General features: G+C 38.5%; 54 protein-coding genes, 2 tRNA genes, 1 other RNA gene and 5 pseudogenes (2 of these 62 running past the window's edge). 35 read left to right on the top strand and 27 right to left on the bottom strand.

From position 1 onward, the window contains the following. Both ftsH and glmM read left to right on the top strand, forming a co-directional pair. Positions 1–296: pseudogene (ftsH, locus tag BAR153v2_RS05890) on the top strand (ATP-dependent zinc metalloprotease FtsH) (it extends 1794 nt beyond the left edge of the window). 368 nt (positions 297–664) lie between these two features. Next, positions 665–2026 (top strand): phosphoglucosamine mutase, encoded by a 1362-nt coding sequence (gene glmM, locus BAR153v2_RS05885; RefSeq protein ID WP_078680696.1) that lies wholly within the window; start codon positions 665–667, stop codon positions 2024–2026. A 670-nt stretch (positions 2027–2696) separates the two neighbouring features. On the opposite strand, the gene BAR153v2_RS05880 is transcribed toward glmM, so the two are convergent. Together BAR153v2_RS05880 and BAR153v2_RS05875 are read right to left on the bottom strand one after the other, a co-directional pair. After that, positions 2697–3119 carry a hypothetical protein gene (locus BAR153v2_RS05880; protein ID WP_078680695.1) on the bottom strand — a complete coding sequence of 141 codons (423 nt, stop codon included), beginning with the start codon at positions 3117–3119 and terminating at the stop codon, positions 2697–2699. 3 nt (positions 3120–3122) lie between these two features. Beyond that, complete coding sequence (locus tag BAR153v2_RS05875; protein ID WP_078680694.1) at positions 3123–3443, bottom strand: YqjD family protein; 321 nt, start codon at positions 3441–3443, stop codon at positions 3123–3125. A 492-nt stretch (positions 3444–3935) separates the two neighbouring features. Between BAR153v2_RS05875 and BAR153v2_RS05870 the strand changes: the two genes are divergently transcribed. The 3 genes from BAR153v2_RS05870 to BAR153v2_RS07650 are packed head-to-tail and all read left to right on the top strand — an operon-like array spanning position 3936 to position 5349. Beyond that, complete coding sequence (locus BAR153v2_RS05870) at positions 3936–4760, top strand: MotA/TolQ/ExbB proton channel family protein (RefSeq protein WP_078680693.1); 825 nt, start codon at positions 3936–3938, stop codon at positions 4758–4760. Further along, positions 4741–5214, top strand: a complete 474-nt coding sequence (locus BAR153v2_RS05865; RefSeq protein WP_078680692.1) for a biopolymer transporter ExbD — start codon at positions 4741–4743, stop codon at positions 5212–5214. Before BAR153v2_RS05870 ends, BAR153v2_RS05865 begins: the two co-directional genes overlap by 20 nt. After that, positions 5215–5349, top strand: coding sequence for a hypothetical protein (locus tag BAR153v2_RS07650; RefSeq protein WP_256385941.1), 135 nt, complete (start codon positions 5215–5217; stop codon positions 5347–5349). A 50-nt stretch (positions 5350–5399) separates the two neighbouring features. Here BAR153v2_RS07650 and dut read toward each other — a convergent pair whose 3' ends face one another. From dut to BAR153v2_RS05845, 4 genes and pseudogenes are all read right to left on the bottom strand, one after another. Continuing rightward, positions 5400–5951, bottom strand: a complete 552-nt coding sequence (dut, locus tag BAR153v2_RS05860) for a dUTP diphosphatase (protein ID WP_078680691.1) — start codon at positions 5949–5951, stop codon at positions 5400–5402. Between the two features lie 106 nt (positions 5952–6057). Continuing rightward, the gene (locus BAR153v2_RS05855) at positions 6058–6864 is read right to left on the bottom strand and encodes a hypothetical protein (RefSeq protein ID WP_078680690.1); all 807 of its coding nucleotides are present in this window, start codon (positions 6862–6864) and stop codon (positions 6058–6060) included. A gap of 679 nt (positions 6865–7543) precedes the next feature. Further along, a complete protein-coding gene (locus BAR153v2_RS05850) occupies positions 7544–8107 on the bottom strand; it encodes a disulfide bond formation protein B (RefSeq protein WP_078680689.1) in 564 nt (187 codons plus the stop codon). 12 nt (positions 8108–8119) lie between these two features. Then, a pseudogene (locus BAR153v2_RS05845) lies at positions 8120–8727 on the bottom strand (YqaA family protein). A gap of 171 nt (positions 8728–8898) precedes the next feature. Here BAR153v2_RS05845 and BAR153v2_RS05840 point away from each other — a divergent pair. Next, positions 8899–8983: transfer RNA gene (locus BAR153v2_RS05840), tRNA-Leu, on the top strand. Positions 8984–9559: 576 nt separating this feature from the next. Here the strand turns inward: BAR153v2_RS05840 and BAR153v2_RS05835 are convergent. The 3 genes and pseudogenes from BAR153v2_RS05835 to BAR153v2_RS05825 all read right to left on the bottom strand — a co-directional run bounded on the left by BAR153v2_RS05835 (position 9560) and on the right by BAR153v2_RS05825 (position 13159). Beyond that, the gene (locus BAR153v2_RS05835) at positions 9560–10165 is read right to left on the bottom strand and encodes a hypothetical protein (protein WP_078680688.1); all 606 of its coding nucleotides are present in this window, start codon (positions 10163–10165) and stop codon (positions 9560–9562) included. 114 nt (positions 10166–10279) lie between these two features. After that, complete coding sequence (locus BAR153v2_RS05830; RefSeq protein ID WP_078680687.1) at positions 10280–12247, bottom strand: toprim domain-containing protein; 1968 nt, start codon at positions 12245–12247, stop codon at positions 10280–10282. Between the two features lie 13 nt (positions 12248–12260). Then, positions 12261–13159: pseudogene (locus BAR153v2_RS05825) on the bottom strand (YdaU family protein). Positions 13160–13618: 459 nt separating this feature from the next. Between BAR153v2_RS05825 and BAR153v2_RS05820 the strand changes: the two are divergent. From BAR153v2_RS05820 to BAR153v2_RS05805, 4 genes and pseudogenes are all read left to right on the top strand, one after another. Continuing rightward, positions 13619–13939 (top strand): helix-turn-helix transcriptional regulator, encoded by a 321-nt coding sequence (locus tag BAR153v2_RS05820; protein WP_078680686.1) that lies wholly within the window; start codon positions 13619–13621, stop codon positions 13937–13939. A 303-nt stretch (positions 13940–14242) separates the two neighbouring features. Next, complete coding sequence (locus BAR153v2_RS05815) at positions 14243–14629, top strand: hypothetical protein (RefSeq protein WP_078680685.1); 387 nt, start codon at positions 14243–14245, stop codon at positions 14627–14629. Positions 14630–14639: 10 nt separating this feature from the next. Further along, positions 14640–14831, top strand: coding sequence for a hypothetical protein (locus tag BAR153v2_RS05810; RefSeq protein WP_078680974.1), 192 nt, complete (start codon positions 14640–14642; stop codon positions 14829–14831). A 238-nt stretch (positions 14832–15069) separates the two neighbouring features. Next, positions 15070–15686: pseudogene (locus BAR153v2_RS05805) on the top strand (lambda exonuclease family protein). A 210-nt stretch (positions 15687–15896) separates the two neighbouring features. On the opposite strand, the gene BAR153v2_RS05800 reads toward BAR153v2_RS05805, so the two are convergent. Beyond that, positions 15897–15971: transfer RNA gene (locus BAR153v2_RS05800), tRNA-Thr, on the bottom strand. A gap of 243 nt (positions 15972–16214) precedes the next feature. Between BAR153v2_RS05800 and BAR153v2_RS07395 the strand changes: the two genes are divergently transcribed. Together BAR153v2_RS07395 and murA are read left to right on the top strand one after the other, a co-directional pair. Further along, a complete protein-coding gene (locus BAR153v2_RS07395) occupies positions 16215–16367 on the top strand; it encodes a hypothetical protein (protein WP_198934328.1) in 153 nt (50 codons plus the stop codon). A gap of 174 nt (positions 16368–16541) precedes the next feature. Further along, entirely contained in the window at positions 16542–17834 is a 1293-nt protein-coding gene (gene murA / locus BAR153v2_RS05795) for a UDP-N-acetylglucosamine 1-carboxyvinyltransferase (protein ID WP_078680684.1), read from the top strand. A 722-nt stretch (positions 17835–18556) separates the two neighbouring features. Here the strand turns inward: murA and BAR153v2_RS05790 are convergent. From BAR153v2_RS05790 to purE, 11 genes are all read right to left on the bottom strand, one after another. Then, positions 18557–19426, bottom strand: a complete 870-nt coding sequence (locus BAR153v2_RS05790; RefSeq protein WP_078680683.1) for a TIGR00282 family metallophosphoesterase — start codon at positions 19424–19426, stop codon at positions 18557–18559. A gap of 3 nt (positions 19427–19429) precedes the next feature. Continuing rightward, on the bottom strand, positions 19430–19747 hold the full coding sequence (locus BAR153v2_RS07720; RefSeq protein ID WP_339373810.1) for a 5-formyltetrahydrofolate cyclo-ligase: 318 nt from the start codon (positions 19745–19747) through the stop codon (positions 19430–19432). 29 nt (positions 19748–19776) lie between these two features. After that, positions 19777–20040 (bottom strand): hypothetical protein, encoded by a 264-nt coding sequence (locus BAR153v2_RS07715; protein WP_339373809.1) that lies wholly within the window; start codon positions 20038–20040, stop codon positions 19777–19779. Between the two features lie 67 nt (positions 20041–20107). After that, a non-coding RNA gene (gene ssrS, locus BAR153v2_RS05780) (6S RNA) lies at positions 20108–20268 on the bottom strand. Between the two features lie 62 nt (positions 20269–20330). Beyond that, the gene (locus BAR153v2_RS05775) at positions 20331–21185 is read right to left on the bottom strand and encodes a hypothetical protein (RefSeq protein WP_143245218.1); all 855 of its coding nucleotides are present in this window, start codon (positions 21183–21185) and stop codon (positions 20331–20333) included. Then, the gene (gene ykgO / locus BAR153v2_RS05770; RefSeq protein WP_078680973.1) at positions 21185–21310 is read right to left on the bottom strand and encodes a type B 50S ribosomal protein L36; all 126 of its coding nucleotides are present in this window, start codon (positions 21308–21310) and stop codon (positions 21185–21187) included. Before ykgO ends, BAR153v2_RS05775 begins: the two co-directional genes overlap by 1 nt. Positions 21311–22027: 717 nt before the next feature. Beyond that, entirely contained in the window at positions 22028–22165 is a 138-nt protein-coding gene (locus BAR153v2_RS07710; RefSeq protein ID WP_198934327.1) for a hypothetical protein, read from the bottom strand. An 83-nt stretch (positions 22166–22248) separates the two neighbouring features. After that, positions 22249–22593 carry a hypothetical protein gene (locus tag BAR153v2_RS07385; protein WP_198934326.1) on the bottom strand — a complete coding sequence of 115 codons (345 nt, stop codon included), beginning with the start codon at positions 22591–22593 and terminating at the stop codon, positions 22249–22251. Positions 22594–22770: 177 nt separating this feature from the next. Then, entirely contained in the window at positions 22771–23373 is a 603-nt protein-coding gene (locus BAR153v2_RS07705) for an EexN family lipoprotein (protein WP_158078276.1), read from the bottom strand. A gap of 1042 nt (positions 23374–24415) precedes the next feature. Continuing rightward, a complete protein-coding gene (locus BAR153v2_RS05745; RefSeq protein WP_078680682.1) occupies positions 24416–25531 on the bottom strand; it encodes a 5-(carboxyamino)imidazole ribonucleotide synthase in 1116 nt (371 codons plus the stop codon). Between the two features lie 86 nt (positions 25532–25617). Further along, complete coding sequence (purE, locus tag BAR153v2_RS05740) at positions 25618–26127, bottom strand: 5-(carboxyamino)imidazole ribonucleotide mutase (RefSeq protein ID WP_078680681.1); 510 nt, start codon at positions 26125–26127, stop codon at positions 25618–25620. A gap of 486 nt (positions 26128–26613) precedes the next feature. Between purE and infA the strand changes: the two genes are divergently transcribed. The 19 genes and pseudogenes from infA to BAR153v2_RS05650 all read left to right on the top strand — a co-directional run bounded on the left by infA (position 26614) and on the right by BAR153v2_RS05650 (position 47751). Next, positions 26614–26832, top strand: a complete 219-nt coding sequence (gene infA / locus BAR153v2_RS05735; RefSeq protein WP_013545481.1) for a translation initiation factor IF-1 — start codon at positions 26614–26616, stop codon at positions 26830–26832. 235 nt (positions 26833–27067) lie between these two features. Beyond that, positions 27068–27697, top strand: coding sequence for a Maf family nucleotide pyrophosphatase (locus BAR153v2_RS05730; RefSeq protein WP_198934325.1), 630 nt, complete (start codon positions 27068–27070; stop codon positions 27695–27697). Between the two features lie 77 nt (positions 27698–27774). Continuing rightward, positions 27775–27999, top strand: coding sequence for a DNA gyrase inhibitor YacG (yacG, locus tag BAR153v2_RS05725; protein ID WP_078680679.1), 225 nt, complete (start codon positions 27775–27777; stop codon positions 27997–27999). 729 nt (positions 28000–28728) lie between these two features. Next, positions 28729–31320 (top strand): ATP-dependent chaperone ClpB, encoded by a 2592-nt coding sequence (clpB, locus tag BAR153v2_RS05720; RefSeq protein WP_078680678.1) that lies wholly within the window; start codon positions 28729–28731, stop codon positions 31318–31320. A gap of 1013 nt (positions 31321–32333) precedes the next feature. Further along, a complete protein-coding gene (locus BAR153v2_RS05715; RefSeq protein ID WP_078680677.1) occupies positions 32334–32669 on the top strand; it encodes a hypothetical protein in 336 nt (111 codons plus the stop codon). Between the two features lie 1480 nt (positions 32670–34149). Next, complete coding sequence (locus tag BAR153v2_RS05710; protein ID WP_078680676.1) at positions 34150–35478, top strand: PBSX family phage terminase large subunit; 1329 nt, start codon at positions 34150–34152, stop codon at positions 35476–35478. After that, positions 35463–37301, top strand: a complete 1839-nt coding sequence (locus BAR153v2_RS05705) for a portal protein (protein ID WP_371325862.1) — start codon at positions 35463–35465, stop codon at positions 37299–37301. Before BAR153v2_RS05710 ends, BAR153v2_RS05705 begins: the two co-directional genes overlap by 16 nt. Positions 37302–37606: 305 nt before the next feature. Then, positions 37607–38479, top strand: coding sequence for a hypothetical protein (locus BAR153v2_RS05700; RefSeq protein ID WP_078680674.1), 873 nt, complete (start codon positions 37607–37609; stop codon positions 38477–38479). Between the two features lie 126 nt (positions 38480–38605). Further along, the gene (locus BAR153v2_RS05695; protein ID WP_078680673.1) at positions 38606–39736 is read left to right on the top strand and encodes a N4-gp56 family major capsid protein; all 1131 of its coding nucleotides are present in this window, start codon (positions 38606–38608) and stop codon (positions 39734–39736) included. A 69-nt stretch (positions 39737–39805) separates the two neighbouring features. Next, positions 39806–40522: a hypothetical protein gene (locus tag BAR153v2_RS05690; RefSeq protein ID WP_244548641.1), complete on the top strand. Its 717-nt coding sequence runs from the start codon at positions 39806–39808 to the stop codon at positions 40520–40522. Continuing rightward, on the top strand, positions 40523–41986 hold the full coding sequence (locus BAR153v2_RS05685) for a hypothetical protein (RefSeq protein WP_078680672.1): 1464 nt from the start codon (positions 40523–40525) through the stop codon (positions 41984–41986). It abuts the gene before it with no gap. 187 nt (positions 41987–42173) lie between these two features. Further along, a complete protein-coding gene (locus BAR153v2_RS07645; protein WP_256385940.1) occupies positions 42174–42305 on the top strand; it encodes a hypothetical protein in 132 nt (43 codons plus the stop codon). Beyond that, a pseudogene (locus tag BAR153v2_RS05680) lies at positions 42296–42862 on the top strand (hypothetical protein); the annotation flags it as partial. The gene BAR153v2_RS07645 and the pseudogene BAR153v2_RS05680, both read left to right, overlap by 10 nt. A gap of 4 nt (positions 42863–42866) precedes the next feature. Next, complete coding sequence (locus tag BAR153v2_RS05675; RefSeq protein ID WP_078680671.1) at positions 42867–43982, top strand: tail fiber domain-containing protein; 1116 nt, start codon at positions 42867–42869, stop codon at positions 43980–43982. A 5-nt stretch (positions 43983–43987) separates the two neighbouring features. Next, on the top strand, positions 43988–44977 hold the full coding sequence (locus BAR153v2_RS05670) for a phage tail protein (RefSeq protein ID WP_078680670.1): 990 nt from the start codon (positions 43988–43990) through the stop codon (positions 44975–44977). A gap of 577 nt (positions 44978–45554) precedes the next feature. Then, the gene (locus tag BAR153v2_RS05665; protein ID WP_078680669.1) at positions 45555–45833 is read left to right on the top strand and encodes a hypothetical protein; all 279 of its coding nucleotides are present in this window, start codon (positions 45555–45557) and stop codon (positions 45831–45833) included. An 85-nt stretch (positions 45834–45918) separates the two neighbouring features. Beyond that, positions 45919–46578 (top strand): lysozyme, encoded by a 660-nt coding sequence (locus BAR153v2_RS05660; protein WP_078680668.1) that lies wholly within the window; start codon positions 45919–45921, stop codon positions 46576–46578. Then, positions 46578–46829 carry a hypothetical protein gene (locus BAR153v2_RS05655; protein ID WP_078680667.1) on the top strand — a complete coding sequence of 84 codons (252 nt, stop codon included), beginning with the start codon at positions 46578–46580 and terminating at the stop codon, positions 46827–46829. The genes BAR153v2_RS05660 and BAR153v2_RS05655 overlap by 1 nt, the downstream gene beginning before the upstream one ends. Positions 46830–47301: 472 nt before the next feature. Then, positions 47302–47751, top strand: coding sequence for a hypothetical protein (locus BAR153v2_RS05650; protein WP_078680666.1), 450 nt, complete (start codon positions 47302–47304; stop codon positions 47749–47751). 244 nt (positions 47752–47995) lie between these two features. On the opposite strand, the gene BAR153v2_RS05645 is transcribed toward BAR153v2_RS05650, so the two are convergent. Further along, positions 47996–48919 (bottom strand): formate dehydrogenase accessory protein FdhE, encoded by a 924-nt coding sequence (locus BAR153v2_RS05645; protein ID WP_078680665.1) that lies wholly within the window; start codon positions 48917–48919, stop codon positions 47996–47998. A gap of 643 nt (positions 48920–49562) precedes the next feature. Between BAR153v2_RS05645 and BAR153v2_RS05640 the strand changes: the two genes are divergently transcribed. Further along, positions 49563–50282: a DUF4167 domain-containing protein gene (locus tag BAR153v2_RS05640; RefSeq protein ID WP_078680664.1), complete on the top strand. Its 720-nt coding sequence runs from the start codon at positions 49563–49565 to the stop codon at positions 50280–50282. Between the two features lie 59 nt (positions 50283–50341). Here BAR153v2_RS05640 and BAR153v2_RS05635 read toward each other — a convergent pair whose 3' ends face one another. The 4 genes from BAR153v2_RS05635 to BAR153v2_RS05620 all read right to left on the bottom strand — a co-directional run bounded on the left by BAR153v2_RS05635 (position 50342) and on the right by BAR153v2_RS05620 (position 53217). Further along, positions 50342–50761, bottom strand: coding sequence for a hypothetical protein (locus BAR153v2_RS05635; protein WP_078680663.1), 420 nt, complete (start codon positions 50759–50761; stop codon positions 50342–50344). A 113-nt stretch (positions 50762–50874) separates the two neighbouring features. Next, a complete protein-coding gene (locus BAR153v2_RS05630; RefSeq protein ID WP_078680662.1) occupies positions 50875–51168 on the bottom strand; it encodes a hypothetical protein in 294 nt (97 codons plus the stop codon). Between the two features lie 225 nt (positions 51169–51393). After that, the gene (locus tag BAR153v2_RS05625; RefSeq protein ID WP_078680661.1) at positions 51394–52407 is read right to left on the bottom strand and encodes a PAS domain-containing sensor histidine kinase; all 1014 of its coding nucleotides are present in this window, start codon (positions 52405–52407) and stop codon (positions 51394–51396) included. Between the two features lie 15 nt (positions 52408–52422). Continuing rightward, positions 52423–53217, bottom strand: a complete 795-nt coding sequence (locus BAR153v2_RS05620; RefSeq protein WP_078680660.1) for a response regulator — start codon at positions 53215–53217, stop codon at positions 52423–52425. Positions 53218–53381: 164 nt separating this feature from the next. Between BAR153v2_RS05620 and BAR153v2_RS05615 the strand changes: the two genes are divergently transcribed. The 3 genes from BAR153v2_RS05615 to BAR153v2_RS05605 all read left to right on the top strand — a co-directional run bounded on the left by BAR153v2_RS05615 (position 53382) and on the right by BAR153v2_RS05605 (position 55787). Beyond that, positions 53382–53597 carry a NepR family anti-sigma factor gene (locus tag BAR153v2_RS05615; protein ID WP_078680659.1) on the top strand — a complete coding sequence of 72 codons (216 nt, stop codon included), beginning with the start codon at positions 53382–53384 and terminating at the stop codon, positions 53595–53597. Then, positions 53594–54148, top strand: a complete 555-nt coding sequence (locus BAR153v2_RS05610; protein WP_078680658.1) for a sigma-70 family RNA polymerase sigma factor — start codon at positions 53594–53596, stop codon at positions 54146–54148. The genes BAR153v2_RS05615 and BAR153v2_RS05610 overlap by 4 nt, the downstream gene beginning before the upstream one ends. A gap of 220 nt (positions 54149–54368) precedes the next feature. Further along, entirely contained in the window at positions 54369–55787 is a 1419-nt protein-coding gene (locus BAR153v2_RS05605; protein WP_078680657.1) for a sensor histidine kinase, read from the top strand. Between the two features lie 279 nt (positions 55788–56066). Here BAR153v2_RS05605 and BAR153v2_RS05600 read toward each other — a convergent pair whose 3' ends face one another. Further along, positions 56067–57671 carry the 3' portion of a M23 family metallopeptidase gene (locus BAR153v2_RS05600; RefSeq protein ID WP_078680656.1) on the bottom strand. The gene runs 384 nt beyond the window's last position, so only the last 1605 of its 1989 coding nucleotides appear in the window; the start codon falls outside the window, past its right edge — the gene reads right to left on this strand; it ends in the stop codon at positions 56067–56069.

Below are 57671 nucleotides of genomic sequence, written 5' to 3'. Positions count from 1 at the left end.
GTAAACCTCCTGTTCGCTCACAAGCAAGTGAGAATCAAAGTTCGCGATCTTCAGTTGTGCCTAAAGTAGGGAAAAAAGGAAGAAAAAATACTCTCAGTCTTGAAGAAGAGAATCAGACACACAAAGATGAGACCAGTGATGCTGAAACAAAATTACAAAACAAAAAAAATAAAACTGAAGCAAATAAATCTGATAAAGCTGAAACAGGAAATATCTCTGCAAATAAAGAAAAAGCTACAGAAAAGCCTCATACTTCTGAGCTAAAGAAAAAACAAACTCCTGCTAATGATGCTTAGTCAAAACATATCATTATTAAAGTTTTATGCATCATAATCACAAAAATCTATTCAAATTCTTCAGAGAATTTTAAAGACAGAATGGTATTGTCTAGGAGAATAAAAGCTGTGAGGTTGGGTTTAAGAAAATCAGTGAGGAAAAAAGAGAAGCGTTGCGAAGGAGGGTGCAGTAAAAGCTGGAAGAAAATTAAAATTTTTGACGGAGAGTATAGAACTCTTAGGAGTTCATTCATTATGATATATCTTCAGTAAAATGGAAAAAAGTTCTTTTGATAAGAGATTTCTTCTTCATTTTAAAAAATAATCAAAACGTAAAAAATTGCAGTATGTCGGAGCTGTAAGAGAAGTATCTATGTAAAAGGAAAAAAATGGTACGAAAATATTTCGGTACAGATGGAATTCGAGGGAAAGCCAATCTTTTTCCTATGACACCAGATTTTGCCATGAAAATAGGAATGGCAGTTGGTGTTCTCTTTCGCACAAAAGAACAATCACATCGCGTGGTTATTGGAAAAGACACACGTTTATCTGGTTATATGTTAGAAAATGCTTTGGTTTCAGGATTGACTGCTGCTGGAATGGATGCTTTCTTATTAGGACCGGTGCCAACCCCTGCTGTTGCTATGTTATGCCGTTCATTACGTGCTGATTTGGGCGTGATGATTTCCGCTTCGCATAATCCCTTTTATGATAATGGTATTAAACTTTTTGGTCCCGATGGTTTTAAACTTTCCGATGAAATAGAAATCAAAATTGAACAACTGGTTGAGACAGACCTTTTACACTCTTTAGCAGAATCTTCAGAAATCGGTCGTGCTAAGCGCGTGGAAGGGGATATTTATCGTTATATCGAATATGCTAAACGAACTTTGCCACGCGATGTACGATTGGATTCTTTGCGTATTGTTGTGGACTGTGCCAATGGCGCCACTTATAAAGCAGCGCCACGCGCATTATGGGAATTAGGAGCAGAAGTCTTTGCAATTAATAATGAGCCAACGGGCTTTAATATTAATCAGAAATGCGGATCAACGGATCTCACGTCTTTAAAAAGAAAAGTGCATGAAGTGCGTGCCGATGTTGGAATTGCTCTTGATGGTGATGGTGATCGGGTGATCATGGTTAATGAAAAAGCTCAAACTGTCGATGGGGATCAAATCATTGCTGTTATTGCTGAGCATTGGTATGAAACGCAAAGGTTGCAGAACAATGGAGTGGTTACGACAATTATGTCAAATCTGGGGCTTGAGCGCTTCTTAAACAGCAAAGGATTGGATCTCATTCGGACAAATGTGGGAGATCGCTACGTTGTAGATGCTATGTGTCAAAAAGGATACAATGTGGGTGGAGAGTCTTCTGGGCATATCGTCTTAAGTGATTTTGGAACAACCGGTGATGGATTGGTTGCTGCCTTGCAAATTCTTGCTTGTATGCAGCAAAAGCAGTATCCTATGAGCCACTTATGTCAGTGTTTTGAAAGTGTCCCACAAATTTTAAAAAATATAGCAATTAAAAATAAAAATATATTGCAGAAATCTAAGGTCAAAACTGCAATCGATCGCGCACAGAAACGTTTAGGCAAAGATGCACGATTGGTAGTTCGTTCCTCGGGAACTGAACCATTAATTCGCATAATGGCTGAAGGCGACAATCAAGAAGTAATTGAAGAGATTGTTGCAGAGATCAGCGATGTTCTTGTGCAGCATGATGGCACTAAAGCAGTGCAGTGAAAAGAGCGGAAAACTTTTGAGAAAAGAGCGCGCTTTGTTCTGTTTATTGCTGTGAATCCTTATACACAAGGACATAAATTTGTGCACAATGCCGTCAATTTATGTGAGAGGTGGGATAAAAACTTACTCTTTTGCTTGTGTGTTTATCTTTTGCAGAGAGAAATCTCTCATTCCTTTTTATATAAGTAAGAGAGGCTATAGTTATTCTATCAATTCTCTTCTTATGATGAGCAAAGGAAAGTATAAAAATATAAAATCATTCAGTAAAAATGCTTTATTGTTATAGGCATTGAATATGAGAAAGAATTTTAGAATAATCCATTGGAGAAACAGATATTCTTGTGGTGAAAGAGTATGCTCTTGTTGTCTTTGAAAAAAATGATCTATCAAAAACAGTGATATGCTTGTGGCCAAAGTTTGTTGTGTGATACCAAGCAAAAGAGAGTGTATCGTTGGTCCTAAAGAAAATATTCTATTTGTTGGACGGATCTTATTCTAGTTACAGAAAATATTAAAATGATTACAGGTTTAGTATTCCTGAAAGCAAAGGGTCCTTTTGTCAAAAAGGCTTCAGCTTGAAAAGAATTCCTCTCGAGGAGGGTTTTGGGTGAAGAGCAAGCATCTTTTGGATGTGCGAAAAGTGCCCCCTTCTTTCTGAGGGAGGTCTTTTTTATTTTTTTTTCCAGAGAAAATAAGTCATAAGCCCGAGAAGAGGCCCCCCTAATTTAACAAGAGGAAAATGTTTGTTTAATAGCGTAAGGCTGGAAAGGGCCGAAGTTGTTATAAGCTCATGACGCTGTTTTTCCCACTGCTTTTGGTGATTGTGACGATGGGACGATTTTAAAAGCTTGCAAAGAACAACGCTGAGTCCTGCAACAAAAAGCCATATAAAAAATAATGTACTTGCTGCTGCAAGAGGAGACATCACCAAACATAATGCGAGAAAACCTATGATGCATAAAAAGATCAGGGCTATAAATAATGCAATTCCAATAATCCCATAGCAAAATGTTTGGATTTGGATTTTCTTGACAGTGCTTTGAAGCCCTCCACCAGCAAGGTGGCTCAAAAGGGGTGCGATCACTTTATACATTGGTTAACGGCGCAACAAGTGAGAAAGAATAAAACCAATTCCTGTCGCAATAAGAAGAGCCTTGCCAGGATGATCACGAACATGTTGGTTGACTGTTTTTTCTAGATCACTATACTTGCTTTTCGCTTGTGATAGGAGCTCTTCGCTATTTTCTTTTGCTGAACTGTAAAGTTGTTCAGCTTTGTTTTTTGCTTCATTCATTTTGTTGGAACCAAAGTCACTTACGGTTGAGGTGATGCCTGCAATTTCATTACGTAATTGATCCAGCTGTTTTTTTAGTTTTTTTTCTGTATCTGTTTTGTTGTTTGTTTTATTATTTGCCATAATCATTATTCTTTCTATTGACTTATATTGTACAGAGTATTGATATTATTTGACTGAAATAAAAATCTAATAGTCATGTTTTGTAACGTCATAAAATCTTCTTGGTTCCCTGGTCTATTGAAGAAGAGGCTTTTTAGGCATCATTCTAAGAAAATGGGGGAGAGGTGTTTCTTAAAAAACTTTAAAGAAGAGCTCTCTACAAAAACAAAATACTTCTTCGATACATAGAATAACGTAATTGGGAATGATGTAATGGGGAAAAGTAATGCGAGATTTTCTTTATAAAGGAGAAAAAAGAAATATAAATGATATCTAAAAAATCTTCTTGATAATAAAAAAGATTAATCGTAAGTAATAAAAAAATAATGACTTGTTTTTTTCAGATTTATACATTTAAAAGAGAGTATAAAAAGTAGTCAAAGAGTATAAAGAGTAATCAAGAAGTATAAAAGGGGAAATAAAAAATTTAAATATAAGGGTTAGGAATATAATATGACATCTCCTACAGTTCCTTTAGAAAACGCTACGAGTGCATTATCAATGCATGATTTTTCTCCTTTTTCAATGTTTATGGCTGCTGATTGGGTTGTAAAAGCTGTTATAATACTTCTATTGTTGGCTTCTCTTCTTTCCTGGACAATTGCTTTTATCAAGATTGTTGAACTCACTGTTGCAAAATATAAAGCACGGCATGCTCTTCACTTAACGAATAAAGCTCAAACACTTGCGGAACTCATAGCAAATTTTAAAGAGATTAAAGGAACTTCTGTCTTCTTTTTGGAAGAGACACTCAAAGAAATACATCTGTCGTCACAGCAGCCTCGTCTTATGACATCCGAAGATTTACACAAAAATCAAGGCGAAGTTTTTTCTGATGATATTCTTTCTTGTGGGCAGATCGATGGAGTGAAAGAACGCATTCATTCGCTTTTATCACGCTATTTGTTTGCTGCAACGCGGCGTATTGCTTCCGGAAGTGCTATTCTTGCGACGATTGGATCTGTGGCACCCTTTGTTGGTCTTTTTGCAACCGTTTGGGGAATTATGAATTCCTTTATTGGAATTGCAAAGTCCCAAACAACACGGCTGGATGTGGTCGCACCCGGAATTGCTGAAGCTTTGCTGGCAACAGCTATAGGGCTTTTTGTAGCAATTCCTGCTGTTATTATCTATAATGGTTTTATACGTGTTCTACATGGATATCGAAATGATTTAACCGATATCGCAGCAGCGATCGAAAGGCTTGTAAGTCGTGAATTCGATAGGCAACAACAGAATAAAAATTATCAGTTTAGCTATGAAAACAGATCAGTATGATAATTGGGAAAACAATGAAGAAGGCATCTATAGCGAGATTAATGTAACGCCTTTTATTGATGTAATATTAGTGCTGTTGATTGTATTTATGGTCGCTGCTCCTTTGGCAACATCGGTTCTTCCTGTTCAGTTGCCTACTCTCACTCAAGTCCCTGTTGTTACTCAGACTGATGAGCCCGTTTATATTACCTTACAAAAGGATCATGCTCTTTATGTTGGGGAAAATCACACCAGCAAAACAGAGTTGATTCATCTTTTGTTGCAGAAAACACAGCGTAATTTTGAAACAAAGATCTTAATTCGAGCAGATAGCGAAATCGATTATGGAGTTGTTATAGATCTCCTTAATCAAATTCGAATGGCTGGATATACCAAAATCGGTCTTGTAGGGCTCCATAAAGCTGCAACAACTGCTTCTCATCACGGGGTAAGTGAGCCTGAAGAGGATGACTGAATGCATTCTAAGATGCTTGTTCTAGAATGTATGCTCCTCAACACTGCTTTGGGACGCTTTGGAGTGTGGAGTTTATCTCTAGAAGATTCTAGGGGATCTAAGGCAGAGGGAGTCTCTGTGTCGGTCTCTCTGTAGAGGCGTATGAGGGCAAATAGTGCTACCCTGAAAGAAGAGGAGTGAGTGTGTTATTCTTGTCCTGTTGAGCCAAAACCTCCCGTGCCGCGATCGTTCGGCATGGTTTGGAAAGAAGCAGAGAGAGACTCTTCTTGAGTAGGATCAAATTCACAAACATCAACCTGAATAACTGGGGCAATGATCGTTTGTGCAATGCGCATCCCGCGATGGATGGGGAAGTTTTCTTGCCCTAAATTAATTAGAATGACTTTGACTTCACCACGATAGTCACTATCAATCGTTCCGGGAGTGTTTAGACAAGTGATGCCATGCTTTAAAGCAAGGCCAGATCGTGGACGAATTTGTGCTTCGTACCCTGGAAGAAGGTGAAAGATAAAGCCTGTTGGTATGAGAATACGCTGTCCTGGGATGAGATTAACAATTTCTTCTGGGGCAAGAGCAGCTCGCAAATCAAGACCTGCAGATCCTGCCGTTGCATAATGGGGAAGGTCAAGTCCCTGTGCGTGATCAAGGCGTTGAATCCGAAGAGGAAGTTTTTGTACAAGGTGAGAAAAAGTGTCTTTTTGAGGAGAAGGAGAAAGGGTGATTGAAGAGTGAGGCATGGCAAGGAATTCCCAAAAAATAAATCAGGTTTATATCCTAACAAAAGCCTTTTTACAAAACAAGAAAATATAGTTATTCTTTAATAAAGAAGTCCCATATTTTTGATCAGATTGTGCCAATAAAAACCCCTGTCGCAAAAACTAAAATGCCACCGAGAATAATCTGAAAAGAAGCACGTCGTAAGGGAATCGACATGAATTTATTTTGGATCCAAACAATAGCCCCTAATTCAAAAAATACAATGATGAACGCAATAAATGTCGCTAAGAAAAAAGAGTCAATTAAATAAGGAATCGTATGCCCTAAACCACCAAGCATTGTCATCAGACCGCAAGCAATCCCTCTTTTTATAGGCGAGCCACGGCCCGATAATTTACCATCATCGTGAAGAGCTTCTGTAAGTCCCATCGAAAGACCAGCACCAATAGAAGCCGAAAGACCCACTAAAAAAGTTTTGTATGTATCCCCCGTAGCAAAAGCGGCTGCAAAAATAGGAGCAAGGGTGGAAATCGAACCATCCATTAACCCAGCAAGGCCGGGTTGAACCCACGTTAAGAGAGTTCTCTTTTGATGAGGAGTAAGGGTAGATTGATCTGTTTCTACAGAAGCTTGAGAGGGAGACTGAGTAGGAGAAAAGGATGAAAAAGCAGGACTTTCAGGCGATGAACCTAAGGTTCCTGCATTGATATGGCATGAAAGATTAAGTAATTGCTGGTGATGTTGGAGCTCATTGTGACTCATGGTAGCAAGAATTAAAGCTTGAGTGGGACAAGACGATTTTAATGCTTTTGCATACTTTAAATATAATGCGGCATGGTCTTTTTTTAATTGGGTAGCATGAGCAACAATTTCTTGTGCTGTGCAAGAAGAACAGACCTTCTGAGGTGCAGATGAAAAGAAAGACTTAGACATTGGACTCATATAATTAGTTTTAGAATTATTCTAAAATATAAAAAGAAAATAATGAAAATCAATTCAAAAATTTTATTTCGCTAATAAAGTTTTTGTAGAGGGAAGTTTTCTTTGTAGAAAAAACAAGGATAAGTCGGTAGAGAAACCCCATAAGATATCTATAGGATGAAAATCTTTTTTGCAGAATGGACACTCTTGGAAACGCTTTCTGTTGGAGGAAAAGTGGACTCTCAAAACGTTTAAGGGCAAGCGTCAAGGATGAGCGTCAAGGATGAGCATCGAGGGTGAGCATCGAGGGTGAGTGTCGAGGGTGAGTGTCGAGGGCAAGCGTAAAGGATGAGCGTCAAGGATGAGCGTCAAGGATGAGCATCGAGGGTGAGTGTCGAGGGTGAGCGTCGAGGGTGAGCGTCAAGGATGAGCGTCAAGGATGAGCGTCAAGGATGAGCATCGAGGGCAAACGTTGAGGGCGAATGTCGAGGGCAAGTGTCAAAATAACACGGAGGGGAAAAGGCTTTTCATCACTCTGTAAGGTCGTCACTTTGTAAGGAAAGAAAAAATAGAGGACATCGTCTTTGGGAGAAAAGATTGTTCTAAAGAGAAATTTTCTCAAGTGGTGAACAGAAGAGCGATTGAAAAGGGGAGGATTTTGTTTGTATAAGGTGCTTTTCCCTTTGTATTCTTATAGTTTTTGATGTTTCGTGAGGATTCCTTTTGAAGCAACAAATAGGCTGATAAACATTAAAAACAAACTAGCAGCAGCATTCCATCCAGCAAAGGAAAGAAACAAAAAATATCCGGATGCTTGATTACAAGGGGGAGATTGAAGAGTGTTTAATTGATTTAAAAGTTGAGAGACCTCTGTTATAATCATGGTAGAGGAGGCAGTACAATTATTCGGTGCATCCCAAAAGCGATATTCAGCACCTGCGTGGTAGATTGCTAAGATAAAGCTGATAACCATGAATATAAAAATACCCCAGAATAAAGATCGTATCCAAGCAAAGAAGGGGAAAAATCGTGTTGATAAGCCAGCAATACTCAAAAATATAAGAGAGCCATAATAAGGCAAGCGTTCAATGACGCACAACTTACAGGGAAGAATGCCACCAATATATTCAATGGCAAGGGCGATACTAATGGGAATCAATAAAAGTATGGCGAGAATAAAAATCCATAATTTTTGCTCTTTACTCTTTAGTGTACAGTAAAGATGTTGAGTCAAAAAATAAGAGGAAAAGGTCATTGCGTGTGTGTCTTAAAGAGAGAAATATGATTTGAGAAAAAAAGCGTATAACCCATAAATGAGTAAAAGTAAAAGAAAACTAAGCGGCATCAACCATTTAAAGTGATGGGAAAGCCAGTGAGTTGCTTGAGAGCCAAAACGTTGAATAAGCCAAGCAAAAAGATAAAAACGTGTCCCACGGGAAAGGATACAGAGAAGAATAAAAAGCCAAAGGTTAAAATGGATAACACCTGCAAGAAGGGTGGTAATCTTAATAGGGGAAGATGGGCAAGACCCGAAACAGTCAGTAAAACTGCTAAAAATTCTTGAGTCGTATCATTGTATAATATTTGAAAATTTTCATATTGATTGGTAAATTCTAAAAGAGGTTTGACAATGACGTCAGAGGCAAAATAACCAAGACACCACCCCAAAATACCCCCTAAAACAGAAAAAAATGTTGCAATAAAAGCATAGAAATACGCCTTTTGAGGACGGACAAGCGCGATGGGAATATATAAAACATCCGCTGGAATAAAAAAAATAAAGCTTTCAATAAAAGCAATAAAACCAAGCCAATAAGGCGCTGTACGGCGCTTTGCCAGTGAAATTGTCCAAAGCTTTACCGTGTTAAAGATCATTATTTCTTCCGAAAATTCAAAGAGGCAAAGAAGATCAAGAAGATCTCAGAAAGCCTGAATGAGACAAAAAACAGTCAATTTTTGCAAAAAAAAGTCTAGTGTTGACGAATCTTCTATTCCTTATATAGTGCAAAAAAAAAGGGAACAAGTGTGTTCCTTATCAGATGTCGTGCGGGTGTGGTGGAATTGGTAGACGCGCCAGACTCAAAATCTGGTTCCGAAAGGAGTGTCGGTTCGAGTCCGACCACCCGCACCATTTTATTTCATATTCTTTTCTTTTCATTATAAGATCTTTTTATTTCTCAACACAGTTTGTGAAGGGAAAATATTTCTCCACTCTTTTTGGTGCTTATGCAAATCTTCTTTGAAAGATTTTTGGCGAAAGCCTCTTTGAAGAAAAGTCTCTGCGGAGATAGATCAATTCAGAAATAAGCCGATGCGTCCAAAAGAGTTTTTTGGAAAAAGAGAGTGCTATAGCTTCTTTGAGGAAAAGTCTCTGCGGAGATAGATCAATTCAGAAATAAGCCGATGCGTCCAAAAGAGTTTTTTGGAAAAAGAGAGTGCTATAGCTTCTTTGAGGAAAAGTCTCTGCGGAGATAAATCAATTTAGAAATAAGCCGATGCGTCCAAAAGGGTTTTTTGGAAAAAGAGAGTGTTATTCCTATACAGAGCTATACAGAGAAAGTGAGGATAGAAAAACAAAAAGTAAAAGAAAAGAGACAAGAAGAAGGACAAGGCAGGTGCAAGGATAAGGACAGAAGGAATGAATGGGAAATCGAGGGTGGTTTTATAGGACGGTGATGAAAGATATGATGCATGCCTTTTCAAGAAGTTAAGATATACTTGTGCGATTTGCATAGCCCCAGTGGACAGCGAGCAAGTCTAAGCAGTCGCGTAAATGATCCGCAAGAGAATTTTGCTTGCGTTTGGAGGGACTTAATTTTTTTAATGCTTGATCATAACCAACCACTTGTTCAACCAGTCTGTACCCAAGAATACCTAAGTGAATTTTGACTGTTTGTAATTGTTTGAGAGCATTTGTTTGGGCTTCTATTGGGTGAATATATCTCTGACTATTGTCTACTTTTTGAGCGGTTAAATCAAGACTCATTTGTGTATCACCTTGGCATTGGCGCCAATAAACATAAAAGCGTTCCGCTGCTTTGTATTGCGCTTGGTTGATGTGTCCTTTCTTATATAAAAGGGCAATGGGACGGCTGTGGGCATCGATAAGAGCAAGAGTGGTGCGTGGGTTTTGTGTGCTGATTGGAGATGTGGACTGAAAAGAAGGATTACTTGTTTCAATGATCACTTCTCGAGTTTTTAAGTGACCAATCGGTTTCTTTGGGCAGAGGGAGGATATGGAAAGAGAGGGTGAGGAAGATTTGTGTTTTTTAGTGGAGGTGAGTGTGGAATTTGTTTTTTGTGAGTAGGTCATGATGTTTCCTTATGAAAAGGGTGGGTTTTATTATTGAGAGGAATAGTCCTGACATAAAGGCTTCTAAGCGGTGGGAATGTTGGAGGATTGAAGGAATGCGCGCTGGTTAGTTTTTTAAAGAGAATTATTCTTTTGTGTTGAAGAGTTTCTTTGGGCAGAGGGAGGATATGGAGGAAGAAAAGAAGGAGATTCTTGTGGAAGAGGAGAGGTGGAAAAACGGTGCACTGTGGAAGCAACAAGGGGGCTTTGCTTCTCTTCTAAAGCGCTATTTTGGTCCTGCTCAATATAGCATCGGGGCGTTAATGAAGCAGAAGAAGAACACCGATAACGGTAAGTTTTAGGGTCAAACCAGAGGCCAATTTTTCCTTCAAAATCACCAGAGCGCTGTTTGGCGATATTAATAATAACACCTGGGCGTTGTGCTAAGTGCGCTTTTTCCTCTGGTTGATGGGTAGAAAAAATTTTATCTTCTAAAGAACGGTTCCGCCAAATGGTGATGATGTTAAAAGCATTGGCACCAATTTCTGAGGCGCCTTTAATGTCTTCTGTGCTCGGAACATCCTTCTCTAAACTACTTTTGCGTGTATGAGCCACAAGATGAATGTGGACAGCATTTAAAACTGCCCAATCAACTATTCTATAAACAGCCTGTTCTTGTTTTGCATAATCATCGGAGGAGATTCCAAGACGCATCAAACTGTCAATAATAAACTGGTCACAGCCATATTTGGCACGGCAATAGTCAAAAATATCTAAGAGGGCATCAACGCTCGATTTCCCTACATGCTCGTACAAAATGAGACCTGTATCTAAAAAACGAAGAACGCGTTCAATCATTTCTTTCGTTGGTTGGTCAGTTCCCCCAGTTTGTTTCGTTAAACGACGCAGAGATTGTTCTCCTTTCATTTCAAGAGAAGCTAAGCAAAGACGGCTTTTTTGCGCAATCCAATGGGGAATGCAATCCGATAAAAGTTGGCTTTTGCCAGCGCCACTCGCTCCACTCCAAAGTGTCAATTCTGCAGGGCGGAAATAAAGTTTACCATTCAGCTTTGAATAGGGGACCGTATAACCAAGATGCTGTTTTGCAGGAGGATAAAATAAGTTTACAACTTGCTCCTTATAATCCAAAACATGACGTAAGCCTTTGGGCGTAAAACTTTGAGCTTGTAAAAAAGCTTCGTGGATGACGGAAGCATCAATTCCTGCTTGTAAACACGCATTCGCATCTTTGCCAGGAAGGCGGACGCGATAACATCGATGGCGACCAAGGCGATGGGCAATCTCAAAAGCTGCTTCTTCTCCCGGTGTATCCATGTCCGTGGCTAGAAAAATGGTTTCAAAAGATTCTAAATGATCAAATTCATTCTCAATCCAATTTTGTTTGCCTCCTTTTCCACCGCCAAAGGGAACCGAAACAGCTGGATATCCATAGGCTGCTAGAGAAAGCGCATCAATCTCTCCTTCGGTGATAACAAGTGTTCGATCCGTTGAAGCACAGTCTTTGAAGGACAAAGCTTGCCAGCCAAATAAAATCGGTTCACACTGAGAGGCCGTTGGTTTAGCTGTTGCACCATCTTCGGCTAAGCGCTCTTTTACTAAGGCAAGAGTGCCATCCGGCTTATAAAAAGGAAAAATAATCTTATTGCCCTCTTCTCCAATTCGGTATCGTTGTAAAATTTCAAGCGGAATGCGACGCTCTTCGTGCAAATATGTTTTAACCCGTTGTTGCGGAATATTAGCTTTTGGAAGAGGAGGAGCACGATAGTGATGGCGGGGTGCCATAAAAGGCTTTGGACGAGAAAGATTGAGATAAGCGCGTGCTTCATCAAGCGCTTCAGAAAGACTGATCCCTTTAACGCTACACCAAAGGTCAAGAAGATCTCCACCGTTTCCTTCAGCAAAATCATACCAAAGCCCCGCTTTATTGCCGCTTAAACTGATCGATAAGCTTTGTCCCGCTTCGCCACGAATATTGCCAACAACCCAGGAGTTGCCCCTTTTTTTTCCTTGTGGAAGAAGCATTTCTGCTATAGAGCTTGCTTGGGCGGTAAGTCTTTGTTTAATTTCAAAAAGTGTACTCATTTTAATAGACTTGTTAAGAAACTTGATAATTGATAAGGCTGCTATAAAGGGTTTCTTCCTGGGCATTGCTTAAGGCAGTTGCAGAGCGTGCCGAAAGAGCAACAGAGGACAAAACAGAAAGCCGTTTATCATTTTCTTGTAAACGCTCAATTTCACGGCGATACCAATTACGCCAGGTGGCTGACCAATCAACTTTTTTTGCCTCTTTGCCACTCTTCGCTTGCCAATAATCACGAAACTTTTTTTCTTGCCAAAGTGCTTGTTCTTCGCTGAGGCCTTCTGAAATTGCTGCTGCAATGTCAGCATGCCACTCAGAAGGAAGACGAGACCCCTTGATTTCTTCTTTGGGGGAGAAATGTCACAAAAAGATTTGGGGGGAGAAATGTCACAAAAAGAGGCAGAAGAAACAACCGAAGAAGATTTCTTTTGTGAAACACCATGAGGTGTTTCTTTTTCTTCTGACTTCTGAGCTTCTGAGTTACGTTCAGCATTTAAAAGAGAAGCGTTGAGCAGATGTTGAAATTGCTCTTTGATTTTCTTACGTTTTTTTGCTGAAGAGCGTCCCGCAAAAGATTTTTGCTCAAGCAATTTTGCCCGTTCATGAAAAACAATTTCACAACGTGTGTTCCAAAGCCCATTGGCTAAGTGTAATATTTTTCCCTCCGTTATTAACATCTCTAAAACGCTTTCAAAAGTTCTCTTGTCACAACCACAAAGACGCGCTAAACGTTCGCTTGATAAGTCTAACGGACGCCCTCGTGCATACATTTCATTTAGTAGAATTGTGTAAATACCGATTTCATGCGCTCGCATTCCACGGACTCCGCCAAGGAAATCGTTCTGGTACCAACAAACATAAGGAAGTATTGAGGACTCATAATGAGGAGTTTCTGAGTGTAAAACTTGTTTCATGATGCAATAAACTTTCTTCTTTTCAGTTTGATATGAAGCGCTAAAAAGCAAAAAATATATTTTTATGTTTTTCCAAAAGGACGGTGGTAAAATTTATTATTTTGTAAAGTGTTTCTGTTTGGTTTTTATTTCGTTTTGCTTTGTTCTGGTAGAGGATCATTTTTTTGTGTATTTCCTTAAAATTGACTCATCAATTGTGCAGGATTTAGAGAGTTGCAATTTTGCAATTTGAGGTTGTATAAAGGATGAAAATTTAAGAGGGAAAATAACAATATGCGTTTTTCTGAGAAATGACTGTTTAATTCTCTCACTCTGGTGTGCTGCATTGTTTTTGGATAAAAAAATGATGAATCCTCCAAGAAGTGGAAATTTTTGTTAATTTTATCCTCTTTAGAAGATAAAGCAAGTCAATTTTATTACAAACAGATTTTTTTTTAAGACAGGCTATAGGGTGAGGCTATGAATATTGATGGTTGGCGTCAAAGATTGCAGGAAGCACTTCAAAAAAGTGGACGGTCAAAACGGTCTATCTCAATCGCTGCAGGAAAAGGAGCTGGGTATTTACATTCAATTCTTTCTGAAGGAAAAGAGCCAACGATTGAATCTCTCTATCGTGTTTGTCACGCAATTAATGTAAGTATGAGTTATATTCTCTACGGTCAAGGGGCAATGCCTGAAGACCAAGAATTTATAGATCTTGTTTTGCAGGTTTCTCCTGAGGAGCGGAAGGCCATTTTGACCCTTTTGCGTCGATCACCTGACGGAGACAAAACAAAATAGCCTGTTGTGTTTTTGGGTCAAGTTTTTTCCAAGATTGTAGTAGTTTAAAATCACTCATTTCAGCTCCCCCGTCTGTTGAAATATGGCTTCAAAATAATCAGAGACAATGCAGAGCAAGATGGGAACAAGAGAGCAATAATTTTCGTTCTTGTTTTCATTTGAGCATTATCAAAAGTCATAATATATCTTTTATTAGAGATAAAATAATTGACATATCTTCCATAGAGGATATAAGACTAACGCTATATTTGATCATGTCAAGACAGAGGTTAGCTTTATCAACTACCTAAGGGAGAAATATTCATGAAAAATATTCCATTCGTTAAAGAGGATGAAGTTCTTGTCATTCTTTGTGAAGATGAAATCAGTGATGCTTATGATGGCCCTCTTGAACAAGAAGAAGTACTGGAGCTGATCGATAAATATGATGATGTGATCCGACTTTTACGGCTCGATTTAAGATCATTGCATGCCGATGATGTAAGCGAACAAATCGCCGAATTATATATGGATATGAAGATGGGTGACGACTATAATCAGGATGAACAAGTGTCTCCTCTCATTTTTAATAGCGATGCTTATCATACTTATTTAGATCAAAAAATTGCTCAAGAATACGAAGACAATCTCTATGGGTCTTATGAAAAACAGCATCGTTTGCGCTGGTCTGATGTGTTGAATGGATATTGAGGGGGAAATAATGAAAAGTTATCTCAAAACACTTTCTTATGGGTTGCCACTCTATTATGTTGAAAGCGCAGAAAATATCATCAAATTGGAACCACAGCAGAAAAATGCCTGTTGTTTTACTTCACAATATGAAGCAGAGGCTGTAGCACAGAAATTGGCGCTTCAGCATCAGCGTTATGATTTTTATATCGCACAAAGATAGGGCTATGTTTCCTCATTTCTTTATTTTCATGATCCTACAAAATTAATTCCAGCAAATAAAAAACTGTAAGCAAAAAGAAAAAGTGAATGCTTGTTCGCTGTATGCGTCCAACTGTGCTTGTGGTTGGGTGAAGGGCTGGAGTTTAGCCTTTGTTGGAGAGGTTAATATGTGAAGCTGAGTGTACAAAAGCAAGATCTTCAAAGAAAGACAAGAGTCATAAAAAGGGAGAATATTTAAAATGCCAACCATTATTGATTGTGTTCAAGGAACAGATGAATGGCGTCAAGCACGTAATGGGTTGATTACTGCTTCTTTGTTCGAGATGGTTCTCGCACAAAAACAAGATGGAAAAAAAACCCAAAAATATACCTCTGTAATGATGAGGCTTGCTGGGGAAAGAATAACAGGAAAGTCTGTTGAAGAGGGAATAACCTTGCCTATGCGGCGCGGAATAGAATTAGAACCACAGGCACGTCAGTTATATGGAACTCTTACACAGACAGAACCTGAATGCGTTGGTTTCATTTTGGCAGAGGATCGTCTGAAAGGAGCTTCTCCAGATGGTTTGATCGGGAAAAATGGGATGTTGGAAATCAAAACAAAAAAACCTGAAATTTTAATCCCTTATTATACGCAAAGGAATTTTCCTCTTGAACATAAAGCACAATGTCAAGGAGGATTATGGATTGCACAACGCGAGTGGATTGATTTAATGCTCTATTGGCCAGATATGCCCCTTTGATTAAACGTGCTTATCGCGATGAGGCTTATATTCGAAAGCTCGAAATAGAAATTAACCGATTTAATGAGGCTTTGGCAGTGATGGTCCATCGTCTTCAAACAATCTCTTTGTAAAGCAGAATGAAAAAGAGTGTTGCAAAATCAAAAGAGCTGGAAAAGCAAAAGCAATGAATTCCAGAGAAAATCTTAGGGAAGACGTGAGGTGCAAACGTGAGGAAAAAGGCAGAAAAAATAAAAGAAATGAGCCCGCATGCATAAAATAAAAAGAAGAACTTCTGCGTGAATAAAGAAAGCACTATGAAAAAAGAAGTGTTCTTGCAAACATGGTGCTGCGAGAGAGGATTGAACTCTCGACCTCTCCCTTACCAAGGGAGTGCTCTGCCACTGAGCTACCGCAGCACTTTGAGTTGCAATACTTTAAATTACAATACTTTGAATCTTTGTGTCGTCTTGTGCCATATTGTTACAAAATAGGCAAGAGAGCATTGATCTATTCTTGCAAGTCAGTCTATCTTATGTCATGACAAAGAAGATGCTATAAAAAGAAGGTGATATAAAAGAAAAGATAAAGAGGCAGACAAGAGTGTGAGCTCAATGTACGTCGAGTTATCAAGAAGGTGAAATTGTTCAAAAAAGTGTGTCATGACACAAATGGATCAACAAAAACAAGACAATAATAAAAAATGCAAAGATGAGAAAAAAAAGCAACGCCAAGAAAGGCTAGCTCAGCAGTTGCGCGCTAATTTAAAACGTCGAAAAGAGCAAAATCGAAAGCGGTTTCAGGATAATTCTTAAAAAAGACTTCCGATTAAGGTATTTTTACGGCATTTTTGCAACCAAATCTCTTAATGATTCGTTTCAAAGTCATAGAAAAAGACGTCTCAAGGTATTCACCTGTTTCGAAAGGAAACTTTGCAAAGGATCCTTTTAAAGGGAGATGCTGGGCGTGGGTAAAAAGGGTCAAACATTATGGATTCTATTCATATTATTGGTGGAAATCCTCTTAATGGTGTTATTTCTATTTCAGGAGCTAAAAATGCTGCACTTCCTCTTATGGTTGCAACATTGCTCACTGAAGAGGCACTTACTTTGAATAATATTCCTCATCTCGTTGATGTTGAACTCTTGTTGAGAATTCTTAATCATCATGGGGTTGGGTATGCTGTAGAGGGACGAAAATCACATCAAGAAAGCCAATATTCAAGGACAATTCACTTTACAGCAAGAAAAATAACAACAATACACGCTCCTTATGAATTGGTGACAAAAATGCGCGCAAGCTTTTGGGTCATCGGTCCGCTGCTCGCACGATGTCGAGAAGCTTATGTTTCGTTACCTGGAGGATGCGCCATTGGAACAAGGCCTGTTGATTTTATTCTCGAAGGTCTCAAAAGTCTAGGCGCGCAAATTGTTATCGAACAGGGGTATGTTCATGCTAAAGCACCAAAAGGTCTTCAAGGAGGGCGATATCGATTCCCTAAAGTAACCGTTGGGGGAACACACGTGCTCTTGATGGCATCCGTCATGGCAAAAGGAACAACTATTCTTGATAATGTTGCTTGTGAACCAGAAGTTACAAATCTTATTCAAGCACTAAGAGCTATGGGAGCGCGCATCTCTGGAGAAGGAACACAAACCCTTACTATTCACGGAGTGGAAAAACTTCATGGCGCAAAAATTCAAGTGATTGCAGATCGAATCGAAGCAGGAACTTATGCCATGGCCGTAGCAATGATCGGGGGAGAAGTCTTTCTGAAAAATGCAAATCCTCATCATCTCACCGAAGTTCTCGAATGTCTCAAAAAAACAGGTCTCCAAATCGAAATAAAACCAGATGGGATTAATGTAAGACGAAGCCCAGAGCAGAAAATTATCCCAGTGGATATCAAAACAGGTCCTTTTCCAGCTTTTCCGACAGATTTACAAGCACAATTCATGGCTCTTATGACACGAGCACAGGGCAATGCCCATATCACCGAAACAATTTTCGAAAATCGTTTTATGCATGTACAGGAATTAATCCGTTTGGGAGCACAAATTACGCTCAATGGACAGACAGCTCTTGTCTGTGGAACAGAGTATTTGCAAGGTGCACAAGTAATGGCAACAGATTTGCGTGCTTCCGTCTCTCTTGTTATTGCTGCACTTGCTGCACAGGGAAAAACAGTCGTTAATCGCGTCTATCACCTCGATCGAGGCTTTGAACGGTTGGAGGAAAAGTTAGCGCAATGTGGTGCAACTATTCAACGCGTAACAGGCTGAGAAAATACGTCACTACTTATCCTTAAAAATAGATCCTGAGAGATTCCTAAAGAATGAACCATAAAGGCTCCTTAAAAGAAAAAAGCTCTAAAGGGACAAAATGGGAAATAAATGGCATCTAGTGTGCCAACAACAATGGAATATGGGGGCTGGCGTTTCATTAAGAGAAATCTTGTGTCGACAATGCTTTGGAAAAGCTGAAGAGAAATAAAACAGCAGGTTGTTTCTAAAACCAAAGCTCTTTCATGATTTTAAGCAAAAAGTGAATAAATGGGGAAAAAGAGAAAGGGTTGGGCAAGAGTGAGGTAGACATTCAGGAATTCCGAAGGGATGTCCGTTTTACACAGAGATTTACAAAGAGCGGGCAAGATCCAAGGGAGGCTGGCTTCGTACAGGAGGGCACTGAGGGAGGCTGGCTTCGCGCAGGAGGGCACTGAAGGAAGTGGCTTCGTACAGGAGGGTTCTGAGGGAGGCTGGCTTTGCACAGGAGGGCACTGAGGGAGGCTGGCTTCGCGCAGGAGGGCACTGAAGGAAGTGGCTTCGTACAGGAGGGTTCTGAGGGAGGCTGGCTTTGCACAGGAGGGCACTGAGGGAGGCTGGCTTCGCGCAGGAGGGCACTGAAGGAAGTGGCTTCGTACAGGAGGGTTCTGAGGGAGGCTGGCTTCGCGCAGGAGGGCTCTGAGGGAGGCTGGCTTCGAGAGAAATGGCTCCGAAGAAGGTGGTTACGAGGGAGCAGAATCCGAAAGGGGCAAAGGATCCCAGAAATCTGGAGTTTCAGGCTTTAAATGAGGGCCAATGCGGACAGCTGAGACTTTTTCAGCAAGGCCAGTGCGGTCAGAAAGCTCAACTGCTAAACCACAAACTGTTGCTGCTCCTTTTGCAGGTTCATAAGATTTAAATTTTTTCTTATAAAGAAAACGGTAGAGAGGTTCTTCTTTATCCATTCCTAAAGAGGAGTTATAATCACCGCACATTCCTGCATCTGATAAGTAAGCGCTTCCTTCCTCTAAAATTTGTGCATCGGCCGTTGGGATATGTGTATGGGTGCCGACAATAACGCTAACACGTCCATCAAGAAAGTGGCCAAAACACTGTTTCTCGCTCGTCGCTTCCGCATGAAAGTCAAAAATAATCGCGTCCGCTTGTTCACGCAAAGGACACGCAGTGATAATCTTATCGGCAGTGTGAAAAGGATCATCAACTGTGCAGGGCATAAAAACAGTGCCCATCACATTCGCAATAAGAACACGAGCGCCGTTCTTCGCTGTCCATAAACCGGAACCTTTCCCAGGAGTGTTCTTAACAAAATTCGCTGGACGTAAAAAACGATCGTTATAAGGGGCATAGCTCAAAGTTTCTTTACATTTAAATGCATGATTGCCTGTTGTGACAACATCAACTCCCACAGCTAAAAGATCTTGATAAACTGTCTGTGTAATACCAAAACCATTGGAGGCATTTTCACCGTTAACAACAACAAAATCAAGGTGCCAATGTTCAATCAAACAAGGAAGAAGTTGGGATACAGCTCTACATCCCGTTTGCCCAACAATATCACCTAAAAATAAAAAGCGCATAAGCGTTTTAATCATAATTTAGAGGGCAAGAAAACCTTTTTCTGTAAAAATACCCTGTAAAAGAAGATCATCTGTTCTTGGAGGAATGAATTCAACTTCTTGGCATGAAAAACCAAAACCAAGTAAATGTACAGAGTGACCTTGCATGTGAAAATCTTCAACTATCCGGTCATAGTAGCCTGCTCCATATCCAAGTCGATGACCTTGACGATCAAAAGCAGAAAGAGGAACAAAAATAAAATGCGGCAAAACAATAGCCTGTTTAGAGCCAGGGCAAAGAATGCCAAAATGCATCCGCTCTAATTCACTTTCATGCGAAAAACGGCGAAAAACCATTGTCGTATAATCACAAACTGCTGGTAAAGCTAAGCGCCCCCTCGTGATGTGATAAAATCAAACAAAGGACGAGGGTCAATCTCCGAACGAATGGGCCAATAACCACCAAAAATAATCCCTGAAAAATCACTCACTTTCTTGTCAAGATAATTTACTGCATGGGAACAGGCGCGATGTGAAAAAATATGGCGGTCCTGTAATGATAAATGGTCTCTTTGCGATAAACCCCAGTGGCGCAAAGAATTGCGAATCAATAAAGAGGAAGAAGTGCTTTGGGAGAAGTGTGTCATCATTAATCAGTGGGGCTCAATAATTGCATAATCAGACCAAACAATATCCAAAGCATAAACAAATACAAAAAGGTGAACCACAACAGCCGATGGAAAAAGTTGATTCCGAGTGCCTAGTCTACTAGGTGGGCACCGTGTGAAAAAGCCCACGAGCTTTTTCAGGGACAGTTCCCTTGGAAATCAATAAGGCCTCAGGAATATGTTATTTCCTATCAAGAAGCGCAGAACACCTTCGGGCATTATAGAATAGTTTCAGCTTTTCGGCTAGACAAAAAATTATTTATAATAAATTTCTAAACTTCTTGATCTAATTGTTGCGATACAAGAAAATCAAGATGCCGATGAAGAAATTGCATTTGTGGATAAAAAGAGAGAGCTGTTTCATAAGCTTTTATCGCAAGATGTGGACGATTCGTTTCTTCCATAATAATGCCAAGCTCAAGAAAGGCTATGTAATGCCGAGGTTCAAGCCTGAGAGCATGGGATAAATCAAACATCGCAAGCTTAAAATCACTCAATTGAATATGAATCCAAGCCCGTTTTACCCAAGGCTCAGCATAGGTCGGAGCAAGAGAAATCACAGAATCAATCCTATCAAGAGCAGCTCCATAATCCAATGCTATAATGCTTTGTTCTGCCCAGGTCATCAAAAGGTCAATAGTTTCATTGCCCGAGCGTGACCATAAACGCTGAAGTTGACGGCTGAGATTTTTCGCTTCCTTAGCATTAGAACAGTATTTCAATTCTTTGAGAAGGCGTACAATCTCTTGCTCTTTACGATCACTCGCAAGAGACTGATGTGAGTGAGGCTGTAATGCATAATCGTCAAGAAGAATTGCACCTGAGCGAGAGCTTGATGAGGCAGAACTGTCAGACTGTGTCGAAGGAAAATCAGGAATGAGATCCTCTAGAGGCAAAAGAGATTGTGGAGAAGGTGTTTCTTCAAACGGTATAGAAGGAGGCCTTTGTCCATAACTGGGAGAAAGAAAAAAAAGACTGCTGAAAAATAGAATAAAAACGCTCTGCTGTCTTAAAGAGCTTGAAAAGAAAAAAACATCTTTTAAAAAAATGACAAGCCTTAAACGAATATAACAAATCACTGCCCACACAAAAACAGCAGAAACTTGAAATCTGTTTTTTAAACTCATTATCCCTGACGGGCTCTAAAACGTGGATTCGTTTTGTTCAAAATATAAACGCGACCTTTACGGCGGACTAACCGATTATTGCGGTGACGTTCTTTGAATGCTTTGAGCGAATTTTTAATTTTCATCATCATCACCGTTTACATACACTATGAGCAAAATGTTATTTTCTTAAAAGAAGAAGATTATGCTCTTGAAATATAAGACACTACAAAAATATTCCTCACCTTTGTTGTAAAAAATATTTCTCGTTGTAAAAAACACTGAAACTTCTCAACATAATGGGCAAGTGAAAACTCTAAGTTTATAACAGGAAGTCCTTTTTTTGTCAAGTATACTCTCCTCTATCTGTATGCTCTATACGGCGAAAGAGTGGTCTTTTAGGATTGTTGATAGAAGAAGGTCCTAAAAATAGGGAAAGCAAGAGGTCACTTAACTTCATCGAAAATACATTCGCTCTTTTTTGAAAATCTTTTTCATCACTAAAAGAAAAATTACAAAGCTTTTTTAACGTTTGACCTCTTCTCCACCTTAAAAACGAGGTTTTGTATTCACCTTAAAAAACGAGGTTTTGGAAGATACAGAATAAAAACATCCCGTACAGGTTTATTTTACTGCAATAAAAACAGAAAATAATAAAATCGTTCCGAAAGGGATGATTATGATGAAGACCAAAATAAAAATATTGTGTTTGATTGTTAGAAATACACGTAAAAACAAGGATTAACGCAAGAGCAGTTAGCCGCTACATCAGAGGGTGGTGTACGATTTATACGTGATTTAGAAAAAGGCAAAGAATCTTATCAGGTTGGAAAAGTCTTACATGTGCTTGCAATGCTAGGTCTTTACATTGAAATTGTAGCCAATGCCCAGAATAGCCGAGATGCAGCTTCTCCAATTACTAAGTGCCATGTAGAAGTTGCGGCATGAAAATGGTCCAATACGTCATCCATTACTCCTTGACTGGAAACATGTTGCGCCATTGCTGGATCAACAAATATTACTGTTCCGACTGTTATAAAAAACCTACAGTAAGTTTGTATCTCATACTAAGTACCTTGTTTTTCTATATCTTATTCCTCTGTATCTTGTTTCTCTTCAGATTGTATGTCTGTAGGATTTTCGGTTGTTCCATATTTAAGGGGTGTCCCCAATCTACTGGAGGACTTGGTTTAAATTCCCAGGTAGTCTGTTGCTTTATTCTAGCGTTAGTACGTGCTTTTTCATCCAGTTCAGCTGCCATCTTCGCCGCTTGAGCTGTTTGTTGAGCAGTTAATAGTGCGCGAATTTGTAAAAGTTGGTTAGATTGTTGGCTGGCAAATTGGTTGGCGTAACCAATAGCCTGTAACTGTCCTTCTGCTCCTTGGGCTGCTTTTTGCAGATGTTCTAAAGTACGTGAATCATCTTGCAATGCCTTTTGTTATGTGTAGATATTGTTTTGAACAATGCATCATTGGCGTGTTTTTGCGAACCAATCTCTCCATTATTGTTACAATGGGCTCCATCAAACTCTTATCGATATCGGTGAGGCCCTGTAGATCTTCTAGTGCCAGTGTGTGCTCGTTTTATCAAATATCTATAAATATGATTATTCCTGATTGAGTTGATTGCTCAAATCATTATCTATTCTTTCTTGTTGTTTTTTAAGCATATCTCTTATTATAGCTTCGTTTGCAGCTTCTTCTTCTTGAATTACAGCTTTCTCTTCTTGAATTACAGCTTCTTCTTCTTTAGTTGCAGCTTCTTCTTCTTGAGTTACAGCTTCTTCTTCTTGAATTACAGCTTTCTTTTCTTGAATTACAGCTTCTTCTTCTTTAGTTGCAGCTTCTTCTTCTTGAGTTACAGCTTCTTCTTCTTGAATTACAGCTTTCTTTTCTTGAATTACAGCTTTCTTTTCTTGAATTACAGTTTCTTCTTCTTGAGTTACAGCTTCTTTTTGTTTTTTCTCAAATTCTTCTAGATATTGATGGCGTTCCTCTTCACTTTTTTTCCTACGTTCTGTATTAAGCTCAAGGTCCGCTAACCGTGCATTTTGACAATTCTTAGAATTCTCTGTGAAGCCACACTTAGCAATCCATTCTTTTAATAATTTTTCATCTTTCTTAAAATTCTCTACGCTGTAGGTTTTTTCGCAACCAGCAACGAGAATTCCAGTGTAAAGGATGAGTATTGTGATAATGACTTTATTCATGATTAAATTCCTCTTTTGTTTGATACTTTAATGACCACGTAGTTGTTTCGCATAATCTGTGTATCGTGCATTCAATTCTTCTTCTAATACAGGTATTTTAATACAGGTATTTTCAGCTTCAACTTGAGCTTGCTGGGTCATAACAACAACTTGTGTTTGTAAAACTTCTTCTAGAAAAGAGATAGGTATCTCTTTCTTACTTAGCTTGCATTTTAGATTATCTCTTAAAATTCATGTCCACGATCTGTAAAGTTATACTTTCTTCAGCATGCTTTAGGCGTTCTTAAGCCGATTCTTGATGATTATCATAACCTACGACAGTTAATGTAAACAATGCCATTATATAAAGTAAAATAAACTTTTTCATTTTTCCCCTCTTTAAAGATCATTTGTTTCCCCAAGAGGGGGTTTTAGTTAGCATTGTTAGTGGAATAGAAAGAAGAATTCAAGACAGACATCGTATGTGTTTGTCATAAAAGAAAATTAAAAGGAAAAAACCAAAACTGAAGACAAGCGATCAAGGCATAAGATATACAAGTTCTTTTGTCCAATTCCTTTCAATTATTGATACTGTAATAGGAATTGTTACGAGAGCAAGAAAGCTTATAGCCGCTATAATGCTTCGTATTATCCTGAGAAATATGACGCTATAAAAGAAAAAGGACTAATGTTTTTTGCCTATTTGTGTTTTGCTCACTGATTTCTCCCCTCTAAATTTTTTTATGTTTCACTGTTTTAAGGTATCCAAAAAATGAGAAATAGCACAAACCACTTTTTTATAAAATCTTCGATATCTGTTTGAGATTCACTGGATAAATATCTGCTTTGTCAGAAGATGATTTTATTTGATATTTTTGTATGAGAGCTACAGAGTGATTTCTTTTGAAAAAGAGAGCTGGATTAATCCAATATTGATTACGCAGTTTTGGGGTAAGGAATTGCAGAAGAGAAAACTTTGCAGCAAGAAGGCATCGTTGTAGGAGAAGAGAGAGAGGTTTAGGAAGTGCTCTCTTTCTCTACTTAAGAAAATCTGCTGAGGGCTTTATTCTTTTGCTTGGGAAGATTTTGTTGCTGGTCCCTTTAATTGAATGACATGACCCATTTTGCGTTTTGGTTTGATGAGAGTTTTGCCATATAAATGGACGGATGTTGATTTTTGCTGTAAAAAACTTTGGCAATCTTTCAAATTCATCCCAAGAAGATTTGTCATCTCACAATTGCTATGGCGTGAGGTGTCCCCTAAAGGAAGAGCACAAATAGCACGGATATGCTGTTCAAATTGTGAAGTAATGCATACTTTTTGCGTCCAATGACCCGAATTATGCACACGAGGAGCTAATTCGTTAACCAAAAGATTTCCATTGGCTAAAACAAAAAATTCAACACAAAGAACACCAACATAATCAAGAATATCCATAATCTGAGCGTTAATCTCTTGTGCTTTTTCTTGGAGCAAGGGTGAAGCGCGTGAAGGCACAAATGTTTTATAAAGAATGCCGCTCTTATGCTGATTTTCACAGCAATCATAAAAAGCATGCTCTTTTTGAGGATTTGATGCCGATATAACAGATATTTCAAACAAAAAGGGAACAATCTCTTCTAAAATGAGAGGTTGATGATCAAGTGCAATTAAAGCTTTATCGATGATTTCTTCACTCGGATGGTGAAGACCAATTTGATGTTTGCCATCATAACCAAAACGGCGCGTCTTCAAAAGACCGCTCCCCCCCAAGGCCGATAAACCCTCAATAAGAGAATTTCGGTCATGAACCGCATACCATTTAGCCGTTCGAATCCCATGATCGTTCAGAAATTTTTTCTCAAGAACGCGATCTTGTGAAATCTTCAAAATCTGAGAAGAAGGATAAAGATAACTTTTTTGTTCAATATACTCTGCTGTTTGCAAAGGGAGATGTTCAAACTCATAGCTTATCACATTGCAAACGGAAAGAAGATGTGTTAACGCTGCTTCATCCTCATACGAAGCAAGAATATGCTCTGTGCTAATTTGAGATGCAGGACAATCAATCTCAGGACTCAGAACAACCGTCTTAAAACCAAATTCCGCTGCTGCAAGCGCTAACATTCGCGCTAATTGACCGCCTCCAAGAAGGCCAATAGTTTTGTCAGAATATAAGTCTTCAAAATAATAAGACATCTTTATTTTCCATCATTGGAGTTGTTGCTACGTGAGTTGTTCCTTTTTTATGCTGCTGCTGTAAATATTTGGATAAAACAACATTATCATAAGATATCTTCACTTTCCATCGTTGGAGTTATTGCTACGTTGGCTGTTTGTTCTGCACGCCAGTGCTGTAAACGTTCGGATAAAACATCATCGTAAACCGCAAGAACTGCTGCAGATAAAAGAGCTGCATTAATTGCTCCTGCTTTGCCGATTGCTAAAGTGCCAACCGGTACACCTGCCGGCATTTGTACAATCGAAAGCAAAGAATCTTGACCCGATAAAGCTTGAGAGTGAATCGGAACGCCAAAAACAGGTAAAAGTGTAAGAGATGCCAACATACCAGGAAGATGCGCTGCTCCTCCAGCGCCAGCAATCAAAACTTTAAAACCAGAAGCTTTTGCATCTTTTGCAAATTGGTAAAGCCGTTCAGGTGTGCGATGCGCCGAAATGATTTGTGTGAGATGAGAAATGCCAAGGTGAGTTAAAATATCTGAGCTATGGCGCATGGTATGCCAATCAGATTGGCTCCCCATTAAAAGTGCTACGTCATACAATTTTTCAGCCATTTAATCTCCTTTTTCATTTCGCAAGAGGCTTAGTTCTCTAGCAATGGGTACTTTATGTATTGTCAAAGGGCGATTCAATCGCTTTTAAAAGTTTTATCGCTTTTTTGCAAAGTTAATTAATAGATTTTTATTCCCTTTAAGAAAAGAAAGTAAATTTTTAAGAAAAAAAGATAAAAAAAGCAGACTATCAATAAAAAACCATAGAATAATGGTCTTATTAAGAAGAAAAGTGAAGAACAGAAAGTACAGTTATTGTCTCAAGATTGGTTTTTGTTTTGGCTTTTGTTTTGTCGTGAAAAGTGACCATATGAAATTAAATGTGAGGAGAAGAAAAAATAAAAATACTCTCACTAACAGTATATAAAGAAAATCTCTCTTTCTCTGTTAAATCCCTGTTCACAAAATCAAAAAAATAAGATATGGAGAAACAACGATAACTTATTATATAAAATCAACGACATACGCTATAAAAGGAAATCAATTTTTATGTCTAAAGAAGAAGTGCTGGAGTTTTCTGGAATTGTTACAGAACTTTTACCAAACGCAATGTTTCGCGTAAAATTAGAAAATGATCATGAAATTATTGCTCATACTGCCGGAAGGATGCGCAAAAACCGTATTCGTGTCTTAGTCGGTGATAAAATTATGGTGGAAATGACCCCTTATGATTTATCAAAAGGACGAATTACATATCGCTATAAATAATCATTAAAAGGAAAATTCTGTATCAAAAATCAATTAATATTCCTCACATTAGCCAACTTTGTTGCACAATGAAATTCTGTAAAAAATTTAAGTTAAGGAATATGCAATTCTTTAAGTGGTCGAATGATGAGGCACAAAATAAAAAATATAAAGGTGTGAAAAATAAAGAATTTAAATAAAGCGGGGATGTTGGGACAAAATGTATGCGCTCAAGATTGGTGAAAGGGGTTCTATCATGGATATCAATTTGGTTCTTGCTTCTGCTTCTCCACGCCGTTTAATGCTGCTCGCACAAATAGGTGTTGATCCAGAGTTTGTTTATGCAACCAATATTGATGAAACGCCAAAATTAAGAGAGCATCCGGCAAATTTGGCAAAGCGTTTAGCAAAAACAAAAGCCCTCGCAGCACAGGAAAATTGGTTAAGAGATCAGAAAAATAATCCAAAAAAATATTTAATTTTAGCCGCAGATACGGTAGTGGCAGTGGGGCGTGTCATTTTTCCTAAAGCAGAGGGAGAAGAGGAAGCATACGAATGTTTGCGCTTCCTTTCAGGGAGAGCTCATAAGGTATATAGTGCTGTGTGTCTCTTGAATGAACATGGAAAAATAAAAAGCAAATTGGTTGAAACTTCTGTGCGGTTTAAACGGTTAACTAAAATAATGATGGAGGCCTATATGGTTTCTGGAGAATGGGAAGGAAAAGCCGGGGGATACGCCATTCAAGGAAAAGCCGGGGCTTTTGTGACAAATATAAAGGGCTCTTACTCCAATGTCGTGGGACTCCCTTTAGCTGAAACAATGGATCTCTTAATGGCTTATCAGTATCCATTGCTTAATCATTGGGACAAAAATTTTTGTGGATAAGACAAAATGGGCGGAAATTTAATGGGTACAAGCAAAAGAAACAAGAATTTGCAGAAAAAAAGGCGTCTTGAAAAACAATGAAACAGCGCAGGAAAGACGAAAAAAAAACAGAAATATATCAACCACCATTGCAAAAAAATAATCTGCGTCCATCACGCCCTTGTCCAGAATGTGGAAAAATGTCTCAGCAGGATTCTTATCCTTTTTGTTCAGCGCGGTGTCGTGCAATCGATCTAAACCGTTGGCTTTCTGGGGCCTATATTTTGCCTCCGCCACCTCAAAAAACTGATGAAGAAGAGTGAATGAAAATAAGAATATTTCAAAAGGGAAAATGACTACCCTTATGCTACCCTTGTGCTACCACTATATTTGTAGCTAAAATTAAAGGCTTTTAGATTTTTAACGGATCGCTTTACTCCTATCAGGGCGTGAATGCTTTATATAAGCGCTATTTGCGTTAGTTGTCTCGAAAATATGAGTCAGTGTTCTGTTTGTTCTTTTATTTTCTTCCTTTTATCCGTCCCAAAACAACAACGGTACAAATGCGCTTGATATCAGTCTATAAGAGTATTGGGTAGAAACGTTTAAAGTATTACATTATGCGCTTTTCTATGCTTGTTATATCCAGTTTGGATTTCGGTAAAATGAGTCTTATGCTTGCGATATATTCAGAATAAAATAGAAAAAAGGAGATATTCCAGTATAATTTTTTTCTTTAATCTAGTGTTATGATGCTCTTAAAAATAATTGTAAGAGCATGCATGAGGGACGCTCTGTGGGAAAGAATGTGGGGGATGTTGGGAGAAGCCATGGGGAAGCTCTGTGGAGGGGAAAAGGCTTTTCTTTTCAGATGAGGTTTTGTTTTCCTCTTGCTATAGCGAGAGGATGTTCCCATATTTCCTTATGATTAAAATAAATTGTTGTTTATGGGTGTGTAGAAGATCGTTAAGGTGCTTGAAAAGAGACATTCAGCGGTAAAGTGCAAACTCGTGAAGACAAAGAGTCTGTAATGGCAAAGAGAAAGAAAAAAAATGAATTTGGAAAAATATAGCGAACGGCTTCAAGGTTTTTTACAAGCAGCGCAAGGCAGTGCTCTTTCTTCTGATCATCAACAGTTTATGCCTGAACATTTCTTGAAAGTGCTTTTGGAAGATAGTCAAGGTTTGGCAGTTTCTTTGATCCAAAAGGCAGGAGGCAATTTGCCAGCTATTCAAAAAGAGCTCAAAGAAGCTCTCGATGCTTTGCCAAAAGTACAAGGCGGAAATGGACAGCTCTATATGTCTCAGCCTTTAGCAAAAGTTTTTACAAAAGCAGAAGAAATCGCCCAAAAAGAAGGTGATCAATTTGTAACAGTAGAACGCGCTCTACAAGCTTTGCTCCTCGAGAAAAATGCAAAAACAGCCGATATTTTGACAACAGGGGGAGTAACAGCTCAGGCTCTTGAGCAAGCCATCAAGACAATGCGAAAAGGAAAGGTGGCAACAAGTCGTCATGCTGAAAGCCAATATGAAGCCTTAGAAAAATATGCACGTGATTTGACAAAAGAAGCACGAGAGGGAAAACTCGATCCTGTGATTGGACGAGAAGAAGAAATTAGAAGAACTGTTCAAGTTTTATCGCGACGGACCAAAAATAATCCCGTATTAATAGGAGAACCAGGAGTTGGAAAAACCGCTATTGTTGAAGGATTAGCTCTCCGCATTGTCAATGGTGATGTTCCCGAAACATTGCGGGATAAACAACTCTATGCTCTCGATATGGGAGCGCTTATCGCCGGAGCAAAATATCGAGGCGAGTTTGAAGAACGTTTGAAAGCTGTACTCACAGACGTTCAAGCCGAAAATGGACAAATTATTCTCTTCATCGATGAATTGCATAATCTTGTAGGAGCCGGAAAATCCGATGGGCCTATGGATGCTTCCAATTTGCTTAAACCCGCTCTTGCCCGCGGTGAGCTCCATTGTGTAGGGGCAACAACGCTCGATGAATATCGAAAATATGTTGAAAAAGATGCCGCTTTAGCGCGACGTTTCCAACCCGTCTTTGTTCCTGAGCCAACTGTAGAAGACAGTATCTCTATCTTGCGCGGAATCAAAGAAAAATACGAACAACATCACAAAGTACGCTTGGCTGATAGTGCTTTGATTGCTGCTGCACGATTGTCTCATCGCTATATTGCAGATCGCTTTTTGCCTGATAAAGCAATCGATTTGATCGATGAAGCAGCCGCACGTTTGCGAATGCAGGTCGATTCAAAACCAGAAGAACTCGATGCAATTGATCGACGTATCATGCAGTTGAAAATCGAACAGGAAGCTTTAAAAACAGAAGTTGATTCCACAGCAAAAGAACGATTGAAAATCGTTCAAGCTGAACTCGAAACATTGGAAAAAAGCTCAGCAGAAATGACACAAGCTTGGCAGGCCGAAAAACAAAAATTAGGTTATGCTGCTGATCTGAAAAAACAACTCGAAGAAGCACGAAATGCTTTGGCTATTGCACAGCGAAATGGACAGTTCCAACGCGCTGGTGAACTCGCCTATAGTGTCATTCCTGAACTCGAAAAACAACTTAATGTTGCTGAAAATGATGACCAACAAAATAATCTCGTCGAAGAAATTGTTAAGGCCGAACATATTGCACAAATCGTTTCACGATGGACAGGAATCCCTGTTGATCGGATGCTCGAAGGTGAACGAGAAAAATTATTGCGGATGGAAGACGAAATCGGAAAACGAGTAGTAGGACAGGCTGAAGCTGTACATGCTATTGCACGTGCTGTACGACGCGCGCGTGCCGGATTACAAGATCCTAATCGTCCTATCGGGTCTTTTATGTTCTTAGGGCCAACAGGTGTTGGAAAAACTGAACTCACAAAAGCACTCGCTGCTTTTTTGTTTCAAGATGCTCAGGCTATGTTGCGGATTGATATGTCCGAATATATGGAAAAACACGCTGGAGCGCGTTTGATTGGTGCTCCCCCAGGATATATCGGATATGAAGAGGGAGGTCTCCTCACTGAAGCTGTCAGACGGAGACCCTATCAGGTCATTTTATTTGACGAAATTGAAAAAGCGCATCCCGATATTTTTAATCTGCTTCTTCAAGTACTTGATGAAGGACGTTTGACAGATAGTCAAGGACGAACCGTCGATTTTCGAAATACCGTCCTCGTTATGACTTCTAATCTCGGTGCTGAAATCTTGACCACATTGCCGGAAGGGCAAATAACACATCAAGCAAGAGATGAAGTGATGCAAGTGGTAAAAGCTGCTTTCCGACCAGAATTTCTTAATCGTGTCGATGAAATTATTCTCTTTCAAAGATTACAGCGGAAAGATATCGAAGCAATCGTCGCTCTTCAAATCCAACATTTACAAAATTTACTCAATGAACGCAAAATTACCTTGCAGATCACACCAGAAGCGCGAACATTGCTTGCCCATAAAGGCTATGATCCCCTTTATGGGGCGCGGCCATTAAAGCGAATGATGCAAAGAGAAATTCAAGATCCTCTCGCGGAAAGCATTTTAAAGGGTACAATTCATGATAATACAATTGTGACAATTACAAAAGAAGGAGAGCAATTGATCTTTTCCTCTGAAACAGAAAGCGAAAAATAAACACTTGAAACCGTAAAATGGCAGAGGAATAAAATAAAACTTGACAAGGTGAATCTAAACAGCTACTATAGATCCATAATCACAATTTCGTCTTTATTTAAGTCTTTTACGTTGCTTATACAAAAACAGCGAGGGCTTTTCTGTTGTGGGGGTGTAATTGCAACAGATTATAATTGTCAGAGGCAATTATAAGACGCTTAAGAAGCAACATAAAAAATAATAAATTTTCTTTATGGTTTTTTAAAGAGGCACTGTGGAGTCTTTTAGCCTTATCCATTGTTTTCTTTGTAGAGAGTTATAGGTCGTGTCAGAACAAAGTATGAGTGATAGAAGCTCCTGTTTCATTTTGCTCAATATATGAAAGAGCATAGCTATAATTTTAATAAATCGTGCATTCTTGAAAAAGAGACAGTTGTTTTTTACAATCAAGGTGTCTTCTTTTTCGTATCAAAACTTTAAAGTTTGTTGAGAGAAGCGTTTTTATCACACGCTGTCATTAACTTATTTTAATGCACGATTTATTAAAATTATAGCTATGCTCTTTCATATATTGAGCAAAATGAAACAGAAGCTTCTATCACTCATACTTTGTTCTGACACGACCTATAACTCTCTACAAAGAAAACAATGAATAAGGCTAAAAGACTCCACAGTGCCTCTTTAAAAACCATAAAGAAAATCTACCATTATCCAATGGCATCCCTTAAGAAGCATTTCTTAAGAAAAAAATGTAATTTTTTCATGCACAAAGCACTCCTTCTTCTCTTAAGAATAACCTTTGTTCTGTAGAATAGGCTTGTTTTTTTGAATAAGAGCCCTGTTCCATTGGTTTTTCTGTCATACTGAACTTTAAAAAGGCTAAAATTTATTTCATTACTTTTTATCATCTAGCCACTGCAGAGCAATACAGCATCTTACTCTGTTCTCTAGGATATTGGGGAGTATTGTTGGCTTGTCATGAAAACATTTTTTAACAAACTTTAAGGTTTTGGATACGAAAAAGGAACTTTCTAATGATACAGGATAATTCTCTTGCTTTGAAGGGAAGAGGACGACCAAAGGGAACAGTGAATAAAACAACAAAGATTTTCAAAAAAGCACTCCTTACTGCAGCTGAACAGGCCGGTAATCAGTATGGTCGTGATGGATTGGTCTCTTATCTTTGTTATCATGCGATCAATAATCCTGTTCCTTTCTTTTCTTTGTTAGCAAAAGTTTTGCCTTTGCAAGTGACAGGAGAAGATGAGGAAAAGACAAAGGTTATTTCGCGTGTTGAGATTGTACCAATGCTTTCCAATGAGACAATGAGTGATAAGCCTTACAAAGGGTTTCGTGGGAATGAAACCTAGGGGGTGAGATATAAAAATATTAGAAGAAGGGTTCTTCGAAGCGCTGTAAGTCAATATTTTGGCATAATCAAATGCAGTAATCGAAGACAGTATAAATATTAATAGGAGATGACGAAGAGAGTAGTATCATCAACAACAGCAAAGAGCCAATGAAAAAGCTGAGGAAGAATTTAACATTGAATGAAAGATTAAACCAAAAATAACGCAAATCTCTTTTAATAAATTAGGGAGAAGTGAATGAAAATCTTTCTCTTCAGAGATGGTTATGAGGTGCTCTGTGTTTTGATCTTTTGGACATGTGTAAAAAAGATTTTTATGTCTGGGCAGAGTGAAATGCATCAATAAAAATGAATAAAAGAGTGCAGGGAATTTTTTGATAGGTCATAAACGAATTCTCTATTTGGGGAATGGTTTAGATAATTTTTGCGTTATTTTTGGTTTAATCTTTCATTCAATGTTAAATTCTTCCTCAGCTTTTTCATTGGCTCTTTGCTGTTGTTGATGATACTACTCTCTTCGTTATCTCCTATTAGTATTTATACTGTCTTCGATTACTGCATTTGATTATGCCAGCACTCCTATGGATGTTTCTATTTTATCTTCCTGATTATGTTGAGGAATGGAATTATACGCCTTAAGAGTGACTTTTTTTCGATGCTGTAAAGGATTTATGGATCGATAGTTAAGAAACAGGGAGGGGGGCTAGCACTGTTTTTGTGTCATCTATCCTTTTTGAAGAGGATCGGATTTCGTTGAGATTGTACTGATGGTTCCTAATATTGGTAAATCTGAATGATCCAATCATGTCTTGAACACTCGGGATTTATTTTGACATACTTAACCTTTGTTTACAAAAACAATAATAAATACAAGCTGAAGAAGTTGACAAGAAATAAAGAACGCAAGAAAATGCAAAACAGACAGCTAATAAATGACGATTTAGAGATTACCTAAACCATACTCTATTCCCTGATTTTTAAGAAATATATGCCTTCTTTTCAGCAATTGATGCAGGTGGTGTAGTTTTCAGGTCTTTTATGCTTGAATGTATCCATAACAGCGTATAAATGCGAAGAATTTTTAAAAAAATCGTGAGTGATTTATATTTTAGGGTATGGCTTAGGTAATCTCTAAATCGTCATTTATTAGCTGTTTGTTTTGCATTTTCTTGCGTCCTTTATTTCTTATCAGCTTCTTCAGCTTGTATTTATTATTGTTTTTGTAAACAAAGGTTAAGTATGTCAAATAAACTTAGAGTATTCTAAATGTTCTTGGAGCTTAATTCTTTGTGTTAAGGAATGAAATTTTACTCTTCAGGGTAACTGTTATTATGTTTTATGATTTTTGGATCAAGAGTCTTATGGACAAGGATCTCGTAGAGAGCAGATATCTCTTTTGAAAAGTGTCCTCTTTGAAGAGGATCATACAGTGTTCCATAGTGAGAGAAAGTTCTGTCGGTTAACAAGGGTTATAGTGCACAATGACAACCGCTCAGATTGCCTTGATTCCAAAACTCATTCCTGTTTTTAGCGGAAAAGCTGATGTTCGTGCTGCTTGGGGAGGAAGGGGATCAGGGAAAACACGCTCCTTTGCTTTAATGACAGCTGTGATTGGTTATCGTCACGGCAAAACCGGAGAACGAGGCATTATCCTCTGTGCAAGGCAATTCCAAAATTCATTGGCTGAAAGTTCTCTCGAAGAAATTAAACGTGCTATCGAATCCTATTCCTTTTTAAGCGACTATTATGAAGTTGGGGATAAATATATCAGGTCAAAAGATGGCCGTATCGTATATGCTTTTGCTGGTCTTGACCGCAATATCGCTAGCGTTAAATCTATGGGGCGTATTCTGCTCTGTTGGGTGGATGAGGCAGAACCTGTGACCGATGCCGCTTGGCAAGTCCTGATTCCAACGCTAAGAGAAGAGGGAAAAGAGTGGCATTCTGAATTATGGGTGACATGGAACCCCTGCCGAGAAAATGCTGCCGTTGAAAAACGATTCCGTTTTACCAAAGATCCTAATATCAAAGGCGTTGAAATCAATTGGCGCGATAATCCAAAATTTCCTGCAAAGCTTAATCGCGATCGAACAGCTGATTTAGAACAAAGACCTGAACAATATCAACATATTTGGGAAGGGGAGTATCTGCTGGCAATGCAAGGGGCTTATTACCAAAAATTGCTGCTTGAAGCAGAACAAGAGGGGCGTATTACTACAGTGCCACGTGATCCTTTGATCCAGGTTAAAATCTTTTGGGATATCGGTGGAACGGGTGCTAAAGCTGATGCAACGGCTCTATGGGTGGCTCAATTTGTCGGACGCGAAATTCGTGTTCTCGATTATTATGAAGCACAAGGACAACCCTTATCAGAGCATATTGGATGGATCTGTCACAAAGGCTATGAAAAAGCACTGATGGTGTTGCCTCATGATGGTGCCACAAAAGATCGCGTCTATAATGTCAGTTTTGAAAGTGCGCTCCAACAGGCTGGTTTTCGTACCCAAATTATTCCTAATCAAGGTGTCGGTGCTGTCAAAATGCGTATCGAAGCTGTAAGACGATTATTCCCTGCTATATGGTTTAATCGAGAGACAACAATGGCTGGGCGAAAAGCCCTTGCCTGGTATCACGAAAAACGCGATGAACAACGCAATATCGGTTTGGGAGCTGAACACGATTGGGCAAGCCATGGGGCCGATAGTTTTGGGCTGTTATGCGTGGCCTATGAACAGCCCAGTGCTCAAAAAAAACGAGATGTTTATCGGTCACGTTCTTCTTCTTCTACAACATCATGGATGGCTTTTTAATGAATATGCAGACTGCTTCTCTTAATTCAATTGAAACCCTCGAACATCAGGCGCTCTTTCAAAAGCTTGTTAAGTGGTATCAAGAGGATATTGTTCATGTCGAGCAATGGCGAAAAAATGCTCAAGAAGATTACGATTTTTACAATGGTCGACAGTGGAATGAACAAGATCTTGCTGCCTTGCGCGAACAAAACAGACCCGTCATGACATTTAATCGTGTTGCGCCTTTGATTAATGCTGTCGTCGGAACTGAACGCAATAATAAACGCCATGTTCAATTTATTCCACGACAAGAAGGCGCTGCTATCGCTAATCAAATCCTTACTGGAGCGGCAGAATGGTTTCGCGATGAGGCTCATGGTGAATATGAAGACTCCGACGCTTTTCAAGATACTGTTATTTGTGGTATGGGATGGACCGATACTCGGCTCGATTATGAAGAAGATCCTAGGGGAAAACCCGTCATTGCACGGCTCGATCCTATGAAGATGGTTTGGGATACAAGCGCCGTTAAGCCTAATCTTATTGATGCTCAGCGGGTTTGGTATATCGATGAAAAGCCACTGGATATAGCGCAAGAAATGTTTCCCAATGTGCATTGGAGTGAGCTAAATGCGGATTGGGTGCAACAGCAAACGGGAATGAGTGTTCATAGCTATGGTAATGACGATTACCAAAATGAAAGCCTTGATGGTGGTGAGAGCATTTTGCAAAGCTCTAAAATGGTCACACTAGCTGAATGCCGGTGGTTCGAACGCGAAGTCATCTATAAGGTTCTTAATCCTCAAACAGGACGGTTTACTGAGTATTCTGAACAGGATTTTCAACTTATCAAAAAAGAATTTCCACAATTTCCCGCAACAAGAATGACAAAAAAAGTTGTTAAACGCGCTTTCTTGGGGAAAAAATTGCTTGAGGCACCCGATAGACCATTGGTGCCTTCTCATCAATTGGGGTGGGAATGTATTACTGGGACATTCGATAAATTAAGTCGACAATTTTATGGAATCGTCCGTCCAACTAAAGATCCTCAACGTTGGGCTAATAAATATTTTAGTCAAGTTATGCACTTGCTCAACAGTCAATCTAAAGGCGGAGTCATGGCAGAGCGGGATGCTTTCGATGATGATCGACAAGCCACAGAAAGCTGGGCAAGAGCCGATAGTATTACCTGGCTAAAAAATGGTGCTGTGGCTGCTGGAAGAATACAACCAAAACCCGTTGCACAGTTTCCAAATGGCTTTTTTCAACTCTTTAATGAAGCAAAAGGAGCGATTTCTCAGGTGACAGGATTATCTCCTGAATTTGTTGGAACACGCTCTGTCAATCAACCAGGTATACTCGAAGAAAAACGCCGGCAATCTTCGCTCAATCTTTTGGCTGCCTTCTTTGATGGGTTACGTCGCTATCGACAACGACAGGGGAAAATAATTCTCTATCTTATCCAAAATTATCTTTCTGATGGTCGTTTGATCCGTATTGCTGGAGAAGAGAATGCTAAATATGTGCCCCTTACACGAGAAATGGTCACAAGTTTAGAATATGATATTGTGGTAGACGATGCGCCAACAAGCACGAATGAAAAAGAACGAACATTTTCTGTGATTATGCAATTGTTGCCGCTTATGCAACAATTTGTAACACCAGAGATTATGCTCGATTTTCTGCACTATTCACCTTTACCTGCGTCGCTTATTCATAAAATTGCACTCAAAGCACAGCAGAACAGTCAAGTGCTCAATGAGCAACAAGGTCTCCAACAACTCCCAGAAGGAGCAGAAGGTGTACGAATTGCACAAGCTCTACAGAACCTTGTGGGATGATTTTACTGTATGCGTTCTCTGCATAAGAGAGGGGCATTTATTCAATAATATATATGAAGAAAGAATGTTCAGAGTTATGCGCCTCTTGCTTGAAGCATAGGGGATTCATCTCATGGAAGATGAAGAGATTGTGATATCAGAAGGATGGTTAGAAGGAGCTTTCTTTTAAGACATGACAGATAAATATCAGATTTGGGGCTAAAGAGGTCGAGTTTGTTCTGTAGGTTTTAAAGGTGATTTTACTGTATGCATTCTCTGCGTGAAAGAGGGGCGTTTTACTGTTTTAGGCAAGTAAGGAAAACATAATGAATGAAGAAACTTTAACATTAGAAGAACAGCACATATGGGAAAAGCATTCTTTGCAAAAAACAGAAGAGAGTGTGGAAGGAGATTCTGGGGGAGACGAAGTCGGCAATGTCCTGGCAGAAGAGGACGATGAAAATGAAACAGTCTTACTGGGGCAGGAAAGGGGAGGTGATCAAAGGGAAAAGTTTCAGGGCGAAGAGCCAATGCAAGCACCACCAGATCCGAAAAAAGATTTTATGGGCTATCTCCAATGGCTTGGACAGATCCTTCAAAATAAACAGGAAACGTCGGAGGCTCAACAGACTGTTTCGCCGCAGGTGCAGGAGTCTTCAGAAGCAGAGCGGTTGCAGTCTTTTTTTCATCAGTCTGTGGAGACTGTCAAAAAAACACATAGCGATTTTAATCAAGCCGCTGATTTTGTTTATGAAATGCGTGCAAAACAATTGGCTGCTTGTGCTGCTCTTTATCCTGAACTAACAGATCCAAAAGTGATTGATGCTATGATCGGGGATGAATTGAAAAAGATTGTGCAGGATTGTCGTGAAAAAAATAAAAATCCTGCCGAAGTGATTTATACAATTGCACAGACTATTGGTTATACAACACCACAAAACCATAAAGGTGAAACTATACAGGGGACTAACGAAACTGAGGAAACAAAAAGCTTACAAGAAAGTGTATGGGGGGAAAAAGATATTCAGGAAAGGCAGAATTCTGCTCGTACCCTTGCAGCTTATAATGGTTTGAGCCCCAACGGGCCAATTTCTTTGGATCTTCTCGATAAGATGTCCGAGGGGGAATTTAATGTTTGGATCGATAATCCAAAAAATAAAGTCGCTTTTAACCATTTAATGAGTGGGGGAGGGCTTTAAAAAGAGGAAAAATACTAAAGAAATAAGACACTAAAAAAAGACTTTCTGTTCTGAGCATCAGAAGAGGAAAAAAGAAACATCCGGTATAATGCCGGTTTTTTTATATCAAAAATTGTGAGGGGGAAAATGGCTGTGACTCGCATCGGACTTAATCATCCACTGGCTGTACGCACATGGTCGAAATTACTTAATCAAGAAGTCTCAAAAGCAATTTCTATTGCACCACTTATTGGAAGAGATTCCAATAGTATTATTCAATTGAAAGATGAAACCAATAAAGCTCATGGAGATTCTATTAGTTTTGGTTTACGCGTCCAATTGTTTGGTGAGGGAGTTACTGAAGGACAAGAACTTGAAGGAAAAGAAGAAGATTTACAATTCCTTAATGATCGTTTGCAAATTAATGAACTTTCTCATGCTGTCCGTGTTAAAAATGAAGGCACAATTGATCAGCAGAGAATTTTACATAATTTACGGACAGAAGCCAAAAATGCACTTGTTGATTGGTATGCGGATCGTTTGAGTCTGATGTTCTTTCTTCATGTGTGTGGGTTTACAGCCGATAACATCAATTTTGAAGGACGAACTATAACGCTGAGATCTGTGCATTACGGATTTAATAAACCAACTGAACCAAGCGATAAACGGATACTGCGTCCTAATGGAAAAACAAAAGATGCAGATCTTAAATCAACCGATACCTTTACTCTTAAGCTGATTGATAGAGCTGTAGAGCGCGCTAAACTTGCTAATCCAAAAATTAGACCTGTGCGTGTCGATGGAGAAAATGTTTATGTCCTTTATCTCCATCCAACACAAGTTACACAATTGAGAACTAATACAGAGCCAGGGCAATGGCTCGATATTACTAAGGCAGTTTACAATGGAAGTCGTTTGAAAAATCCCATCTATAATGGATCATTGGGCATGTATAATGGGGTCATCTTACGAGAAGCAGCGCATATCACAGAGGGCGTAGGCTCGTTGACTGACGATCCTAAGGCTATAACTATGATCCCTCATGTACGTCGTGCCGTTTTATTAGGGGCACAAAGTGCTGTTATCGCTTTCGGTAAAGATCGGGGTGCTACACGCTATAAATTGGTGGAAGAGCTCTTTGACTATGAACGTGAATTTGGCGTTGCCGCAAAAACAATTATTGGCATGAAAAAAACACGCTTCAGTTCGGGAAGTGGTTCTCAGGGAGCTCAGGATTTTGGAACCATTGTAATTTCAACATATGCTGTATCTTCTTAAAAAAATTGTAAAATTCCCTCCCAGTTTTTAGATCTTTGGGAGGGAACAAAATAAAAAGGAGAAGCACTCATGCCTATTCCTGGATCTTCTTTAACAAAATCTTCTGCTAAATCTTATTCGTTGGTATCAAAATTCTCTGATCATGCCAAAACATTTGGGCAAATGATAGCGCTGATTCAAGATGAAATCGATGATACAACAGCCGAATATTCTGTTCAAATTCAAGATTCTATTTTAACTGCTCTTCGCTTATGTGAGCAGGAACCCTTTTTCTTCAATAAAATGGGGGAAATGCGCTTCAAAACACAAAGCGGAAAAACATGGTATGGATACGAAGATACCGCTTTTCTTGAGACAGCAATGGTTATTGAGTCTTTGCTCCTTGAGCAAAAAGAAGCAAGGCCAATACCCCTTCTTTATAAATCGTTTAAAAAAGCCCAAAAAGAATATAAAAATCATTCAGCCCAAGGAATACCCGTATTCTATACTTTTTTGGATCAACAAATCGGACTCTTCCCAACACCTGAGACTGTTGAAACTGTTCGTCTCTTTTGGAGATCAGCACACTTTTCCGATATTCTCACTCTGCAAGATGAGAATCCTTGGTTTGTTTATGCTTTCGATCTGATTAAAGCACGGGCAAAATACGAACTCTATAAAAATATTCTCAAAGATCCTGAATGTGCTGCTGTCGCGTTTAACGATTTTCAAGAACAGCTCCAACTCTTGCGTTACGAAACATCGCGTCGCGAAGGATGCTCTAATATTCTTTCAACGGGGTTTTAAATGGCTTTTTTTTCTCTTGCGGATTATCGTCCCGATGTTGCTCATATCAATAGTCTCTTTACCGATGAGCTTGTCAATGTGCTTCCTGCAGATGGCTCTTATATTCCGATGCCAAGTTTTAGTCCATTCTCAGAGCCCTGTCCGGGGACTATTTTAGGTGCCATCGCTGTCAAAACAAAAAATGGTGTATCGATTATTGTTGGAACAGAGAGAAAAATCTATCAGCTCAATAATACAACTTTGCAGTGGAAAGATATTACGCATAAAGATAAATCTTATTTTGCTAATGTTGACGCACCTTGGTCTTTTGCTTTGTTCGGCGATTACGTCATTGCTGTTAATGCTAATGATAAACCTCAAGTAATTGATATTAATCAAGATAAAAATTTTAGAGATTTAGGTGGGAATCCTCCGCAAGCAGGAATTGTTCGCGTTTGGGGCGATTTCGTTTGTCTCATGAAATTACCAGAACATCCACGACGTGTCCATTGGTCTGGCTTGAATGATGCTGAGTTCTGGACTGTTGGGAAAAAAAGCTGCGATTATCAAGATTTTCCCGATGGAGGATATGTTCAAGGCGCAACAGAAACAACGAATCCATTGATCTTTATGCGTTCTGCAATTTATGCTGGCTCTTTTATCCCTGGATCTAAAATCATCTTCAGTTTCCAGAAAATACACGATAAACGCGGAGCAAAAAACGCTGAATCAATTGTTTGTCGGGGAGATCTGGCTTTCTTTGCCGATGAGGGAGGTTTTTACCAAATCACTACCGATGGTCGAATCTCTCCAATCGGATTCGAAAAAGTAGATCGAACCATGGTGGCAAAAATCTCAGAAAATCAATTGTCTACTCTGAGTGCTGCAATCGATGGCGTGTATAACCGTGTTTATTGGATTATCGATGCCGATGAAACGATTCAAGAACGGATTTTGCTGATCTATGATTGGGGATTGCAAAAGTGGACGAAAGCAACTGTAAATATCAAAATGGTCTTACCCATTTTTCTAGCCGGATACACCTTAGAAGGGCTTGATAGGGTCTCAGAAAGCCTCGATGATTTACCTTTTTCTCTCGATAGTAAAGTGTGGCAAAATGAGACACCAATTCTGGGAGCCTTCGATCATGAAGGAAGGCTTGGATCATTTTCTGGATCCCCTATGGCTTGTGTGATAACCTCACAAGAAATGGGGCAGACAAATGGTATGGTCACCAGGGTGAGAAATATTATGCCTCAGGTGAATAGTAAAACATTTTATTTGTCGATTGGTATGCGTTTTCGTCAAGCCTTTGAGGAAGAAACTGTTTGGTTGCCAGAAAGACAACCTTCTACACATACAGGACAAATTCATGCTCGTGTTAGAGCGCGGTTTTATCGCTTTAAGCTTCGGATACCGGAAGGGGTCAATTGGTCTCATGTGACTGGCTTCAATGTTGAATTGAAGCCTGCCGGCGTGCGTTAGCATAAGGTTAATGCGTGCGTTGAGCAGGCTAAAGGCATAGCTCATGTGTTAGAGTGTACTAAGACACAAAACTAGAGTGGTGAAGATTCTAGGATAAAGATTAATGTGGGTGAGTATGCTCTGGACAAGAGGTTGATGCGGTGGGTTATTGATCAAGGTCATAAGTGTGAAGGAGTCGCAATGGAGCATGACAATAGGATTGCCCCTGCTGTTTTTTGGTGATGTGTGGAGTGTAAATAGGGCAAATTTAATGACAGGATTATGCTCTTGTGCACAAGAGAATGCTATAGATAAACGGCGAGATGTTTTATGGGGATAAGGTATGTGTTGAGTATAGCAGCAAAGAGACTTTTGGCGAGAGCAAAATCAAGAAGCTGGGATGCTATACCCTGGAAGAAAAAAGCTAAAATCGTGACACAACGTTCAGATAATAAAGGTTTAGATAATGAAAGTTTGTATTCTCTTCATTGTACGCATCAGTGGCCTTGGGAAAAAATGGCTCTCTATAGAGAGGCTATTAATGCGGCTATGCGGAAATATGCCCAACGGTTTCCTCATGATGTGTGTTTAAAGCATGTGGCTGAAGAGATCATTGATGGGCAGGTGCAGCTGTGGCTGATCTTAAAAAATAGAACTGAATTTAGTGCTTTTGGGATAACCAAAATTGAAAAAACGCATGATGGAAAAAAACGTGTTGTTATTTTAGACCTTGCTGGTCAGGGAGGGATCAAACTGGTTCCGTTGATTAGTCAACTCGAACAATGGGCACGGACTATCAAGGCTGATGAAATTTTGACACTGGGAAGATCTGGGTGGGCAAAAATGCTTGTTCATCACGGATACGCTATCAATCTTATTCATTATAGAAAGGTTTTAACGCATGAGCAGACGGACAAGTCCTCAAGTTCAAACAACGACACAAACGAATGCTCCACCCTCGTGGGCAGAAGATATTTTGAAACAGGCAACCTCTGAAGCTCTCAATTTGTATAATAAAGGCGTTGAGGGAAATGTTTATCAAGGAGAAAGACATGCTAATTTAAGTGAGATAACACAAAATGCTCTTAAGGGTTTAGAAAGCGCAGCCAATCAATATAATAATTCAGCACTTAATGAATGGCTCAAAGAACCCACAAAAAGTGCACAAAATCTTTCTGATATGGCAGCTGGAAATTGGATGGGCAATAATAGCAAATTTAATGATGCCCTTAGCAATGCACTGAATAAAACATCCGATATTGTCAATCAGTCTATAGCAGGAGCAGGCCGTTATGGCTCTGGAGCTCATACCGGTGTGCTTACGGATGAATTGGGAGCATTAGCAACTCAGGCAAGCGCACAACAATATAATCAAGATGTTAATCATATGCTCAACGCTAATCAGATGATTGATCGTTCGGCGCAAAATCAGGTGAATGCGGCTAATAATTTCTATCAAGGACAAAGCAATGCTCAAAGTAATGCTTTAAAAGGGGGAATGGTACAAGATGCAAATAAGCAGCATGCTTTGGATGTAGAGCAAGAAAAATGGCTCGAACAAGATAATAAAGCCTGGAATCAATTGGAACGATTGTTGCAAATTGGAACCAAAGCAGCCGGTAATTACGGAACAAAAACAGGAGAAGCCACGACTATGCCTGCAATTACAAAGGATCCTTTGCGTGATGCACAACGTGTGCTCGGCTTGTTGAAAGGCATTATCGGTCTTTCCGATGTCAATGTTAAAGAAAATATCGTCCTTGTAGGAGAAAAAAAAGGCTATCCTCTTTATGAGTTTAATTATAAAGGAAATTCTCAACGCTATCGCGGGGTTCTTGCTCAAGATCTCATTCGTTTGAATCCTGATGCCGTTTATATGAATATAAAAACACATTTATTACATGTGAATTATAACAAGCTCGGTTTTGGATTAGAAAAAATCAAAAAACCAAAGAAAAAATTCTTTGCCTTTCTTTCTTCTTTCTTTTCTTGGGTGTGGTTTGCAAAAAAAGGATAAATCCTATGAGCTCAATTTATGATTGGTCACTTATCGCGGCTGAAAATGCTCGTGCCGACGAAATAATCAACTGGGCTGAAGGACAACCTCCAAGCTCAGTGAATGATAGTGCTCGCGCAATGATGCAACGCGTCAAAGAGTATTTATCCGATATCGGGGGAACAGTTGAGGTTAAATTCACTATCACTGCTGAAGAGAAAGAAGAAAGTGAGAAAAAAACCTCTATTCATTTGACGACTAAGTCTCCTTATGCAGCTTATCAAAATGGTATTGTGCTCCGATTTAAAGCTCAAGAAACGAATGTCGGACCGACAAGTGTTGTCTTAAATCAATTGCCTTCTCAGTCGATTTATAAGGGAACACAGGAGGGACTCCAACCTTTGACCGGTGGGGAAATCCAAAAGGAAGGGCTTTATGAGCTTATCTATTATTCGGAAATAAGTGAAAAAAAAGAAGAAGGGTGGTATTTGACAAATCCAGCCATACTTGTCCCTAAAGTCACTGTTTTTCCTTCAGGCTTTATTGCATGTTTCGCAATGGAAAAAATTTCGGACGGATGGCTATTATGTGATGGTCAAGCCTACGCACGAGAGGAATATGCAAGTCTTTTTGAGGCTATTGGAGAAGTGTGGGGAAAAGGAGATGGCACAACAACCTTTAATGTTCCCGATTTTCGTGGTATGTTTTTACGGGGATTGGATAGTGGAAAAGGAATTGATAAAGATCGTGTTTTAGGGAGCATGCAAAAAGACTCTTTTAAATCCCATACCCATACAGGAAAAACAGACAAAGCAGGAAAACATGGTCACGCATATACAGGACTAGAAGCGGTCAATGACGCACTAGGAGGGGGAGGACTTATCAGACATAGATATGACAGAACACACTATACAAGCGATGCGGGAGAGCATACTCACAAAATAACCCTCGATGAAACAGGGGAAGATGAAACACGTCCCAAGAATATGGCCGTTATTTATGCCATTAAGGCATAAAATTTTTCTGTGTTAAAACATGTAGAGGATCTCTGTTCTCCCTCCAGAGAAGGAGAAAATATCAGTTGCAGTCGCTTGAAAAACACCACAATGGATGAAGAAAAAAAGATACCCTTTCTAAAGTTTGCCTTCCTGCCAAAGATGCTTTGCGTAAAGGATTCCCTTTGTTTGTTATTCTTTCTTCTTAGGATAAGGAGGAAAGCATCGATGTATCCCTAATCTGTTATTGTGGAGGCAGAAGAGAAAATTGTGCAAAGAATTAAGAGATTCTGCCTTTTTAAATGGGGAATTGGCTTGGTTTTTTCCTGAAAAGAGTGTTTTTGCAAAGATAATTTGCAGGGATAAAATGTTGTCTAGCAATAAAAAATGATTTTCATCTTACATTTTCTATTCTTTCAACGAATTATTGAAAGAATAACGAGGATTTCATCAGAAGCGTTTTGTTTATAAAATTATTGAAAAAAGAGATTCTGACGGTTGTTCAATAATGAGAAAAAGACAGAGTAATTTATTGGTGAAAATAGAGAACATTTTTTCATAGCATATCAATAAATACAAGAATAAAGGAGAAAATAAAATGGCACTCTTTCCATTTTCAATCGCTGATATTGATGATCCTAGCCATATTCGCGTTGTTCTCTATGCGAGTGGAAGGATGGGGCATGCTCCTTTAAATGCGTTGTTGAAGCAAATCCTTCAAGAAAAAAGACGTGAAGATAAAAAACACCAAAAAAACTACATACAACTTTTACAGCGTATTACAGCTTTGGAAAAACAATTGACAACAGGAATGAAAAATCATAGCTTTTCCTTAGAGAAAGCGGGGTTATTTTCAAAAATGAAGAAAATTAAATGAGCACTTAACCGTCTGCTTAAGAGTAATAATCAGGGGGAAATCATTGATTTTAATCACCCTATAAGCAATTTATGGAATGAGAAAAATGCGAAAAATATCAAAAGAGGGACTTGAACTTGTTAAACAATGGGAAGGGTTACGCTTAAAGGCTTATCAAGATGTTGCTGGCGTGTGGACAATTGGATATGGACATACAGCAAAAGCAGGAAACCCTGTTGTGCAAGATGGCATGGAGATTACACATGTTGAAGCAGAGGTTATACTTCGACAAGATTTGGGACAATTTGAGCAGACTGTGGAACAGAAAGTTACTCAGGCCTTAACCGATGAACAGTTTGCAGCTCTTGTATCATTTTGTTACAATATAGGAACAAAGGCATTTTGTGATTCTACGCTCTTAAAGAAACTGAATCAAGGAGACTATGAAGCTGTACCAGCCGAATTGCAAAAATGGGTAAAAGCGGGAGGAAAACGTGTGCAGGGGTTGGTGAATCGACGTGCAGCTGAGGCTGGTTTATGGGCTAAAGGCGCTTATGTTTCTTCTAATTATCAAGAGGTGGAAGCAAAGAAAAATAGGCCTTTTTTCAGAGCAGAAGTTTTTGCACCATTGATTGCATCTTTTTCAGGTCTTACAGGATTTGTTGCAGGGTATGGTCCTGTACAGTGGGTTCTAGCCTGTATTATGATTGTGGCCATGATTGTGGGTGTTGTTTTGTATGCTGATAGGGAGAGGAAAGAACAATAGTGATTTTTTTATTTCGATGGGGTTTTGTAATTTTTTTAGTTATTGTCATTGCTTTGAGTAGCTTTTTTTATGGACGTTCCTTTGAACGGACAAGATCCTTGATGCAAGTGATATCGGCGCTGCAAAATCGTGAGAAAATTAATGCTGAAACTTTTGCTCTTTCCCCTTTTAGCCTCTGTCGCGCTCTTGGAGGGATGCCAAAAGAGTGTGCCGTTCTCTTGCATAGGATGGAAAAAGCCTCCGATCGTTAACAAACCAGCGCATTTAGTTCAAACAGAACCTTTGTTATCACGCTGGATTGTGGAAACAGACCGCTTTGGAAAAAAGCAGAAATGCTGGTGAACACAAAATGAAGAGAATCTGATCTTCAAAAGAAAGCTGAGTAGCTAGAATGAAAAAGAAACAGGTGTATAACGATACAAATATTGAGTCACTCTATTCTCTATTTATTGATTTCATTGAGGTATAAGTATGACGGTGTGTGTTCTTAATTGATGATACTCACGAAAAATTTTGCAACTGTAATGAAGAAAAAGAGATAAAAAGCAAGATGAGTTTATTGTAAAGAAAGATTTTAGCCTTGGAGAAACAGCAAGATTGATTTCTTAAAATGAACGAAAGATTGCTTTTTGATGTAAGACAATTGATAATAGCTTTTTGGTCCTATTCAACTTTTCTTTTCAAGCATGATTTGTTCTTGGTAGAATAAAGGATACGCTGTTCATGGAAAAAAAACTCCGCGCAAGGCGAAAATCCTATCGTAGAAAATTATATAAAAAAATTACTTTTTTTTGTATCGTTCTTTTTTGTGTATTGACTTTTTATTTTGTGGTGAAGACAATTATCAGCCACTTTTTTTTCAAACAAGAGATCGTACAAGAAGAACCTGTTAAATTAGTTATCCCAACATTTGATTTTCGTGTTTATTGTAAAGAAATTGCTGCTTTAGCTGTGCCCGATATGGTGCAACAGGTTTATCAGCGTTGTTTTAGTCTAGAAAGTGAGGCTTTTTTTACGATTCGCAAAATGTGGGAGGACTCTTCCGATGATGCTAAGAAAAAATGTATAAAAATTATTCGTCCAGGAGATGGAAATTATTTTTTATTTCGTGATTGTCTTCTAGGCGAGCAAGAAAAAAATGAGGGGAGTAGCCAAGGGCATCATCGTTTTTAAGATCTTCCCTTTTAAATTTCTTGACATTTATGTGAAGCAGAAACTTTACTCAAAAGTATCAAATATTCCTCTGTGCCAGAATGTTTCTTCCAATGATATGAATTCTCTTCTTAAAAGGAGAAGAATTGTAGGGAATAAGATTCTTACTGAAATCGCTCAATTTTATTGCTTCTCAATTTGTATTGTTGTGCTTTCTCTCAGATCTCTTTTATTTTTATAATCTTTCTGCCTTGTTTATAGTGTGCTATTCGTTCTTAGCATTTACTATGTATTCTGCTAGAAAAGGATTAAAAGCTCCCAATTTTAAAGGCAAAGAGGATTGTGAGAGGTGATCGAGTGTATAGGCAATATCATCCGCAAAAACATCCAAAGATGGGTTTTTGTGTTGGTCAAGTTGGTTGCAAGAACGCTGACAGATTTGGCATGTTTCAACAATAATAGCTCCTGAACTTTTGTTAAAATTAGAAGGAGAAATACTTTGAGTTGATTCGCAAAAGGTGCATTGAAGAAGTGGATAATGCCATAAGGTACCGCAATAAAGACAAGAGCAAAATCGTGTGCCTTCTTCTTTTGATCCTTTATCAACAACAATACTGGCTGTATGTGTCCCTCTACACGCAGGGCACACATTCTGTTGTTGTATCTTTATGATTTGAGTATTAAACTGTGAAGCAGCTAGGGCATAAATAATTTGTAAAACACCAGTGATAAAAAGATATTCTCCCACTTGTTTTGGTGGAATTTCACAATTGAGTATATTGCTTCCCCAAAGACGCCATTGATCTTCTTGAAGACGCATTATGTTTAAAGCCTCTTTTTGTTTTATAGGAAGTATATCAGTTGACATATTGTTTAAAAAATCATGCACAATGCTTTCATAAAAGCCCAATTCTAATATCTTTGATCGATCAATAAAAGGAGTGGAAATGGTGCTAAAACGAGCAAGTGCACTAGAAAAATCTTTAAATCGTTTAACGGATTGTTGTTGAATTGTGCAAAAATGAGCTAAAAAGAGAAGAGTATTTTTAGCAGAGTGAGTGGCAGCTAAAGATGTAAAACGCTGGGCGCGTTTTGTAAACAAAGTTTCACTATCAGGAAATTTTATAATAAATGGGGTGTGCGTTGTAGAAGAAGTGTCTAACCCTTCTGAGTCTTTTTGGTGTAGCATGTGATATCCCTCTTTGTATTTTACTTATAATCTCTCTTTACTTATAAAAAGCTTACGATTACCATTTTTAAAATGACTTAATTTATTTTTTGTGGGAAATGGAACTTTTTTCTACTTTTAGGGATTGTCAGTACGAACTTTTTGAACGAAATTGTTTCATTCGAAAGTATGAATAATGGAATATTTTTCGAAGGGGGAGAATGTTTTTTTACTGATATGTGTTTCATAATGTTAAAGAATGAAGCAGCGTTTAGATGCGAAAAAATGGATTTAAAAAGAGAACATATTCTTTTAAACTCACAATAGATGTGTGTATATTTGCACTTTTGTGTTGTTTTTCGACAATATAATGATTTTTTTTAATGTAATTATGATTTATTTGAAAAAAACACTTGGCATTTTCTGTGAACATCTCTAGGTTTCTGCTTATTAGCGGAGAGATAGAAAATTTTGGGGTTAAGTATTCCGTACTATTTTTTTGTAATATTTCAAAATATATACTTTTATTAAGAAACCAAGAGATGTCGTTTAGGTTAAGTGAAACGGGAATGGTTCAATAACTAAATTTTGGAAGTGATTAGCATTATAAAAGTAATGCAGCGAGAGAGAATTTAAAGAGAAATACAATCCAAAAGGGATAAATATGAGGCCACAGCAGAATAGACGCGTACGCAGTCGCAATAACAATGGCAATAATAATAATCGTCGCGGTCCTAATCCGTTGTCTCGTAATTATGAAAGCAACGGGCCAGATATTAAAATTCGTGGAAATGCTCAGCAGGTCGCTGATAAATACATAAGTCTTGCACGTGATGCGCAAGGAGCGGGTGATCGTGTTATGTCTGAGAATTATTTGCAGCATGCTGAACATTATTTGCGTATTATTTTAGCAGCTACTGATCAAGTGTCTTACTCTCATAAACGTGATGAAAATAACGAGCAGGAATGCGAAGAAACAAGCGCTGAAGAAAATACAAGAGAAGACAATAACAATGAGAGATCATCGTTGCAAGAACAAACATCAAAAAATGGTATTGGGCGAAAAAAACAAGGAAAAGAAAAGTATACATCGGATGCATTAAATGAGAATTTGCAAGCCGATAAAGCTGAACAGCAAGAGCAGCAAACTGTTGAAGAAGGAGCTGAAGCTCCCAAACAACCCCGCCGTCTTACACGTCGTCGTAAAATACGTGTTTCAGAAACATTATCCTCTAAAAAATCAACGGTTGTTTCAGATGTTGCTGGAGAAACGCTGACATCAGCAGAAAAAATTGTGCCTCTGCCTTTGTTAAACGAAAAGGAGCAAAAAAAAACACGTCGGCGTCAGATAATGTCTTCTTCTTCATCGGAAGAAAATACTTAAACATTTAAGATGTTTATTCATTTTAGAAGATGATATTTTTATTATTATTCTTTGATTGATTATAAAGAAGAGCTAAGAGCCGTCGTTCCTTCTGTAATGTTGATAGAAAAAACCGAAAGAAGCTCACCGGTATGGTAATTATAAATCATAAATTTTGTTTGTCCTTCTGGGGTTAAAAGTCTCAAGACAATATTCTGTTGAGAGAGGCTTTGCGATAAAACTTGCGTTTTTGGCGGCAAAGACAAAATATGATGAGGCACTGAAGAAGATAAGGGATGGGCTAATTTTCGTGTTGTCTCAGGTTTGATGATTTTATAAATTACTCCAGCAAAGACAGCAAGAATTAACAAAAGTGTGATAGTGATGGAAATAATCATCAAACGCATCAATTTTTTTCTCACCTTTTCCACGGCAGGATCTAATGGTATGTTTTGCGGAAGAATGCAGGGCTCACTGTACTGAGCTTCGGAATCATACATTGTTTATGCCTCACTATTATTGAGTTCTTGCAAATCAAACCAAATGTATACTTTTAATTATTTTCATTCAATGGGAAGATCCTTGTAGGAGAGAATAGTTTTGCACATTTTAGTTATAATGCTTTGCGCACGGTATCATCAGTATTTTGTTTTTTCAGGAAAAAATTGCCTTTGTTTGTTACAGACCAGATAAGGGTTACTTCTTTTTCTCGTTCGTTGGCAGAAATATTTGTGCATTGAGCGAAGATTTGTTCTCCATAAGAGGTGAATTTTTTAACTAAAGGCATAATTTTTTGCTCACATATTTGTATGGTCGGATAAATTTTAACCATGGTGTTATTGGAATAACAACTGTTAAAATCATCTGTGCATGAAACCAGTAGAAGAACAGCAATAACAGGATTCATATTATACTTATCCTAAAATATAGATCGTTAAGAAGTCGTCTGAGAGGTGGAGCCTCTGGCTTCTAAATAATCTCAAAGGGTTTTCGTTCCAGAAGAATACTCTATCTCGCTGTCGTAGGAGGAAAAAAAGCAAAAACATCAAGCTTCGATAAGCTAGGAATGTAAATCCCCTGTTGCTCGGATTACTTTATTCTTAGCCGCGTGCTCAGATCGCTTTATTCTTGTCTAAGACAAAATATCGAAATAATTGTTAGAAACAGATAAACAATAAATCATTCTTTCTTCTGTTAATTTTAAAAAAGCCGAACCATCAACTGCAATGGGAACAATTTTGTCTAAAACGGTATTTCCAAAACAGGCTTTCTTATGTGCGGGAAGAAAGATTTTCTTTTTAAATTCTTCACTCCATGTGATAAAAAGTTCTGTTTTTCCTTGGCTTATTGTGCTGACTGTGCAAGTAATAGAAACAGTCCCTTCTTCTTGTGATAAAGCACCAAAAGAGAGAGAATTAATAATTAATTCATGAAAAGCTAAACCAATATGCAAAACTGCGTTTGGGAAAAGATAAGGATCTACACCCTTGATTGAAAAACGCTCTTTTTCTTTCACTAAATAGTTTAAAATTTGTGTTTGTACTAATTCATGAAATTGAGCACCACGCCAGTCAGAGTCAGTAATCAGATCTTGAGAATGGGAAAGGGAATAAAGACGTCCCTGAAATTTTCGTAAAAAGGTCTGCAGTGATTCTGTATAACGGGCAGTTTGGGTTGCAATACTTTGGACGATTGCTAAGAGATTTTTAGAGCGATGGCTTACTTCCCGCAGTAATATTTTAAGCACTTGTTCGCGACGGCGTAGACCTGAAATATCAACGCCCGTGGTGATGATGCCAATGATTTTTCCGTTTTCATTTCGGTGACAATCAATAGAAAATTTATACCAAATAGTTTGTTTGGACGTATCTTCAAATCGTGCTTCAATAGTTTGTGTTTTGCCTGTTGACAAAACTTGCAGCTTGATGGTTTCCATATTATCCGCAAGATCGATTGAGAAAAAATCGCTGTCACGACATCCAACCCGCCATTTTGCTTGCAAAAGTTGAGGCAGATTTTCTGCCCATAAATAGATCAGATTTGTTGTTTGATATAAAACGCAAATATTAGCACCACGGATTGCTTGCATTAAAGCGCTGAGATGTGATCTATCTATGGATGTGGTAGAAACAGGGGAAACGAACATAATCATTACCTTCTGTTAGGCGGCTTTAGAAGCATTCTCTTGAAAAAATAAAGCTTGCGAGATAAGGGCTTTGACCATATCAGGATTAAAGGGTTTGGTGACCAAAAAAGTTGGTTCCGGACGCTCTCCAGTGAGCAATCTTTCAGGAAAAGCTGTAATAAAGATCACTGGGATACAATCATTTTTTAAAATATCGTTGACTGCATCAATACCAGAACTGTTATCGGCTAATTGAATATCAGCTAAAATGAGGCGTGGCTTTTTCTGATGATACATGACAATAGCTTCATCATATGTTCGTGCAATTCCTATCACTTTATGTCCAAGGCTTTCCACCATTTGCTCAATATCCATGGCAATCAGAGGCTCATCTTCAATAATCATTACTTGTGTCGCAATTTGTTGAGAAATATCAAAAGAGGCTTGGCTAAGGAGCTCATGAAACTTTTGTGTATCAATTTTCATGATTTCTCCTGCTTCACTTTCATTAAATCCTTCAACAGCAATGAGCAAGAAGGCTTGTCGTGCACGAGGAGTGAGATAGGATAATTGAGCGTTTGCTTTTTGCTCAAAACCAAATTGTGGCAATGGTTCAGCAATATTAGGTGTCGTTTGATCAAAAAGATGACAGAAGAGTTGATAAGTTCCAATGCGATCACTGGAGGTTTGGGGGAAAATCGAAAAATCAACAATGAGCGCCTCTAACATGGCAGCAACATAGGCATCCCCAGAAGTTTGGCTCCCTGTGATGGATCGGGCAAAACGTCTAAGATAAGGAAGGTGAGGGGCAATGCGTTGTGATAGGGACATGATTTATAACTCCTTCAGCTTATGAAAGCACTTTATTTTTTCGAAATCCCTTTTGGATAAAAAAGTTCCTGCTTTCAGTATGGAACTTTTTAAGAGGGACTATATTTACAACTTTAAAGAGAAAAAATATTCTTTTACTACTATATGGGTTGAGAGGCTAAAAAATGAACAACTTTGGTGAAAAAAATCTCACCGATTATTTTACGTTTGAAGATGATCTTCTTGGCGCAAATAGTGAAATAGCACTGAAATTGCGTCAATTTTATATGCGAATTCAAGAAGAACCACTTCCTTTACATTTGCTGGAGCTTTTGGACAAATTAGAGCAGGCAGAAAAAGATAGTCTTCGTTCTGAAGAAAAAAGGTTTGATCTCTTATGACACAGTGCTCAAAAGATTTTAAACAAGCATTGCTTTTCGTTTTACCAGCTTTGCGTGCTTTTGCTGTTTCTTTAAGTGGCAAGCATGATAAAGCCGAGGATTTGGTACAAGATACCCTTATGAAGGCATGGGCTAATCAAGACAGTTTTGAAATAGGAACTAATATAAAGGCGTGGCTTTTTACGATTTTGCGCAATGAATTTTATAGTCAAATGCGGAAGAGAGGAAGAGAAGTGCAAGATAGTGATGGCGTTTTCACTCAAAATATGGCTATTCATCCTTCTCAATACGGGATGCTCGATTTGCATGACTTTAAGAAAGCTTTAAACACATTATCAGCTCAACAAAGAGAAGCAATCATTTTAATTGGTGCATCTGGTTTTTCTTATGAAGATGCAGCAGCTATTTGCAATTGCGCTGTTGGAACGGTTAAAAGCCGTGTAAGCCGTGCACGCAATCGTTTGCAGAAGCTTCTCGAAGTTGATAGTTATACTGATTATGGTCCGGATCTTTATTCGGCTGGAAGTATCTTATGTTCTTTTAGTGATTAGGAGAACGAATAATAGTGGGTGAGAACACAGTTTTATTTTTGTCATAGCTATAGAGGTATCAAAATTGTGGGAATGTATAGAGCCTTTTGCCTAGTCTTTTAGGGACAAGAGAAAAAACGAGGATATGGAAAATAATTATCTTTCTTTACTCTTAAAGAAATAAAATAATTTTTCTCTAAAAAGAAGAGTCCTGATTTTTGGGTTCATTGATGGTAAGTACATGATAAAAAAGGCAAATTTGTCTTCTAAAATACCCATTTCTGCCTCAACAACATCACGTTGGCGGTGGGGAGCAATTATTGTTTCTCTTTTTATGGCTCTTTTGGCTTCGACCTTTATTATTTTGTTATCTAACGCTGTTGATCAGGAAATCTCACAGTTGGATACAAGCTCAGAATTGCGTGAACAAGCAGATTTAGCACTTATTAGCTTAATCGATATGGCTGCAGCAAACCAAAGCTATGAAAAAAGCCATCGGGTGGAAGATAAAATCCGCTTTGAGAAAGCAGTTCTTCATCTCGATGATATTCTCAATTATATCGCCTTTCTCGTTCATTCTCATTCGCAATGGTATACGTGGTTTACAGCTTTTAAAAAAGAGATTAAAGCGCGTACAACAATCATGAAGGAACATATGATTGCTCTTGGTGAATCTTCTGATCAGTCTATTCATTCCTTAGATTTTCCTGAAATTAAGACAGATCAAGTCGCTAGTTTGCTTCAATTAATGACCAATTTTATCGATGGCGATGATATTGAACGACAAAAAAAACGTGAAGATATAGCACTCATGCGTGCCGCTTTGACTTTAGCCGCAATTGTTTCTGTTGTGAGCACTTTTATTTCTGCCTATTTTGTGATTAACCGTTTTCGATGCGATATTCGATCTTTAAAAACCTATCAGTTACTTCTTCATAGCGAGAATGCAGCTCTTGAAGCTCGTGTGAAGGAACGAACACAGGAATTGGAAAAGGCTCGTAATTATGCCGAAAAAGAACGCTGTCGTGTTGAAATGTTGTTACAAGATGCTAGCCACCGCATTGGCAATTCTCTTGGTACGGTTTCTTCTTTGCTTGGTTTGCAATTAAATCGAAGCAAGAATGAAGAAGTTCGTTCTGTTTTGGGAGCAGCACGAGATCGCATCCAAACAATATCAGCAGCGCATCGTCGTTTGCGTTTGAGTGATGATATGGAAACAACATTATTGGCAGATTTTCTCAATTTAGTTGTGCATGATGTTGAATTGGCTATACCATTTGAATTACGCGAAAATATCACTATTCATACAGATTTCAAAGATTGTCGATTATCCTCAAGAGATGCTACAACGCTTGGAATTATTCTTGGCGAATTGCTTACAAATGCTTTAAAGCATGCTTTCCCTGATAAACGTCGTGGGAATATTTATATTTTTTGTGGGCCTCAGAATAATGCAAGAATGGCACTGGTCGTTGAAGATGACGGCATAGGGATGTGCAGTGAAAATGCAGAACTAAAAACAGGACTCGGTCGTTTAGTTATAGAACAGCTTTGTATGCAATTCGGTGAGAAAGCATTGTTCGCAACATCAAATTTAGGAGGAACAAAAGTTATAATTCCTTTGCCAAAAATCATAGAAAATCGTTCAAACTGTTTTTAATACCCTTTTTAAAAAGAAATATAGAGAAACATACCATAATTTTCATTTATAAAAGCACTTAAATTTTCTCCCCAATTGGGAGAGTGCAGGAGAATTCACCATGATCGATAGGCTTGTGATGAATTCTTGAATCTTTGTAGTAAAAAATGAACTGAGATCCTTTAAAGGAATATCCCTATAATATTTTTTTGTTCGATATTGTTAAACTTCATCTTTGATTTAAATGATTAAGAAATTTCCTCTAGTAGAAAAGTACCAGCTTGCCGGTATATGGATAAATTAAGATGCATTTTCTGGTTGTGTTACGCTATGTATTAAGGAATCAATATTTTTCTTTTCTTTCAGAAATGCTTGTAGATCTTTGTCTTTTAAAGATTTGCTATCAGGAAAACGAATGCGCATAGGATCAACTTTTTTACCATTAACAATAATTTCAAAATGACAGTGAGGTCCGGTTGCAAGACCCGTCGATCCAACATATCCAATAATTTGTCCTTGTCTTATTTTGACACCTGGCTTAATATCAGGAGCATAACTATTTTGATGTGAATAACTACTGACATAGCCATTAGCATGTTTAATCTCTGTATGGTTGCCATAACCGCTTACTACTCCAACTTTTGTTACCACACCATCTCCAACAGCAATAATAGGCGATCCTTTTGGCGCTACCCAATCAACACCTGTGTGCATGCGCACATAGCCTAAAATAGGGTGCTTTCGTAGACCAAAAGGCGAACCGAAAATGCCATTAGGGGTCGGCTTCCTAAGCAAAAAAGGTTTTGAACTTTTGCCTTCTGAATCATAATAATCGGTACTTCCATCTGTGGATTGATAATGGTAATATTTATAAGTAACACTTCCAAAGGTTGCGCTTATATAACGGATTTCAGGATCTTTATTGATGGAAGAGGAGGCAGTTTGTAGTTGCGTGCCACTTTTTATGCTCTTGTTGTTTTTTTCAGTATGTTGTTTAGGAAGAGCATAAAATATTTCGAGCTGATCGGTTGGTGTGATGCGGCTTTTCATATCAATATTCATTGCAAGCAAATGAATAAGGTGCTTTGAAAGAGACTGCGACATATTATGACTGAGAACAGCTTGATAGATTGCATCATAAACTGTTGGTAATTGTGTTACATTAACATAAGAATGAGGTTGACCATTTTGAAATGCAGTTTTAAGCGCATGCGACATTTCTGGTTCTGTACTTGCAACAAATTGGTTGTCATCATTGAGAGCAATTGTCAGAATATGACTCATTCCTTGGTAAATACTTGCCCGAACAAGCTGATCTTCTTCACCGTGTTGTGTAACAATTCCAATGCGTAAAAGACTTCCTGCTTTGAGTGTATCTGAACGGTTCAATTCAGCTAATATTTGTGCAATTTTCTCCATTTGTTCTTGTGGATAGTCGGATTTTTGAAGTGCTCCTAAGATTGTTTGCTTTTTACGAATGGGAATAATATCTTCAGCATAGTTTTTAGACAGATCAATGCGATGGTTGCGTGCTGTAATAGTGACATTTTCTTGGACAAGGCGCACATTAGGAATCTTCGGTATTTTAAGAGAGGATGTTGAAATATCGAGTTGTGCTGGGTCTAAAAAAGGAAGAAGTGAAAGCTTCTCGTTGTTTTTATCCAAAGCAAATCCCGATTTTTGTACTTCTTTTTGTACTTCATCAGCAGTAAGTATATCAGTTTCATCAAAGTGCATCTGCTCAATAATGAAATCACGGCTGCGTAAAGTCATTTTTGTTTCAATTTTTGCTCCGTAAATTTGTCCTCTTTCGAGAGTTTGAGAAATTTGATTGTTCGAATCATGAGAAAAAATACTTAAAGCATCAAAGGGTGGATAGGTATATTTATTATGACGTTCTTCGGC

The organism is Bartonella sp. AR 15-3 (assembly GCF_002022445.1).
Taxonomy (GTDB): domain Bacteria; phylum Pseudomonadota; class Alphaproteobacteria; order Rhizobiales; family Rhizobiaceae; genus Bartonella.
Note: the sequence above shows the minus strand (reverse complement) of the source record. Positions and strands in the feature narration are given on the sequence as shown.

Excerpts from the sequence above, each read along its gene's own strand:
- BAR153v2_RS05870 (WP_078680693.1), top strand. The coding sequence starts at position 3,936 with ATGACATCTCCTACAGTTCCTTTAGAAAACGCTACGAGTGCATTATCA.
- BAR153v2_RS05830 (WP_078680687.1), bottom strand. The coding sequence starts at position 12,247 with ATGAGTACACTTTTTGAAATTAAACAAAGACTTACCGCCCAAGCAAGC.
- BAR153v2_RS05605 (WP_078680657.1), top strand. The coding sequence starts at position 54,369 with ATGATAAAAAAGGCAAATTTGTCTTCTAAAATACCCATTTCTGCCTCA.
- BAR153v2_RS07645 (WP_256385940.1), top strand. The coding sequence starts at position 42,174 with ATGACAATAGGATTGCCCCTGCTGTTTTTTGGTGATGTGTGGAGTGTA.
- BAR153v2_RS05665 (WP_078680669.1), top strand. The coding sequence starts at position 45,555 with ATGGCACTCTTTCCATTTTCAATCGCTGATATTGATGATCCTAGCCAT.
- BAR153v2_RS05790 (WP_078680683.1), bottom strand. The coding sequence starts at position 19,426 with ATGATTAAAACGCTTATGCGCTTTTTATTTTTAGGTGATATTGTTGGG.
- BAR153v2_RS05630 (WP_078680662.1), bottom strand. The coding sequence starts at position 51,168 with ATGAATCCTGTTATTGCTGTTCTTCTACTGGTTTCATGCACAGATGAT.
- glmM (WP_078680696.1), top strand. The coding sequence starts at position 665 with ATGGTACGAAAATATTTCGGTACAGATGGAATTCGAGGGAAAGCCAAT.
- BAR153v2_RS05635 (WP_078680663.1), bottom strand. The coding sequence starts at position 50,761 with ATGTATGATTCCGAAGCTCAGTACAGTGAGCCCTGCATTCTTCCGCAA.
- BAR153v2_RS05775 (WP_143245218.1), bottom strand. The coding sequence starts at position 21,185 with ATGAGTTTAAAAAACAGATTTCAAGTTTCTGCTGTTTTTGTGTGGGCA.
- BAR153v2_RS05660 (WP_078680668.1), top strand. The coding sequence starts at position 45,919 with ATGCGAAAAATATCAAAAGAGGGACTTGAACTTGTTAAACAATGGGAA.
- BAR153v2_RS05690 (WP_244548641.1), top strand. The coding sequence starts at position 39,806 with ATGCCTATTCCTGGATCTTCTTTAACAAAATCTTCTGCTAAATCTTAT.
- ykgO (WP_078680973.1), bottom strand. The coding sequence starts at position 21,310 with ATGAAAATTAAAAATTCGCTCAAAGCATTCAAAGAACGTCACCGCAAT.
- BAR153v2_RS07715 (WP_339373809.1), bottom strand. The coding sequence starts at position 20,040 with ATGATGACACACTTCTCCCAAAGCACTTCTTCCTCTTTATTGATTCGC.
- BAR153v2_RS05810 (WP_078680974.1), top strand. The coding sequence starts at position 14,640 with ATGAAAAGTTATCTCAAAACACTTTCTTATGGGTTGCCACTCTATTAT.
- purE (WP_078680681.1), bottom strand. The coding sequence starts at position 26,127 with ATGGCTGAAAAATTGTATGACGTAGCACTTTTAATGGGGAGCCAATCT.
- BAR153v2_RS07705 (WP_158078276.1), bottom strand. The coding sequence starts at position 23,373 with ATGAATAAAGTCATTATCACAATACTCATCCTTTACACTGGAATTCTC.
- BAR153v2_RS07395 (WP_198934328.1), top strand. The coding sequence starts at position 16,215 with ATGACACAAATGGATCAACAAAAACAAGACAATAATAAAAAATGCAAA.
- BAR153v2_RS05695 (WP_078680673.1), top strand. The coding sequence starts at position 38,606 with ATGGCTGTGACTCGCATCGGACTTAATCATCCACTGGCTGTACGCACA.
- BAR153v2_RS05645 (WP_078680665.1), bottom strand. The coding sequence starts at position 48,919 with ATGCTACACCAAAAAGACTCAGAAGGGTTAGACACTTCTTCTACAACG.
- BAR153v2_RS05865 (WP_078680692.1), top strand. The coding sequence starts at position 4,741 with ATGAAAACAGATCAGTATGATAATTGGGAAAACAATGAAGAAGGCATC.
- BAR153v2_RS05850 (WP_078680689.1), bottom strand. The coding sequence starts at position 8,107 with ATGACCTTTTCCTCTTATTTTTTGACTCAACATCTTTACTGTACACTA.
- BAR153v2_RS05670 (WP_078680670.1), top strand. The coding sequence starts at position 43,988 with ATGAGCTCAATTTATGATTGGTCACTTATCGCGGCTGAAAATGCTCGT.
- BAR153v2_RS05700 (WP_078680674.1), top strand. The coding sequence starts at position 37,607 with ATGAATGAAGAAACTTTAACATTAGAAGAACAGCACATATGGGAAAAG.
- infA (WP_013545481.1), top strand. The coding sequence starts at position 26,614 with ATGTCTAAAGAAGAAGTGCTGGAGTTTTCTGGAATTGTTACAGAACTT.
- BAR153v2_RS05715 (WP_078680677.1), top strand. The coding sequence starts at position 32,334 with ATGATACAGGATAATTCTCTTGCTTTGAAGGGAAGAGGACGACCAAAG.
- BAR153v2_RS05855 (WP_078680690.1), bottom strand. The coding sequence starts at position 6,864 with ATGTCTAAGTCTTTCTTTTCATCTGCACCTCAGAAGGTCTGTTCTTCT.
- BAR153v2_RS05685 (WP_078680672.1), top strand. The coding sequence starts at position 40,523 with ATGGCTTTTTTTTCTCTTGCGGATTATCGTCCCGATGTTGCTCATATC.
- dut (WP_078680691.1), bottom strand. The coding sequence starts at position 5,951 with ATGCCTCACTCTTCAATCACCCTTTCTCCTTCTCCTCAAAAAGACACT.
- BAR153v2_RS07710 (WP_198934327.1), bottom strand. The coding sequence starts at position 22,165 with ATGGCGCAACATGTTTCCAGTCAAGGAGTAATGGATGACGTATTGGAC.
- BAR153v2_RS05625 (WP_078680661.1), bottom strand. The coding sequence starts at position 52,407 with ATGTTCGTTTCCCCTGTTTCTACCACATCCATAGATAGATCACATCTC.
- BAR153v2_RS05675 (WP_078680671.1), top strand. The coding sequence starts at position 42,867 with ATGAGCAGACGGACAAGTCCTCAAGTTCAAACAACGACACAAACGAAT.
- BAR153v2_RS05880 (WP_078680695.1), bottom strand. The coding sequence starts at position 3,119 with ATGTATAAAGTGATCGCACCCCTTTTGAGCCACCTTGCTGGTGGAGGG.
- BAR153v2_RS05815 (WP_078680685.1), top strand. The coding sequence starts at position 14,243 with ATGAAAAATATTCCATTCGTTAAAGAGGATGAAGTTCTTGTCATTCTT.
- BAR153v2_RS05835 (WP_078680688.1), bottom strand. The coding sequence starts at position 10,165 with ATGACCTACTCACAAAAAACAAATTCCACACTCACCTCCACTAAAAAA.
- clpB (WP_078680678.1), top strand. The coding sequence starts at position 28,729 with ATGAATTTGGAAAAATATAGCGAACGGCTTCAAGGTTTTTTACAAGCA.
- BAR153v2_RS05730 (WP_198934325.1), top strand. The coding sequence starts at position 27,068 with ATGGATATCAATTTGGTTCTTGCTTCTGCTTCTCCACGCCGTTTAATG.
- BAR153v2_RS05705 (WP_371325862.1), top strand. The coding sequence starts at position 35,463 with ATGGATGGCTTTTTAATGAATATGCAGACTGCTTCTCTTAATTCAATT.
- BAR153v2_RS05650 (WP_078680666.1), top strand. The coding sequence starts at position 47,302 with ATGGAAAAAAAACTCCGCGCAAGGCGAAAATCCTATCGTAGAAAATTA.
- BAR153v2_RS07650 (WP_256385941.1), top strand. The coding sequence starts at position 5,215 with ATGCATTCTAAGATGCTTGTTCTAGAATGTATGCTCCTCAACACTGCT.
- yacG (WP_078680679.1), top strand. The coding sequence starts at position 27,775 with ATGAAACAGCGCAGGAAAGACGAAAAAAAAACAGAAATATATCAACCA.
- BAR153v2_RS05745 (WP_078680682.1), bottom strand. The coding sequence starts at position 25,531 with ATGTCTTATTATTTTGAAGACTTATATTCTGACAAAACTATTGGCCTT.
- BAR153v2_RS05640 (WP_078680664.1), top strand. The coding sequence starts at position 49,563 with ATGAGGCCACAGCAGAATAGACGCGTACGCAGTCGCAATAACAATGGC.
- BAR153v2_RS05875 (WP_078680694.1), bottom strand. The coding sequence starts at position 3,443 with ATGGCAAATAATAAAACAAACAACAAAACAGATACAGAAAAAAAACTA.
- BAR153v2_RS07720 (WP_339373810.1), bottom strand. The coding sequence starts at position 19,747 with ATGGTTTTTCGCCGTTTTTCGCATGAAAGTGAATTAGAGCGGATGCAT.
- BAR153v2_RS05610 (WP_078680658.1), top strand. The coding sequence starts at position 53,594 with ATGACACAGTGCTCAAAAGATTTTAAACAAGCATTGCTTTTCGTTTTA.
- BAR153v2_RS05820 (WP_078680686.1), top strand. The coding sequence starts at position 13,619 with ATGAATATTGATGGTTGGCGTCAAAGATTGCAGGAAGCACTTCAAAAA.
- BAR153v2_RS05620 (WP_078680660.1), bottom strand. The coding sequence starts at position 53,217 with ATGTCCCTATCACAACGCATTGCCCCTCACCTTCCTTATCTTAGACGT.
- murA (WP_078680684.1), top strand. The coding sequence starts at position 16,542 with ATGGATTCTATTCATATTATTGGTGGAAATCCTCTTAATGGTGTTATT.
- BAR153v2_RS05615 (WP_078680659.1), top strand. The coding sequence starts at position 53,382 with ATGAACAACTTTGGTGAAAAAAATCTCACCGATTATTTTACGTTTGAA.
- BAR153v2_RS05710 (WP_078680676.1), top strand. The coding sequence starts at position 34,150 with ATGACAACCGCTCAGATTGCCTTGATTCCAAAACTCATTCCTGTTTTT.